49 protein-coding genes and 2 tRNA genes (2 of these 51 only partly in view) are annotated in these 57,600 nt (G+C 47.8%); 29 read left to right on the top strand and 22 right to left on the bottom strand.

Translation table 11 applies throughout. The annotated features are described in order from the left end of the window. On the bottom strand, positions 1-553 hold the 5' portion of the coding sequence (locus tag HWI92_RS03470) for a helix-turn-helix domain-containing protein (RefSeq protein WP_229248814.1). 356 nt of this gene lie to the left of the window's left edge; only the first 553 of its 909 coding nucleotides appear in the window; the start codon lies at positions 551-553; its stop codon lies beyond the left edge, outside the window. A 160-nt stretch (positions 554-713) separates the two neighbouring features. Here HWI92_RS03470 and HWI92_RS03465 point away from each other — a divergent pair, with 160 nt between their 5' ends. After that, positions 714-1,535, top strand: a complete 822-nt coding sequence (locus HWI92_RS03465) for an SDR family NAD(P)-dependent oxidoreductase (protein ID WP_204660801.1) — start codon at positions 714-716, stop codon at positions 1,533-1,535. A gap of 199 nt (positions 1,536-1,734) precedes the next feature. Beyond that, a complete protein-coding gene (locus HWI92_RS03460; protein WP_204660800.1) occupies positions 1,735-2,025 on the top strand; it encodes a TIGR03643 family protein in 291 nt (96 codons plus the stop codon). Positions 2,026-2,132: 107 nt separating this feature from the next. Here the strand turns inward: HWI92_RS03460 and HWI92_RS03455 are convergent, their stop codons facing one another. The 3 genes from HWI92_RS03455 to HWI92_RS03445 form a co-directional block, all read right to left on the bottom strand. Then, positions 2,133-3,197 (bottom strand): alpha/beta hydrolase, encoded by a 1,065-nt coding sequence (locus HWI92_RS03455; protein WP_204660799.1) that lies wholly within the window; start codon positions 3,195-3,197, stop codon positions 2,133-2,135. Between the two features lie 83 nt (positions 3,198-3,280). Further along, positions 3,281-3,787, bottom strand: a complete 507-nt coding sequence (locus HWI92_RS03450; RefSeq protein ID WP_229248812.1) for a cupin domain-containing protein — start codon at positions 3,785-3,787, stop codon at positions 3,281-3,283. An 81-nt stretch (positions 3,788-3,868) separates the two neighbouring features. Continuing rightward, the gene (locus tag HWI92_RS03445; RefSeq protein WP_229248804.1) at positions 3,869-4,762 is read right to left on the bottom strand and encodes a helix-turn-helix domain-containing protein; all 894 of its coding nucleotides are present in this window, start codon (positions 4,760-4,762) and stop codon (positions 3,869-3,871) included. A 418-nt stretch (positions 4,763-5,180) separates the two neighbouring features. Here HWI92_RS03445 and HWI92_RS03440 point away from each other — a divergent pair, with 418 nt between their 5' ends. From HWI92_RS03440 to HWI92_RS03405, 9 genes are all read left to right on the top strand, one after another. Continuing rightward, complete coding sequence (locus tag HWI92_RS03440; protein WP_204660798.1) at positions 5,181-6,080, top strand: helix-turn-helix domain-containing protein; 900 nt, start codon at positions 5,181-5,183, stop codon at positions 6,078-6,080. Positions 6,081-6,186: 106 nt separating this feature from the next. Then, positions 6,187-6,945: a carboxymuconolactone decarboxylase family protein gene (locus tag HWI92_RS03435; RefSeq protein WP_204660797.1), complete on the top strand. Its 759-nt coding sequence runs from the start codon at positions 6,187-6,189 to the stop codon at positions 6,943-6,945. Positions 6,946-6,962: 17 nt separating this feature from the next. Beyond that, positions 6,963-7,979, top strand: a complete 1,017-nt coding sequence (locus HWI92_RS03430; RefSeq protein WP_204660796.1) for an aldo/keto reductase — start codon at positions 6,963-6,965, stop codon at positions 7,977-7,979. 149 nt (positions 7,980-8,128) lie between these two features. Continuing rightward, a complete protein-coding gene (locus tag HWI92_RS03425) occupies positions 8,129-8,983 on the top strand; it encodes an AraC family transcriptional regulator (protein ID WP_204660795.1) in 855 nt (284 codons plus the stop codon). A 70-nt stretch (positions 8,984-9,053) separates the two neighbouring features. Continuing rightward, on the top strand, positions 9,054-9,884 hold the full coding sequence (locus HWI92_RS03420; protein WP_204660794.1) for an NAD-dependent epimerase/dehydratase family protein: 831 nt from the start codon (positions 9,054-9,056) through the stop codon (positions 9,882-9,884). Between the two features lie 345 nt (positions 9,885-10,229). Beyond that, positions 10,230-12,914, top strand: coding sequence for a PAS domain S-box protein (locus HWI92_RS03415; protein WP_204660793.1), 2,685 nt, complete (start codon positions 10,230-10,232; stop codon positions 12,912-12,914). 162 nt (positions 12,915-13,076) lie between these two features. Beyond that, positions 13,077-13,262, top strand: a complete 186-nt coding sequence (locus HWI92_RS25230) for a hypothetical protein (protein ID WP_229248802.1) — start codon at positions 13,077-13,079, stop codon at positions 13,260-13,262. After that, positions 13,256-15,910, top strand: a complete 2,655-nt coding sequence (locus HWI92_RS03410; RefSeq protein WP_229248800.1) for a PQQ-dependent sugar dehydrogenase — start codon at positions 13,256-13,258, stop codon at positions 15,908-15,910. The genes HWI92_RS25230 and HWI92_RS03410 overlap by 7 nt, the downstream gene beginning before the upstream one ends. 25 nt (positions 15,911-15,935) lie before the next feature. Continuing rightward, complete coding sequence (locus tag HWI92_RS03405) at positions 15,936-16,880, top strand: sugar phosphate isomerase/epimerase family protein (RefSeq protein WP_204660792.1); 945 nt, start codon at positions 15,936-15,938, stop codon at positions 16,878-16,880. Positions 16,881-17,149: 269 nt separating this feature from the next. On the opposite strand, the gene HWI92_RS03400 is transcribed toward HWI92_RS03405, so the two are convergent. The 3 genes from HWI92_RS03400 to HWI92_RS03390 all read right to left on the bottom strand — a co-directional run bounded on the left by HWI92_RS03400 (position 17,150) and on the right by HWI92_RS03390 (position 21,444). Next, complete coding sequence (locus HWI92_RS03400; protein ID WP_204660791.1) at positions 17,150-18,073, bottom strand: helix-turn-helix domain-containing protein; 924 nt, start codon at positions 18,071-18,073, stop codon at positions 17,150-17,152. An 11-nt stretch (positions 18,074-18,084) separates the two neighbouring features. After that, complete coding sequence (locus HWI92_RS03395) at positions 18,085-18,948, bottom strand: SDR family oxidoreductase (RefSeq protein ID WP_204660790.1); 864 nt, start codon at positions 18,946-18,948, stop codon at positions 18,085-18,087. Between the two features lie 258 nt (positions 18,949-19,206). After that, positions 19,207-21,444, bottom strand: coding sequence for a response regulator (locus tag HWI92_RS03390; protein ID WP_204660789.1), 2,238 nt, complete (start codon positions 21,442-21,444; stop codon positions 19,207-19,209). Between the two features lie 668 nt (positions 21,445-22,112). On the opposite strand from HWI92_RS03390, the gene HWI92_RS03385 reads away from it, so the two are divergent. The 4 genes from HWI92_RS03385 (at position 22,113) to HWI92_RS03370 (ending at position 28,982) form a co-directional block, all read left to right on the top strand. Next, on the top strand, positions 22,113-22,742 hold the full coding sequence (locus HWI92_RS03385) for an RNA polymerase sigma factor (RefSeq protein ID WP_204660788.1): 630 nt from the start codon (positions 22,113-22,115) through the stop codon (positions 22,740-22,742). Between the two features lie 56 nt (positions 22,743-22,798). Then, a complete protein-coding gene (locus HWI92_RS03380; RefSeq protein WP_204660787.1) occupies positions 22,799-23,905 on the top strand; it encodes a FecR family protein in 1,107 nt (368 codons plus the stop codon). A 253-nt stretch (positions 23,906-24,158) separates the two neighbouring features. Continuing rightward, complete coding sequence (locus tag HWI92_RS03375; RefSeq protein WP_204660786.1) at positions 24,159-27,494, top strand: TonB-dependent receptor; 3,336 nt, start codon at positions 24,159-24,161, stop codon at positions 27,492-27,494. 21 nt (positions 27,495-27,515) lie between these two features. Continuing rightward, positions 27,516-28,982, top strand: a complete 1,467-nt coding sequence (locus HWI92_RS03370) for a RagB/SusD family nutrient uptake outer membrane protein (RefSeq protein WP_204660785.1) — start codon at positions 27,516-27,518, stop codon at positions 28,980-28,982. 323 nt (positions 28,983-29,305) lie between these two features. Here HWI92_RS03370 and HWI92_RS03365 read toward each other — a convergent pair whose 3' ends face one another. The 6 genes from HWI92_RS03365 to glgB all read right to left on the bottom strand — a co-directional run bounded on the left by HWI92_RS03365 (position 29,306) and on the right by glgB (position 35,202). Beyond that, positions 29,306-30,739 carry an energy transducer TonB gene (locus HWI92_RS03365; RefSeq protein WP_204660784.1) on the bottom strand — a complete coding sequence of 478 codons (1,434 nt, stop codon included), beginning with the start codon at positions 30,737-30,739 and terminating at the stop codon, positions 29,306-29,308. 277 nt (positions 30,740-31,016) lie between these two features. Continuing rightward, the gene (locus HWI92_RS03360) at positions 31,017-31,334 is read right to left on the bottom strand and encodes a hypothetical protein (RefSeq protein WP_204660783.1); all 318 of its coding nucleotides are present in this window, start codon (positions 31,332-31,334) and stop codon (positions 31,017-31,019) included. Positions 31,335-31,554: 220 nt separating this feature from the next. Next, positions 31,555-31,626, bottom strand: a tRNA-Arg gene (locus HWI92_RS03355). 94 nt (positions 31,627-31,720) lie between these two features. Then, on the bottom strand, positions 31,721-32,392 hold the full coding sequence (locus HWI92_RS03350) for an NUDIX hydrolase (RefSeq protein WP_204660782.1): 672 nt from the start codon (positions 32,390-32,392) through the stop codon (positions 31,721-31,723). 13 nt (positions 32,393-32,405) lie between these two features. Continuing rightward, entirely contained in the window at positions 32,406-33,089 is a 684-nt protein-coding gene (locus tag HWI92_RS03345; protein WP_229248798.1) for a hypothetical protein, read from the bottom strand. Between the two features lie 115 nt (positions 33,090-33,204). Then, the gene (gene glgB / locus HWI92_RS03340) at positions 33,205-35,202 is read right to left on the bottom strand and encodes a 1,4-alpha-glucan branching protein GlgB (protein ID WP_204660781.1); all 1,998 of its coding nucleotides are present in this window, start codon (positions 35,200-35,202) and stop codon (positions 33,205-33,207) included. Positions 35,203-35,571: 369 nt separating this feature from the next. Between glgB and HWI92_RS03335 the strand changes: the two genes are divergently transcribed. The 6 genes from HWI92_RS03335 (at position 35,572) to HWI92_RS03310 (ending at position 42,374) form a co-directional block, all read left to right on the top strand. Continuing rightward, positions 35,572-36,564 (top strand): alpha/beta hydrolase, encoded by a 993-nt coding sequence (locus HWI92_RS03335; protein ID WP_204660780.1) that lies wholly within the window; start codon positions 35,572-35,574, stop codon positions 36,562-36,564. Between the two features lie 96 nt (positions 36,565-36,660). Further along, positions 36,661-37,338: a response regulator transcription factor gene (locus HWI92_RS03330; protein WP_204660779.1), complete on the top strand. Its 678-nt coding sequence runs from the start codon at positions 36,661-36,663 to the stop codon at positions 37,336-37,338. Next, positions 37,335-38,588, top strand: a complete 1,254-nt coding sequence (locus HWI92_RS03325; protein ID WP_204660778.1) for a sensor histidine kinase — start codon at positions 37,335-37,337, stop codon at positions 38,586-38,588. Before HWI92_RS03330 ends, HWI92_RS03325 begins: the two co-directional genes overlap by 4 nt. 166 nt (positions 38,589-38,754) lie before the next feature. Then, positions 38,755-40,269: a Do family serine endopeptidase gene (locus HWI92_RS03320; RefSeq protein ID WP_229248796.1), complete on the top strand. Its 1,515-nt coding sequence runs from the start codon at positions 38,755-38,757 to the stop codon at positions 40,267-40,269. 21 nt (positions 40,270-40,290) lie between these two features. After that, the gene (locus HWI92_RS03315) at positions 40,291-40,866 is read left to right on the top strand and encodes a DUF4136 domain-containing protein (protein ID WP_204660777.1); all 576 of its coding nucleotides are present in this window, start codon (positions 40,291-40,293) and stop codon (positions 40,864-40,866) included. 152 nt (positions 40,867-41,018) lie between these two features. Continuing rightward, positions 41,019-42,374, top strand: a complete 1,356-nt coding sequence (locus HWI92_RS03310) for a coiled-coil domain-containing protein (protein WP_204660776.1) — start codon at positions 41,019-41,021, stop codon at positions 42,372-42,374. Between the two features lie 111 nt (positions 42,375-42,485). Here the strand turns inward: HWI92_RS03310 and HWI92_RS03305 are convergent, their stop codons facing one another. Both HWI92_RS03305 and surE read right to left on the bottom strand, forming a co-directional pair. Then, positions 42,486-44,051, bottom strand: coding sequence for a GH3 family acyl-acid amido synthetase (locus tag HWI92_RS03305; RefSeq protein ID WP_204660775.1), 1,566 nt, complete (start codon positions 44,049-44,051; stop codon positions 42,486-42,488). Between the two features lie 13 nt (positions 44,052-44,064). Beyond that, complete coding sequence (gene surE / locus HWI92_RS03300) at positions 44,065-44,832, bottom strand: 5'/3'-nucleotidase SurE (RefSeq protein ID WP_204660774.1); 768 nt, start codon at positions 44,830-44,832, stop codon at positions 44,065-44,067. 118 nt (positions 44,833-44,950) lie between these two features. Between surE and HWI92_RS03295 the strand changes: the two genes are divergently transcribed. Continuing rightward, positions 44,951-45,445 carry a GNAT family N-acetyltransferase gene (locus HWI92_RS03295; protein WP_204660773.1) on the top strand — a complete coding sequence of 165 codons (495 nt, stop codon included), beginning with the start codon at positions 44,951-44,953 and terminating at the stop codon, positions 45,443-45,445. Here HWI92_RS03295 and trhO read toward each other — a convergent pair. Continuing rightward, positions 45,442-46,431 (bottom strand): oxygen-dependent tRNA uridine(34) hydroxylase TrhO, encoded by a 990-nt coding sequence (gene trhO / locus HWI92_RS03290; protein ID WP_204664206.1) that lies wholly within the window; start codon positions 46,429-46,431, stop codon positions 45,442-45,444. The genes HWI92_RS03295 and trhO overlap by 4 nt on opposite strands. A gap of 186 nt (positions 46,432-46,617) precedes the next feature. Here trhO and HWI92_RS03285 point away from each other — a divergent pair, with 186 nt between their 5' ends. Both HWI92_RS03285 and HWI92_RS03280 read left to right on the top strand, forming a co-directional pair. Then, complete coding sequence (locus HWI92_RS03285) at positions 46,618-47,232, top strand: deoxynucleoside kinase (RefSeq protein WP_204660772.1); 615 nt, start codon at positions 46,618-46,620, stop codon at positions 47,230-47,232. A gap of 133 nt (positions 47,233-47,365) precedes the next feature. Then, a tRNA-Leu gene (locus HWI92_RS03280) sits at positions 47,366-47,449 on the top strand. A 152-nt stretch (positions 47,450-47,601) separates the two neighbouring features. On the opposite strand, the gene HWI92_RS03275 is transcribed toward HWI92_RS03280, so the two are convergent. Next, the gene (locus HWI92_RS03275) at positions 47,602-47,925 is read right to left on the bottom strand and encodes a hypothetical protein (RefSeq protein ID WP_204660771.1); all 324 of its coding nucleotides are present in this window, start codon (positions 47,923-47,925) and stop codon (positions 47,602-47,604) included. A 22-nt stretch (positions 47,926-47,947) separates the two neighbouring features. Further along, positions 47,948-48,127: a hypothetical protein gene (locus HWI92_RS03270; RefSeq protein WP_204660770.1), complete on the bottom strand. Its 180-nt coding sequence runs from the start codon at positions 48,125-48,127 to the stop codon at positions 47,948-47,950. A gap of 267 nt (positions 48,128-48,394) precedes the next feature. Here HWI92_RS03270 and HWI92_RS03265 point away from each other — a divergent pair, with 267 nt between their 5' ends. Further along, on the top strand, positions 48,395-50,431 hold the full coding sequence (locus tag HWI92_RS03265; protein ID WP_204660769.1) for a beta-L-arabinofuranosidase domain-containing protein: 2,037 nt from the start codon (positions 48,395-48,397) through the stop codon (positions 50,429-50,431). A 42-nt stretch (positions 50,432-50,473) separates the two neighbouring features. Here the strand turns inward: HWI92_RS03265 and HWI92_RS03260 are convergent, their stop codons facing one another. Both HWI92_RS03260 and HWI92_RS03255 read right to left on the bottom strand, forming a co-directional pair. Then, positions 50,474-51,088 carry a LysE family translocator gene (locus tag HWI92_RS03260; protein WP_204660768.1) on the bottom strand — a complete coding sequence of 205 codons (615 nt, stop codon included), beginning with the start codon at positions 51,086-51,088 and terminating at the stop codon, positions 50,474-50,476. Position 51,089: 1 nt separating this feature from the next. Next, complete coding sequence (locus tag HWI92_RS03255; RefSeq protein ID WP_204660767.1) at positions 51,090-51,644, bottom strand: NUDIX domain-containing protein; 555 nt, start codon at positions 51,642-51,644, stop codon at positions 51,090-51,092. Between the two features lie 38 nt (positions 51,645-51,682). Between HWI92_RS03255 and HWI92_RS03250 the strand changes: the two genes are divergently transcribed. Both HWI92_RS03250 and HWI92_RS03245 read left to right on the top strand, forming a co-directional pair. After that, on the top strand, positions 51,683-52,696 hold the full coding sequence (locus HWI92_RS03250) for a cation diffusion facilitator family transporter (RefSeq protein WP_204660766.1): 1,014 nt from the start codon (positions 51,683-51,685) through the stop codon (positions 52,694-52,696). Positions 52,697-52,720: 24 nt separating this feature from the next. Beyond that, positions 52,721-53,644 carry a sugar phosphate isomerase/epimerase family protein gene (locus HWI92_RS03245; protein WP_204660765.1) on the top strand — a complete coding sequence of 308 codons (924 nt, stop codon included), beginning with the start codon at positions 52,721-52,723 and terminating at the stop codon, positions 53,642-53,644. 195 nt (positions 53,645-53,839) lie between these two features. Here the strand turns inward: HWI92_RS03245 and folE are convergent, their stop codons facing one another. Then, positions 53,840-54,529: a GTP cyclohydrolase I FolE gene (gene folE / locus HWI92_RS03240; RefSeq protein WP_204660764.1), complete on the bottom strand. Its 690-nt coding sequence runs from the start codon at positions 54,527-54,529 to the stop codon at positions 53,840-53,842. Then, complete coding sequence (locus tag HWI92_RS03235; protein WP_204660763.1) at positions 54,489-54,905, bottom strand: 6-pyruvoyl trahydropterin synthase family protein; 417 nt, start codon at positions 54,903-54,905, stop codon at positions 54,489-54,491. Before HWI92_RS03235 ends, folE begins: the two co-directional genes overlap by 41 nt. 277 nt (positions 54,906-55,182) lie before the next feature. Here HWI92_RS03235 and HWI92_RS03230 point away from each other — a divergent pair, with 277 nt between their 5' ends. Continuing rightward, positions 55,183-56,310, top strand: coding sequence for a Gfo/Idh/MocA family protein (locus HWI92_RS03230; RefSeq protein ID WP_204660762.1), 1,128 nt, complete (start codon positions 55,183-55,185; stop codon positions 56,308-56,310). A gap of 70 nt (positions 56,311-56,380) precedes the next feature. Next, on the top strand, positions 56,381-57,600 hold the 5' portion of the coding sequence (locus HWI92_RS03225) for a sugar MFS transporter (RefSeq protein WP_204660761.1). Its footprint extends 1 nt past the window's final position; 1,220 of the gene's 1,221 nt are visible here — the first part of the coding sequence; the start codon lies at positions 56,381-56,383; the stop codon is cut by the window's right edge — 2 of its three bases fall inside, at positions 57,599-57,600.

The following is a 57,600-nucleotide window of genomic DNA, read 5'->3' as shown; positions in this document are numbered from 1 at the left end:
TGCGGTCTGTAAATTGCCTTTTATAGAACCGGTCCGAGTATTTCAGTATGGAATCAATATGAGATAAAATGATATCCCGGCTCAGTTCGTCCGGATCACCGTCATATTCAGCCCTGATTTTATCATACAAATCCCAGATCACCATTTCCTCAGCAGGGGAAACATGCAGTGCTTCGTTGATCTCGTACTCAAAATAGCCGTACTTCCTGATCTGCTCATACAAACTGTGACCCGCCAGATAGTCTTCGTGAACAAAAATGACAAAGCCTTTTTCGGCAAACTGCACATTGCTCACCTCGATAATCTGCCGGGGCTTCATAAAAACCATGGACCCATTGTCGTGATCGTACCTGGTCTTTCCGTAAAGCACGTAGCCCGACTTGATCTTCTTCAAGGCAATCATGTAAAAATCTCCGGTAAAACGGGATTCCCCAAGCGAGTAACTCATCAGCTCCTTACAGGTCATCAGACTTAACAATGGATGTGCAGGCGCCGGATACCCGCTCTTTTCATGCAGCTGCGAAATGGTTTTGTAATGAGTGATCTTCTCCATGTATCTGTCCTGAGGAATGCCGCTGGATTATATTTTCTCTTTTATGTAAAGGTAAAAGCCGCCTCGTATTTCTGTGCTATTCTTCCCGACAAATGGGCTACTGTGCCGGCACAGGCCGAAATACCTTTGTCACATCTAACAACAACAAAAATTCAAGATCATGACAAAGACCATATTTATTACCGGCGCATCCAAAGGATTTGGAAAATTGTGGGCAGAAGCATTTTTGAAACGGGGCGATAAAGTAGCCGCTACCTCCCGTAATATCGCAGGTTTACAGGACCTGGCTGCACAATACGGCGACAGCTTTTTGCCCATCGCGCTGGATATCACCGACCGCCAGCAAAGTATAGACGCCGTCAACAAGGCCTACGAGCATTTCGGAAGCCTCGATGTAGTGATCAATAATGCAGGTTATGGTGTTTTCGGCGCTGTTGAAGAAGCCGGTGAAAAGGAAATAAAGGATGTTTTTGAAGCGAATGTATATGGTACACTCTGGGTGACCCAGGCAGCCCTGCCCATTCTTCGTCAGCAGGGACATGGCCATATCATACAGCTTTCGAGTGTTCTGGGTGTGTGGTCCCTCCCGACGCTGGGCATTTATAATGCTACCAAATTTGCTGTTGAAGGGTTAAGCGAGGCGCTGGCCAGCGAAGTGAAGGAATTTGGAATTCATGTAACACTGGTTGAACCCAATGGATACACTACGGACTTCGGAGGTAATTCGGCGGTACAAAGCCAGACTATCGCTGCTTATGACGCTATCCGTCAAAGCCTGGGAAGTACCGAGGGACTTTTGCCCGACGACTTCGGCAAGCCCGAGGCAACCATTCCCGCAATCCTGAAACTGGTAGACAGCGAGCAGCCGCCTTTGCGCTTGTTTCTGGGAAAGGTCGGGTACAAAAAAACCAAACTTGTCTATGCCGAAAAGCTGCAAACCTGGGAATCCTGGAACGACGTCGCAGTTACTGCACAGGGTTGACATCCACCTGAACGCTACCTGTTCAAACTGGCAGCCCGAGCTGATGAAGAGATTCGTTTCAGGTTAAACATGAAGGTCCTATTACGTTCAGGAAATCCCAGGCAGACTGATGGCATGCATATTTACAGGTACTAACAGAAGTAGCCGGAAGCCCGATTGCTCATTAGACCTAACATTTGCCAAGACGGACAATATGGATATGCAGGAAAAAGAAAAGGAATTAAAGCCCGACGAAGTGGACCGCATTGTTGAAATGGCCTGGGAAGACCGCACGCCCTTTGAAGCCATCAGTGCCCAATTTCTGATATCAGAGCAGCAGGTAATCGCCATCATGCGTACCGAAATGCAGCCTAGCAGTTTCAGAATGTGGCGCAAGCGCGTGCAGGGACGGGCTACCAAGCACATGAAACTATCGGAGCACAAGGATGCCCGGTTCAAATCTGACATGCAGCGGCAGATCAGCCAGAACAAGATCAGCAAACGGACATAAAGGTCTGATAAGACTGCCGCAATAAACAAAAACCGGCAAGGACAGCACGCTCAGGATGAAAGCCCAGCTTTCACATCCTGAGCGTTTCCGTACCCGGAAAGCTATATTTAATTGGCCCTGCTCAAATTTTCATTGAAAAACGAGCTCAGCTTTTCAAAAGGAATTTTAACGAACTGGTCATACAAATCAACATGGGATGCATCCGGTATGATCATGAGCTCTTTGGGCTCGTCGGCTGCATGGTAGGCATCTTCACTGAAATACCGGGAATGTGCATTTTCACCGGCAATAAGCAAAACAGGACGAGGTGAAATTTCCTTGATGTAAGTCAGCAGCGGCATATTCATAAAGGAAAGTGCATTGGTCGCAGTCCAGGCCGCATTTGAATTGATGGAGTTTTTGTGGAAGCCGCGCGGCGTTTTGTAGTAATTGAAATAATCAACCACAAACTGAGGTTCATTGCCCTGCAGCTTTTCAGGCAAATTATGCGTGGATGGCGCCGGAGTACCTTTCCGGGCATCTTCCCAGCGCTGCAAACTCATTTGTTCCAGCATTTCGGTGCGCTGCTGAGCATCTGTTTTATCAAAATAACCCTTGGCCATTACCCGCGACATATCATACATACTCGTCGTGGCCACCGCCCTGATACGCTTATCAACCGCCGATGCATTCAAAGCCATGCCTGCAAAACCGCAAATTCCGATGATCCCGATCCGGTTTCGGTCGACAGCGGGCTGCAAACCCAGGTAATCCACGGCTGCACTGAAATCTTCCGTATTGATGTCGGGTGATGCTACATTGCGCGGCTCACCGCCACTCTCTCCGGTGTACGACGGGTCAAAAGCGAGTGCAGCAAATCCACGCTCAGCCATCGTTTGGGCATATAACCCCAAGGATTGTTGTTTTACCGCGCCAAATGGCCCGCTGATCGCAAGTGCGGCCAGGGGTTCATTTCCCCGGTTTTTAGGCAGATACAAGTCTGCCGAAATGGTAATACCGTACCTGTTTTGATACGATACATGCTGCCTGGTTACCTTATCGCTCAATTGAAATGTATAATGCTCAGTCTGCTGAGCATCCGGCATTGCTCTTGCGGCCGGCTTTTGTCTGGTTTGTCCATGCACCTGCCCCAACATGAAGAGGGCAAGTACTAGTATCAATGCTTTTTTCATATTAATAAATGAATGTTTCAGGATGATGTTTTATCACAAGCATAGAGGTACCTGCTGTAAATGGAGCTTTCCTGCTGATGATTTTAGTTTTGATTGTTGTATTCACGATCTGTTACCGGTTGCTTCCATTCCACGATCCCTTTTTCGGTATTGGGCAGAATGTAAAGCTGCTGCATACCCACTGTAGGACTTGCACCGTGCCAATGCAGCACATTCGGCGGACATTTTACCACATCCCCTTTTTTGAGCTCTTCCCTGGACTGACCTTTGATCTGGTGATAGCCTTTTCCTTCGGTAATGATCAGGATTTGTCCTGCGGGATGCGTGTGCCAGTTACTTCTCGCGCCCGGCTCGAAGTACACGTTTCCTACCACAGTCGTGAGTGTGCTGTCCGTAGGTACCAGGCTGTAATTCCAGGCTTTGCCTGTGAAATTGGCAGCGGGTCCCTGCGTACCTTTTGGGAAAATACCCTGACTTACATCAGTGGAACCGGTTTTTTGCTGGGCCAGGATGTCCGCTGCCGGAAACGCAAGCAAAGCAGCGAGCATGGCCGTAAATGCAAAGTTCTGGAGATGTTTCTTTTTCATCATTTTCGAGCTTTTGGTCAGGCACAAAAATACCCGGCTGCACGGCCGGGCGGGTAAAGAAAAACAAACCATTCATTAAGATTTTCAAACATCCTGCATCCTCAGCGCTTTCGGGTTGGTACCGGTCATTCTTTTGAAAAAGTTGTTGAAATACGTAGGATATTCAAACCCCAGCGCATAGGCAATTTCTGAGATGTTCCAGTCTGTGTGCTGCAAAAGTGCCTTCGCTTCCTGGGCAACCCGCTCGGTGATATGGGCCGTCGTCGGCTTGCCGGTAATTTCCTTGACAGCCCGGTTCAGGTAGTTAACGTGCATATTCAGCTGCGCAGCGTAGTCCTGGGCAGCCTTTAATTGCAGTGGCCGGTCGGCACTTTCGATCGGGAACTGCCTTTCCAGCAATTCCAGGAAAACAGAAGTAATGCGGTTAGCTGCATTTTTCTGGTGATGATAGTTTTCCGAAGGCTGCATTTTCAAGGCTTCATGCAGGATCAGATGTATATAATTCCGTATCAGATCGTCCTTGAAAGAATACCCGCTCTTCTGCTCCTCGATCATCCTCTGAAACAGCGTGTTCAGAAAGTCGCGCTGCCCGGCCGAAATATTCATGATGGGCGTTCCGCCGATCTGGAAAAGAGGCGACTGCTGCAGGCTGTCCGACCGGTTGGATGCCATCAGAAATTCTTCCGAAAACAGGCAGGTGTACCCCACGTATGTGCTCGAAAGTGTTTCCCAGGAATAAGGAATATGCGGGTTGCCGAAAAACAGCACGGTACCTTCCGTCTCAAAACTCCTGTCGGCATAATGGATATTGCTTCTGCCGGTGGTGAGGCAGATTTTGTAAAAATCCTTGCGGCTGTACACCCGGGTTGCACTCCCGTCAGCCTCAATCTGGAAAACATTGAAACCTTTCAGCTTCAAGTCACTATTGAATGCAGACAAAGGACGCTGCTTGCTATTTTCAATGGGCAGACCATTCATATCTCTGTAAGTTTTTCATACCTGTACATTAAAGTTACGAAGTATCTGCTAAGCTCAGCGCTGAGCCTGTCTCAGGGGCAGGTTTGGATTGAAATTCTTAACAGATGGTTTGAAAATCTTTATCCTTCCAGCTGCCGGCAGGATACTTTTACCTGTAAACAAAAAAATCCGCAGGTTTTTTTGTATGTGCTTCCGTACTAAATGCGCCTGACCGGCGATGAGCAGCCTGTCAATATGCATGCGAGCTGTTTTGCTTCCATATTCGTATTCGAATTTAGCAAAGCAACTCCCGCCTCACTTTCTCAATGCAGCCTTATACGGATTCCTGATTTGCTTACCATTATTACCGATCAGGCAGCTGCTATGTGATTGATAAAGAAGGGATGTACTACATTTAGCTCAACAAAACCAAAAAGCAATGAGCGAGATAGTCAGATTGGAAAGTGTTTCTCAATTCAATAATCAGCGGGGACAAAAGACGCTGCACCCGCTGGTGAGTGTGCTGGATCAGTCTAAGTCCTCGCCCATTCAAGGCGCGCGCTTTGTTTCGGAGCTTTACATCATTTTCCTCAAAGAGCTCAAATGCGCTGAGATGAAATATGGCCGGAACCATTACGATTATCAGGATGGAACATTGCTTTTCATCGCACCCGGGCAGGTTTTTGGGTTTGATGAAGAGGAGAAAACATTTCAGCCGACCGGGTGGGCGCTCACGTTCCACCCCGACCTGATCCGCGGCACGTCCCTGGGCCGGTCGATCAAAGATTACGGCTTTTTCTCTTACGATGCGAATGAAGCACTCCACCTGTCTGACCGTGAGCGGGAAACGATCCTGGACAGCTTTTCGAAGATCCGCTACGAATTGGAGCACGCGATCGACAAACACAGCAAAATACTGATCATCAGCAACATTGAGCTATTTTTGAATTATTGCGTCCGCTTCTACGACCGGCAGTTCATCACACGTGACAACTTGCACAAAGATGTGCTCGCCAGGTTTGAGCGTGCGATGGACGATTTTTTCAAATCAGATAATCCCCAAATCCTGGGTTTGCCTTCTGTTAAATTCTTTGCTGAGCAATTGAATCTGTCGGCCAACTATTTTGGTGATCTGGTAAAGAAAGAAACCGGGAAATCAGCCCAGGAGCATTTGCAGGAAAAGCTGATTACCATTGCTAAAGAGCGTGTGCTGGACAGCAGTAAATCGATCAGTGAAATTGCCTACGAAATCGGCTTTAAATATCCCTCCCACTTTACCCGGCTATTTAAAAAGCAGGTCGGCCAATCGCCTCTGGATTACCGGTTATCGAATAATTAATCTTCACAACATGGCTATAAAATACATCTTTTCAATTTGCGTCTTTTTCGCATTGGCGCAGTCGCCGCTCATGGCGCAAAATCCTTCAACGCAAAATCAAAAAAGTATGGAAACCAGCAGGACCCAGCGGGCAGCAGTCAAGTATAAAGAACTTTTTGCCCAGGACATTACAGCCAGCAAAACAGATCCGGAACTAATGACCATTCTGCAAAGTGTGATTTTTGGAGAGGTGTTTTATATCGGCAATCTCAATGACAAAACACGGGAATTGATCACCATTACGGCATTGACCACCAACCAGACATTGCCCCAATTAATACCGCACACCAATGCAGCATTGAATGTCGGCGTCACGCCCATTGAAATCCGCGAGGTGATTTACCAATGTGCACCGTTCATCGGTTTTCCCAAGGTTTTGAACGCGATGGAGGTTGTCAATAAAGTATTTGAACAAAAAGGAATAAAAGTGCCTCTGGAAATGCAGGGAACGGTTACCGAGGCCAGCCGCCACGAAAAAGGCGTTGAGCAGCAAGTCCCTTTGTATGGTGACAAGATGAAACAAAACATGCAGGACCTGCCAGCCGGACTAGGCAACGAACTTGCCGACCTGCTCACCGAATCGTGCTTCGGCGATTTTTACATCAGGAACGGCCTGGACCTTAAAACCCGCGAACTGATGGTTTTCTGTGCGCTGGCAACATTGGGAGGAACCGAAAAACAAATGGCCTCACACGCAGCTGGTAACATGAAAGCGGGCAACAACAAGGAAACGCTGATTTCGGCCATGGTGCAGCTGTATCCATATGTCGGTTTTCCACGGGCTGCCAACGCCATTTACACCATTCGCGAAGTGAAAGAGCAATAACTTTAAACATCAATACAATGAAAAACAGAACATTAGGAAACAGCGGACTGGAAGTCTCGGCATTGGGACTCGGCTGCATGGGCATGAGCTGGTCATACGGCGAGGCAAAAGACAAAAATGAAATGATCGCATTGATCCGCGCCGCCGTCGAGCGGGGAGTGACATTTTTCGATACGGCAGAAGTGTATGGGCCGCTGACCAATGAAGAACTGCTCGGCGAGGCGGTGGCACCATTCAAAGGCGAGGTGGTGATCGCTACAAAATTCGGCTTTATACCCGCTTCTGAAACCGAAGCCAACGCCCGGTGGAATGCATTGAACAGCCGCCCCGAGCACATTAAAAAAGTGGTGGAAGATTCGCTGAAACGGCTGAATGTTGAGGTAATCGACCTGTATTACCAGCACCGGGTTGACCCGAATGTGCCTATTGAAGATGTTGCCGGGGCTGTCAAGGATTTGATCCAGGCGGGAAAAGTGAAGCATTTCGGACTTTCGGAAGCATCGGCCAAAACCATACGGCGCGCGCATGCGGTGCAGCCGGTTACTGCGTTGCAAAGTGAATATTCACTATGGTTCAGAAGTCCGGAGGAAGAAATACTGCCGACCTTGGAAGAGTTGGGCATTGGCTTCGTTCCATTCAGTCCGCTGGGCAAAGGGTTTCTGACGGGTAAAATTACGGAGGACACCAAACTGGAAAGCTCGGATTTCCGGAACTCGGTCCCTAGATTTAGTATTGAAAACAGGAAAGCCAATCAGGCGCTCGTTGACCTGCTCACTTCCATTTCGGCTCAAAAGGAAATTGACGGGATGCCTGCTACCCCTGCCCAGATTTCCCTGGCCTGGATCCTGGCGCAAAAGCCCTGGATTGTACCGATCCCCGGAACTACCAAATTGCACCGCCTGGAAGAAAACCTCGGCGCTGTGAACATTGAGCTTTCCGCCGAAGATTTACGCCAGATCGATGAAGCATTATCCAGGATTGACATCAAAGGTGAGCGGTATCCCGAGGCGCAGCAGAAAATGGTGGACCGGTGAGTAAGGGGAACTGGGTATTGCCTGGCTTTCTTCAATTTGGTTTCCTAATTTTTATTGACGAAGGTTTGCATAAAGTACTTACACCAGGGCGGCAACGGAAAGCATATTATATTGGCCATTGTAATCTGACTACTTAATCAATGTGAGACATGCGAAGTGTAAATTTGTTTCCGGAACAATTCAGTCAGAATAAGCAATTACCAATCCGGATTATTACTCCGGATTTTGGACATTTATCCAGGGAGATCGCTGCTGAATCCGGATTCACGCGCCGCTTGCAGTATTACTTTTCCCTTTTTGTTCTGGATGGTCGCTGCCAGCATATTGTGGATCTGGAGACAATGGAGATTGGGAAACATGAATTGCTTTTTGCGCTACCCCATCAAGTTCAACAGTACCCCGCTACCTCCCACGGGTCTGATTATTATAAGCTTGGATTTGATGAAGAATGCTTTTCACGACTGCCCCGGCGATTCCCTTTCCTGCTCAACCCGCTTAACCGGCAAAAAATCCGTTTTTCCCCTGCGGCAGCTATCAGATTAAAAGCCGTATTTGAAATTCTCCTTGGTTTATTGAGTACTGCCGACACCAGCCCGGTACTGATCCTTGCCCATCTGAACAGCCTTTTGACAGAGATCAACACTGCTTATTTTGCAGTGGATGGAAGGCCCGCGGATGACAGAATGGAGAAGTTTATCGGTTTCAAGGTATTTGTTGAAAACAACCTCACAGATCATCCGACGGTCCGGAACATCGCGAAAGAACTTGCAGTAAGTACGGATAGCTTATACCAGATTGTCAAACACTTTTCAGGGCTTTCTCCCAAAGAATTTATAACGAACCGTTTGATACTGGAAGCGCGCAGGCGCCTGTATTATAATGAATGGACTTCGGTAAAAGAGCTGGCTTTTGACCTTGGATTCAACGACCCGGATTATTTCTCCCGCTTATTCAAAAAGGTGACCGGCAAAACCATTGCCGGTTTTTCCCAGGATTTGTCCTGAGCTGACCGGCTTTCGTCCAGCCTTGCCGGCAAGATTCTCCCGAGCTTTGTTCATCAAAAAACAGGAAAATATGAACAATGCATCGAAAACCATATTGATCACGGGCGCAAATGGCTTAGTGGGCGCCCGCCTTGTGCCACGGCTTGTTGACGCTGGATTTGACTGCCGGGCATTGGTGCGCGACGGGAAGCATGTGCCAGGCGGGGCGACAGCCATAGCGGGAGATTTGCTGGATACTAAGTCCCTGGCAGCTGCTGTGAAAGATGTTTCAGCAATTGTCCACCTTGCAGCAGTGTTCCGCACCAGCGACACTGATCTGATCTGGAAAAGTAATTTCGAAGGCACCCGCAACCTGATTCATGCAGCGAAAACCCATGCACCCGGAGTGCGCTTCATTTTGGCAAGTACTATCCATGTTTACCCTAAAAACAACCCGCATCCGGGCCTGGAAGATGATCCGGTAGCTCCGCAACTCGCGTATCCTGCCAGTAAAGTTGCAGCGGAAAATGAGCTGCGCGAAAGTGGACTGAACTGGTCGATCCTGCGGTTTCCGTTTGTGTACGGGGAAGGGGACAATCACCTGGAAACATTGCCAGAACACGTAATTGCAGCCAAATGGCATCCCGCTATGCGAATGAGCACCATTCACCACCGCGACATAGCCACGGCAGTGAACATGGCGCTGGCAGGAACAATGGATGGCCGCATCGTGAATGTTTCTGACGATGCGCCGACTTCACTTTATGAGTTGTCGAAGCTTGCAGGCGTTACAATGGAATCCAATTCCGAGCCTCTCACAGATCCATGGTACCTGCATTCCGACAGTTCGCTGGCGCGCAGCCTGGGTTTTCAGCCGGTAGTCAGGACTGTCTATCAGGCTATAAATGACAACTTGCTTTAACCGGATTATGCAGGATTCGCCAGTATTGTTCAGAAGCAAACATTTGAAAGTGAGCCTATTTGAACATGCTGCGCAGAGCTTTTCCTTCAAAATGTGGCGCACATTTAAACAGTATACTTTAACAGCTATCTGGGATTCAAACCTGTCTTAGCCCACTGAACAATTTGATGAATTGTAAAAGCTGCTGAGTCCATTTAATTTATATCGCCGTAAGGATGATTCTACTTTTTATATCTATCAGTATATTAAATTAAATTTTTGGGTAGTAGTAGTACTAATTTGGTTTATTAAATGCCTAAACCATCTTTGTAGATCTAGCCCTGAGCTATTTGTTTTAATGTATACATGATGGACAGAAGTATAAGAATTGTGCACCTGGTAGATTCCACTGATGGCGCGGTTACAGTAAAACAAGCTTTGGACAAAGGAAAGTTAGCTACTGAAATAAAAGTCGCCGGTAACAGGCAGCAATTCATGGAAGCCCTCACTGATTTTTCAGCTGACATTATCCTCTCGGAATATGCATTGCCCGACATTCATTGCGCACAGGCAGTGAACCTGCTGAAACAAAAACAAATTGATATTCCTTTTATCATCGTTTCTTCTGCCATATCTGATGACATGGCAGAAGAACTGCTGCTCATGGGTGCAGATGATTATATGATCATGCACCAGGCCGGGCGACTCGCTTTTGCAATCCTTCGATGCCTGGATAAATACGAGATTAAAAGAGAACAACAGCGGTTACTGCAACAATTAAAAATCCATGGCATTGTAGATAACATTCAGGATGTTACCGGTAAAATAAATGCTGACGAACAACGTCAGTACAAGCAGCGCCGCCTGAGCCAGGCCCAGGCTATTGCGCATCTGGGCAGTTGGGAACTGGATTTGTCAACGGATATCAGTATCTGGTCAGAAGAAACGTGCCGGATTTGCGGGCTGTCCGAAAAAGATACCATTCAATCCTCGGCATCCTGGCTGTCGTTCGTGCATCCTGAGGACCTGGAACGCGTTATAAACACAAATAAAGATGCCCTCTATTCCGCACAGGCCGCGGATTACTTTCACCGCATCATCAGAAAAGACGGGCAGATCCGGCACTTGCATGTGCAAACCCAGTCAGAGCTCAATAACCAGGGGCAGCCAGCCAGATTGTACGGCATCATCCATGATGTTACAGAAATAGAGAACTCCCAGCAGGCATTACGAAATTCAGAATCCAACTTGCAGGCGATTTTTGAAAACACATCCGAGGGTTTTATTTTAACTGATGACAAAGCCATCGTCCGATACTTTAACAGTAAATCCCGGTATTTTTTCGAGCTCAATACCGGCAAAGAGATTGCCATTGGAAGCAATTTACTGGATGCGGTCAGCGAACAGAAAAGACCGGAATTTGAGGCGGCAATCACAAAAGTATTAGCTGGTGATGTATGGCAATATGAACATGCTTACCAGCACAGTAATGGTGAAAAGAAATGGTTTAACATCACAGTCAACCCGGTTTATGAAAACCATCTGATTACAGGTTTTAGTCTGGTCATGAGGGATATCACAGACCACAGACTTGCACAGGATATGCTTCAAAGGTCAGAGGCAAACCTGAATGCAATCATGAATAATACCGACGCACTTATTTATTCCCTGGACACTGATTTCAAATACATCATATGCAACCATGCTCATAAAACCATGATGAAAGAAAGATATGGGATCGATGTGCAACCGGGGTATGACATACGGGAATCGTTAAGCAAGTTTGATCCTGGTGCTGTGCAGCAGTGGAGACAAATTAACAATAGGGCATTAAATGGTGAAGTACTGAAATTTGAAAACGAAGTTTCTTTTGATGGAACCAGAAGTTATTTGAAATACGCGATCCACCCCATCCGGGAAAATGACGCAGTAACAGGCATTGCATGCTTTGTAAATGACATCACAAAAGAAAAACAGGCGGATGAAAAGGTACTTAAAGCGCTGGAAGAAAAATATGTGATCCTGGAAAGTATCGGGGATGGCTTTTATGCACTGGACAAGAACTGGATTGTCACCTATTGGAACAAGAAAGCCGAGATCCTGCTGAACTGCCCGAAAGAAGCCATATTAGGACAGTCTTTATGGGATGTATTTGCGGATGTGATTGATACTGAGCTTTATCATGCTTACCACAGGGCTGTGAAGCAGAATACCATTCAGCATTTTGAACTGTATTATGAAAGGGACAACTCCTGGTTTGAGGTCACGGCCTATCCCTCGGCGAGTGGGTTGTCGGTCTATTTCAGGGATATTACCAAACGAAAAGAATCCGAAACACGCCTTAATGAGCTTAATCAGAACCTGACGGATTTTACCAATGAGCTTATCAAATCCAATAAAGGCCTTGAACAGTTTTCCTATATCGTGTCACACAACCTGCGCGCCCCGTTAGCAAATATCATCGGACTGGCCGGACTTATTACCCAGGAAGGCTATACGGATCAGGTAAAAGAAGAACTACTCAATGGAATATTAGTCAATGTAAACCGGCTTGATGACGTCATCACAGACCTGAATACAATCTTACAGGTTAAAAAAGAGGTCAGTGAAAAAAGAGAGCTTGTAAATCTGCAAGAACTGGTAGACGAAATCAGGCTGAGCATCCGGGAAACAATTGAAAATGAACAGGTAACGATTCTGACCGATTTTAGTACTGCACCCGAGCTGTTTACGCTAAGAAGTTATCTGCACAGTATTTTTTTCAACCTGATCATTAACAGCATCAAGTTTCGTCAGCCGGACCAGATGCCTGTTATTCAGATCAAGAGTAACCTTGATCGGGGCAAGGTAAGTGTTTCATTTCTGGATAATGGATTGGGAATTGACCTGCTCAAAAAAGGCGACCAGCTATTTGGCTTGTACAAACGCTTTCATCACCATGTGGAAGGAAAAGGCATGGGATTGTTTATGACGAAAACACAGGTAGAAATGCTGGGAGGAAGAATTACAGTGGACAGTAAGGTCAACCAGGGAACCGAGTTTAAGATTTAATTTCTTTCTGCGCAACTGTAAAAAATGAAAATGGCGCCCAAAGCGTGCAGTGCTGACAGACGATTTAAGCGTGCCGGATAAGCCCATCCGGCACTTCTTTTTTTAACCCAATTTATTATTGTTATATTCCTTCAAAAAGTCGCATCATCATATCAACTCCTTATGACAGTTAAGTTTACTTTTAATCCGAAGATCATGCGTTCCCTGATCTTCTCCGCAAACCTGCTGGCCGCCGGATTTCTGGCTGGTTTTACCGTGCAGGACAGTTCTCAAAAGCCCGATGAAAGTCGGTTTACGCCTGTGGTTGTGGCTGATAACCTCGACGAACCCATGGTTTTGAAGTGCTGAAAGACGGCTCTGCTTACATTGCCGAAAGAAAGGGTGTTTTAAAAAAATACAATCCTTCCACCAAAACCACGGATGTGATTGCAACCATCCCTGTGAACACCAAATACACGAGTGCCGAGGGCGTAGTGCGTGAAGCGGAAGAAGGTTTAATGGGACTGACCTTTGATCCTGGTTTTGAAAAAAATCACTGGATTTACCTCTACTACGCACATCCGACTGAAAAAAAGCACGTGCTCTCACGCTGGGAACTTGTAGATGACCAGCTTGTGGAAGCATCTAAAAAAGATGTGATCGAAGTGGAAACCCAGCGCGAAGTCTGCTGCCATACGGGCGGTGGAATGACGTGGGACAAAGCCGGAAACCTCTTCCTGACGGTGGGCAACAACACCGGTAATCAGCAGGCGGCACAAACTGACGAAAGACCAGGCCGCGCGAGCTGGGATGACCAGGGGCACGCCGGAAATACAAATGATCTGAGAGGAAAAATCCTGCGCATTCATCCCGAGGCCGACGGCTCATACACCATTCCCGAGGGTAACCTTTATCCAAAAGGCACTGCCAAAACGCGCCCGGAAATCTATTCCATGGGCCATCGTAATCCGTGGCGCATTTCGGTGGACAGCAAAACAGGATTTGTTTACTGGGGCGAAGTGGGGCCCGATGCCGGCGAGGATTCCGAGATCGGGCCGAGAGGTTACGATGAGCTGAACCAGGCGCGGAAACCGGGAAACTTTGGCTGGCCGTGGTTCGTTGCCGACGACCAGGCATTTCCGGTTTTTGACTACGGCACCAATAAGCCGCTCGCCAAAAAAGACCCGAAAAACCTGATTAATAATTCGCCGAACAACACCGGTCTGGAAAAACTGTTCCCTACTGAACCGACATTCATTTACTATCCTTACGGCGTTTCCGAGAAATTTCCGCTGGTCGGCTCAGGTTCAAGAAGTGCAACAGGTGGCCCGGTTTACCATTTGTCCGATTTCAAAAATCCGAAACGTCCGTGGCCTGCCTATTATGAAAATAAATGGATCGCCGCCGACTTCTCGCGTGGATGGATCATGGCCATTTCAATGAAGGAAAATGGGGATTATGACTCACTGGAGCGCGTTTTGCCAAATTACCATCCTGTGCAGCCGATCGATATCAAGTTTGGTCCGGAGGGTGATCTGTACATTCTGGAATATGGCAGCAATTGGTTCCGCAAGAGCGACAACTCGCGCCTGATCCGGATCGAGTACAACGGCGGTAACCGCAAACCTTTAGTGCAGATTGCAACGGACAAAAAAGGCGGGACGGTTCCGTTTAAAGCCACATTGTCATCTGATGGCACCAAGGATTTTGATGGAGATGCTTTGAAGTACAGTTGGAAAATTACAAGTCCGGGCACCGCAGCACAGACATTTACCACGGCCAATCCCGTAGTAAATTTTAATAAAACAGGCGTTTACACCGCCACGCTGACCGTCACCGATACCAAAGGTGCAAGCAATATGGAATCGCTGAAAATCATAGCAGGCAACGAGCCTCCCAAAGTGGCGGTGAACCTGGCGGGAAACCAAACATTCTTCTTCGCAGGAAAACCGATTCAATATGACATTGCCGTAGCCGACAAGGAAGACGGCAGCCTCGCCGACGGCAAGATCAAACCCGAGCAGGTGGCAGTGAGCATTGATTACACTTCCCAAGGTTTTGACTACGCCGAAGTGGTTCAGAGCCAGCGGAGTGTTGACGCTTCCACACAGTTTGCAGTTGCCAGACTATTGATGGATAAAAGCGATTGCAAGGTTTGTCATCAGCCCAACAGCAAGTCTGTGGGTCCGGCATTTGCAGATATTTCGGGTAAATACAAAGGCCAGGCGGGTGCATTGGACCAGCTGGTTCAGAAAGTACTGAAAGGCGGTTCGGGCGTATGGGGTGAAGTGGCCATGCCGGCGCACCCGTCCCTGCCGATTGCGGATGTCGATGTGATGGTAAAGTACATTTTGAACAGCACCGACAAAACATTGAGCTCTCTGCCTGTAAAAGGTGAATTCACCCCCACCATTCCTAAAGGCGACAATGGCAACGGCTCCGTACTGATCCGCGCCGCATTTACAGACCGGGCCGTGAGCGGTGCCAAGACGATTCCGGCGCAGACATCCGAAGAAATGGTGATTCTCCGCAGCCCGGAAATGAACGCAGCCGAAGCGCCGATTGTGAAAGGAGCTGAGTTGAAAGCATTAGGCGTCGCCGGACTGGGTTTCAGTGTGGTACCTTTTGCAAACAGTTACCTGGGCTTCAACGACATTGACCTCGCAGGCATTTCCGTGATTGAGCTCAATGCTTCCGCACAGAAAAGAGAAGGAAGCGTAGGCGGAAAAATTGAAATCCACCTCGATTCACCGACCGGCCCGATCGTAGGAACGCAGGAAGTGGAAATTGCGCCGCAGGTGGACATTGCCAAAGTGATGGCCGAAATGGAAAGCGAGAAGAAAAATGCCAAGCCGGGCCAGGTAATCAAGCAGCGCAACCCGTTTGAGCGTCCGCCGGTGAAATTCACTCTGAAACCCACCGAGGGCAAGCATGACCTGTATTTTGTGTTCAAAAACGACAACGCCAAGGCCATTCAGCCGCTGATGTCGTTTTCCAAGATCAAATTCTTTCAATAAAAAACTCCCCTAAACGAATCATAAAATGAGCACAGACAGAAGAGATTTTCTAAAACAAACCGGAGCCGTTCTCGCAGGCGGCATGCTGCTGCCGGGCATTTCCAAAGCATGCGGACTGTTTGACGGAGCGGCAGCATCGTGGCCGGTAGGGATTCAATTGTTTACGGTTTTCCAGCCAATGAATGAAGATCCGGAAGGTACCCTGAAAAAAATTGCGGCGATTGGTTATAAAGAAATAGAATCGGCTTTCAGCACGCGCGGCGGTTATTATGGTTACAAGCCTAAGGAATTCAAAAAACTTGTGGAAGGCGTTGGCCTTAAATGGCGTGCGCACCATGCAATGGGTGCCCCGTTTAAAATGCCGCCTCCTGACAAAATGCCAAAAGGTGCAGATGGCAAGCCCATATCCATCCCCAAAATGCCTGCCTTACTCACCTTACGAGACAATTATCAGCAAATTGTCGACGACGCAGCGGAGGCAGAACTGAGCTTCCTGGTTTGCGCTAGCACGCCGGTTGCCAACACGGAGGAGATCAACAATTCGATAAGTGTGTTCCAGAAAACCGGTGAAGCCGCAAAAAAGGCGGGGATAGGCTTTGCCTATCACAACCATGCTACCGAGTTTGACAAAGTGGAAGGAGGCAAGACACCATACGAACTGGTGTTGTCGCAAACAGACAAAGACCTCGTCAAGATGGAACTGGACCTTGCCTGGGCTACCAAAGCCGGAAAAGATCCTGTCGCGCTTTTCAAGGAACACCCCGGCCGTTTTCCGTTATGGCATTGCAAGGACATCAAAAGCGACCTGCAAACGATCACAGAAGTAGGTAATGGTGTGGTACCGTTCAAAAGGATTTTTGAAGCAGCAAAAATAGCAGGCTTACAGTATTTTTTCGTGGAGCAGGATATGGCGCCGGCTATAGAGAACGTGGAAACGGGCTACAAAAATCTGGTTAAAATTATTGCTTAGTCCTGGTTTCCAAGAATCTGTCTTTTACCAGCTCTTTCAGCACGATCAAAAAGCACAAAAGCTCCTCAACAATCATTGAGGGGCTTTTGTGTCTGGAACAAAAAAAATTTTAACAGCTTCTTGTTGATGTGAAGTTGATCTTTGAGTTGAGTAAGAGATACTTGCCATTATTAAAAACAGGGCAATTTAAATACTCAGTTACACACCCTTACTGGTCTTGGTTACGAGAGCTACAATCAGCATTAGCGAGAGCAATTTTCACCTCATCCTTAATTGAATGATTGTCGGAATGCGGCTGGTGAATAAGCAGTCTTGTTCTTAAATAACTTACAGAACGATTGAGAATGCTCAAACCCTAACTGAAAGGCAATCTCATTAACCGACAGGTCAGAAGTGGAAAGCTTTTGTTTTGCGAGGCTAATGAGCTTGTCCTGTATAAAATGCCTGGTGCTTTGGCCAGTTAGTGTGGTCAGCAATCGGCTTAAATAATCGGGGGAAAGGTGCAGGGCTTCGGCCACTGACTCTACTGTTGGAACTCCATGGGCAATTAACACATCGTCTTTAAAACGTTCGGATAACAGGAACTCCATTCGCTCTAATATAGCATGATGAGAAGCCTTTCGCGTCAGAAACTGGCGTTGGTAAAAGCGCTCAGCGTAGGTAAGTAACAATTCCAGTTGCGCAATGATTAAAGGGTGGCTCAATGCATCCATATTGCCGTGATTTTCCTGCTCAATCTGCTGCATCAGCCCCGCTACCAATGCCTCCTCCTTCTCTGAAAGGTGCAGCGCTTCCCGCACCTGATAGCCAAAATATTCGTATTGTTTTATCTTGCCGCATAAAAGCGTATTGAGCAGAAAATCAGGATGGATAAGCAAAAGCCAGCCGGTATGTTTGAAATCGTCTTCTATGGCAGACTCAATGGAAAGAACTTGTCCCGGTGACATAAACACCATTACGCCCTCGTCGAAATCAAAGTGCTGCTGGCCATATTTCAGCTTGGAACAGACATTTTTTTTCAGGGCAATTGTATAAAAATCGTGGCTGATTCTTTTTGGTGCTGCACCTTGGCGGGCTTTGATATCCTCGAAGCGTACCACACTGATCAGAGGGTGCGCGGGTTTGGGCAGCTCCATCAAACGGTGATATTCGGTGATTGTGCGAATGTTCCTAGGTGCTTCCGGAGACTTCATAATCAGCTTGTCTACAATCCAAACAGTACTTTCAACCCTTCTTTCAGTGAAGCAGGCGAACGCCCAAGTGTCCGGGCAAGGTCAGCAGTCACTTCCGACTCCTGTCCATTTCGAATATCAGCATTAAAATCGATAATTTTTCTGGCCATAGCTACCGGAATGCCCTTCTTGATCAGGATCGATTCAAAAGCTGAACTTCCAACCGGTGTGTAGTTCACCTCTTTTCCAGACAGGTCAGTTAATACGTGAGCAATGTCATCAAACGTATATGCTTCCCTGCCTGTAAACTTATAAGTCTTATTTTCGCAGCCCTCATCCAATATAACGTTTGCAATGGCCTCCCCCATTTCCTTTCGCAGTGCAAATGCAACTTTACCCATGCCGGCAGACTGGATGATGCCGCTCTCGAAAACCTGATTGCCGACAAACAGTGGAATCACGTCCATGTACAATGCATTGCGAAATATTGTGTAACGCAAGCCGCTTTCCTTAATGTATTTCTCGGTGGCAAAGTGGTCCGCCATCAAGGTATTTGACAGTTTATCCTGATCCCGCATGGAGCGGCTGGTGTAAGCAATTCCGGAAACTCCTGCCCTCTTGGCTGCATCCACCACATTAAGGTGCTGCTTTATCCTGTCGCCTTCGTCCCCTGCTGAAATCAGCAACACCGTATCTACTCCCTTCATCGCCTTGTCGAGGGAGGTTGTATCATCGAAATCACCCAGAAAAGCCGGAAATCCCCTCTCCTGAAAAGACAGCCGTTTTTCCTCGTTCCTGGTAAGCACGGCAATACTGCTGGCCGGCACCCTTTTCGACAGCGTTTCGATCACCGCGCTTCCCAAAGCACCTGTCGCACCCGTTACTAATATTCGCATAGCTTTTGTTTTTTAATACTCACCAAAGCTCCGCAGAAACACACAGGAAAAATAAGCCGAATCCTGCTATGTTGTAGTCCAATCTGACCTGGTGGAAGGAGGCTGGTATTAGTTTACAAGCTTACGCGTCATCTTCAATATAAGATAATCTCTAACGGAGTCCTCGGTTTCTGGGGAAATACAAGGGCATGTTCCTGATTGTAAATGAATACCAAACCGACTTCAAGATGCGAACAAATTTTTGTTTGCCAACAGTAATCATTTGTACCACAGCTTGATTTTGGAGGTAACCTCATTGATATTAATGGGCTTGCTCATGTAATCGTTCATGCCTGCATTTAGACATTGCTGCCGATCTTCTTCAAGTGTATTGGCAGTCAACGCAATGATTATGGGTTGTTGTACCACTGTTTTACGTATCAGCCTGGTGGCCTCCACTCCATCCATGACGGGCATTTGCATGTCCATTAAAACAAGTCCGTAATTCTTTGAATTAGCTGCTTCTACCGCCTCCCTACCGTTATTTGCAATGTCAGGCTGATAACCGAGCTTTTGCAGCACCCTTACAATTACATGCTGATTAATGGCATTGTCATCCACTACCAGCACTTCGTATGGAAAATCTTTTGCCAAATTCGTCTGGAACCTGGAGACCTGCGCGGCTTCCATGCCGATCTTAGTGTGTTGCTGCAATGCATTGATGATATGCTTGCTGAGGATATGCTGGCGGATAGGCTTGGTTAGTACCGAAGTAAAAAGCTGCCGCTCCTGCTCCTTCAGCGGTTCACCGACGGAGCTTAGTAAAATCAAAGGAATTTGCCTTCCTGAACTTCGGAGGTTTCTGGCCAGGGTTATTCCATCCATCAGGGGCATCTGCATATCAGTCACAACCAGGTCAATACCTTGATTATCTGCTAAAATACCCAGCGCTTCTTCTCCCGACGAAGCCAGTACCGGCACAAGCTGCCAGTTCTCCATCTGCCGCCTCAGAATAGTCAGGTTTGTAAAATTATCGTCTACGATCAAAATCTTTTTACCCCAATGTTCCCCCATATTGTAATCCTGGTAAGGCGACAGGGTTTTGGTACCGACCACGGTTTTGATCGAAAAAGAAAAAGTAGATCCCTCCATAAGGGTGCTGTGGACGCTCATTTCTCCCCCCATGAGGGTCACAAGGTTTTTTGAAATAGCAAGGCCCAGACCGCTGCCCCCGTACTTGCGGGTGGTAGACGAATCAATCTGTGTAAAGGCATCAAACAGTCCTCCAAGCTTTTCTTCCTGGATACCAATGCCCGTATCCCGTACATCGAACCGCAGTTGCAGCTGCCCATCATGCAGTTCTTTTTCAGGATAAACATAAACGCAGACTTCTCCCCGCTCGGTAAATTTGACCGCATTGCCAATCAAATTAACGAGTACCTGTTTCAGGCGGGAATCATCGCCGACAATCTGCAAAGGGACTCTTTCGTCAATCTCATAGATGAGATCAAGCCCGATACCCGCTGCTTTCACGCCGAATACATCAAATACATCTTCGAGGGTCTGCCTCAGATTAAGGTCATCATTTTCAAGTTCCAGTTTACCCGTCTCAATTTTAGAGAAGTCCAGAATATCATTGATGATACTGGTAAGGGTATCGCCGCAGTTCAAAATAGTTTCGGCAAACATATGCTGCTCATCAGAAAGCGGCGATTGTTTCAGAAGCGCCGCCATGCCCACCATACCATTAATGGGCGTACGGATTTCATGGCTCATGGTAGCCAGAAAGGCACTTTTTGCTTTGTTTCCCTCCTCAGCTTGTTGGCGTGCTAAGTCAAGTTCGGCATTGGATGCACGAAGTTCTGCATTGATCCTGCGCTGAATTTCTTCATTATTCTTTCGTTCCAATGAAAGCTGGACCTCTTTCTCCAGTTCGCCTACTCTCCTGGTTTGTGATATCTGCTTCTGGTAGTATTTTTCAAACCGGTATGACCAGAGTCCGCAAATGCCAAAAATGCCTGCTGCCAATAGCATATGCATGGCAAAAGTCATTATATCGAAATAGTCAAGCTTGGTAAAATAAATCTCTTCCAGACCGGAATTCTGCAGGTAGCCAAAAACGGAATGATGTACCAGCACGACCAGCATCATCGGTATCTGAAGCTTCCAGTTTTGGTAAGTAATCAGCACAGCACTACCGATGAAGGCAAAAAAGTGCATTTCAAAAAGTCCGTGCATCTGGTATATAAACTGGGCCATGAAAATACCCAGGACTGTACTCAGCACATACTGGTACAAATCAGATTCGGGCAGTGCCAGCTTAGTGGAATAATAGGCAACAAGCAGGATACCACCAACCCCAACTGCTATAAACCAGGTTTCATAAAAAGAAGCTAAAAACAAGCCGAGTAAGAAATAGCCCGATAAGATGTAGTTGATGATACTATCAGATCTTTCCTTTACACCTGTCCTAAAATCTTCAACAGGAGTGATCTGTGAAGCTACATGTATATTCATTCCTATTAATTATTAGTTCGTGTGTAAAGTGATTGCATATTCAAAGAATTACAATTCGGCAGGTATTGAATTCAGCTGTAAAAAAGACATTGGTTAATGCAGCCAGGATCAATTTAGGACTTTGATAGACGGTAATGATAATTGGCTTTCACAAGATTTCCAGCACACATTAATTACTTCAAATGTAGAACTAAAACTACTAGAATACAAAATATATACGCTTAATTAGCTATCGTGCTGCTGATCTTTAATTATATTCTGGTTTAAGCTTCCCGACATGTATATGGATCATCATTTAGGTTTATAAACCTGGCTAATTCAATTTAATCGTATGAAAACATCTTTAATAAACTTGCACTCGGATACATTCTTTATGATTAATTAAGCTTTGCTACCCAAAAATTAGCGGGAAGCAATCCCCCACATTTTTGCGTATTGATAAGTAAGATTTGATATTGGGTTGACATCTTGAAATTCAGGTTAAAGTGCATTGATATATATCAGAAAACCCGAGTTGTCAGCTGTCTCCGTTTGCCAGCGGGAAGTCACTATCAAAAAACAAAGAAATGAAGGCGCGGCACCTATCGTTAACACGCAGCACAAAGTAGATAGTAAGCAGCTCAAACTTATGACGCTGGCAAGTAATACTTGTACTAAATAAATGAGTCATGCAGGGTTACGACTATGCGGAAAACAGAAGGGCGCTCGACCAGGATCTATGGACAAAAATCATCCATGACGATAAAGATGCCTTGGGAGAACTATTCGACGTATACAGTGCAGAGTTATTAAAGTATGGGTATGGAATTGCAAAAGACAAGGATGTAGTGGGTGATGCAGTTCAGGATATTTTTGTAGATATATGGTCATACCGAAAAAATCTGGCTGTTCAGGTACAGGTGAAGTTTTATTTATACCGTTCCATGCGGAGGGCTGTGATAAAACACATCACACAAAAGCAAATTTCTCATATTGATGTTTCTGATATAGCGTATTCGCCGGATTTTGAACCATCTCCCGAAAGTGAGTGGCTGTCCAGGGAATCAGAAACAGATAGAAACAGCCGGATATTGCATTCGCTCATTTTCTTATCCGGCAGAGAAAGAGAAATTATTTCACTCAAATACTATTCCGATTTAAAGATCAGGGAAATCGCCTCCCTGCTTGACATCAAAGAACAAACCGTTGCCAACACGCTCCAAAATGCATTGACAAAACTCAGAAAGCACCTCGTCTACACCGGCATTGTTTTGTTTTTATTCATAAATTTTAAAATAAATATTCAATTTTTCTGGTAGTAAAATCATTTTGATTTCTCTGTATTTCAGAAGGGTGGAATACCTCTGATATACAGATGAAAGATTATGTAAGTTTTCAGCCGGAAGAGTTTGCACAGGATGATTTTTTCATTCACTGGGTAAAAAGCACGGACTATCATGCTGAGACTTTCTGGCAAAACTGGCTTGAAACTTATCCCTTCAAAAGAAATGATGTAGAAGTGGCGCGGCAGCTGGTACTGCTCACCCAGCATTTACCGGGCCAGGAATTTTCTAAATCTGAAATTCAGGATTTAAAAACTTCTATATTCCAAAAAATAGCATCGTTAGAAAATTCAGGATCGCCGGTCCGGCCGCTGCGCTCCTACCCTTACTGGATTGCGGCAGCGGTTTTAGCGGGTCTTATGTTCATGGCTGGATGGTATTTCCTTCAAAATGAAACCATTAAACGTGCAAGGTATGCGAGTATGGTCAAGGAAGCAGCCCATAGATATGACCTCCTCGAAGTAAAAAATCACACCAAAGCAACCCGGCTCGTTAACCTTCCCGATGGAAGTTCGGTGATACTGAAAAAGGGCAGCAAACTTTCGTATCCGAGCTACTTTGCGCAGGACAAAAGAGAAGTTTTCCTGACTGGCGAAGCATTTTTTGAAATCGCCAAGGATGCTGACAAACCATTTTATGTATTCGCCAACGAAATCGCCACGAAGGTTGTCGGGACCAGCTTCACCATCAAATCATATCCCCGGGATAAACAAATTGTTGTTACTGTCAAAACCGGGAAAGTATCCATTTTTAATCCTGAGTCCCCGGAGGAAATACAACAGCGAAATAAGAAATCAGAAGGGTTGATCTTAACCCCGGATCAGCAGGCAGTATTTGAGAAAGAGGATCTCCTGTTGATCCGGAAAATAGTTACTCCGAAAGATCCTGCACTGATGCAGCAGGCTGAATATATGCTTTTTGAATATGAAGAATCGCCCCTGGAAAAGGTTTTTGAAGATCTTGAAAATGCGTATCAGATTAAAATTGTATTTGACAAAATAACACTGGGAAAAAGCCCGATTACAGCCTCGCTGACGGACGAACCCCTGGAAGAAAAATTGAAACTGATTTGTAAAGCAATACGCGCAGATTACCAGAAAGTAAATGGTGAAGTAATTATTTCAGAAAAGGAAAAATAACGGAAAAACAATCGAAATCGTGACCTAGAATCAGTGCCTATGGTATAGATCAACTTAACCTCTTTTCATAAAAAAGGCCGCTGAAGTTCGAGCTTCACCGACCTTTAAAATCCTGATCATCCTGGCAGATGACAGTAATCCTATTGTCAAAATCGTCAAATCTCAACAATCACAAATTATGAGAGAAAATTTTAGATATCAATATCTTATATGGGATATTATGAAAATGACTATATATCAAATCGTCCTTTGTATGCTGTTTTGCAGCGTGGTTTCGGCCTCGGTGACGAACGGGCAGAATGTCCTGGACCAGAAACTGACCGTAGAGATCAAGGCAAAAAGTGTGCGGGAAGCATTGAAGATCATTGAAAAAAATTCGGATGTAAAATTCATATACAGCTCCCGGATGATCGACATTAACCAGAAAGTTGATCTGAAGGTGGTGAACGGATCAATGGCCGAGGTACTGGACAAATTACTTCGCCCGCTGCAATTGAAATTTGAAATATCGGGCCGGCAGATCGTACTGGACAAGCAGGACAGGAATGTAGGCAATGTCCTTGAAAATGCTGGTTTGAACCCAAAAAATCTGGTCGCACTTAACGGCAACACACCTTTGGCCAAGAACCTGGCAACGATTTCAGGAGTAGTGACAGACCAGACGAATGCGCCCCTTCCAGGCGCCAGTGTAGTATTAAAAGGAACCACAAAGGGCGTGGTGACGGATTCTGACGGAAAGTTCTCTATCCAGGCAGAGCCAGGGGATGTTCTGGTGATATCTTTCATCGGAAACAAGACGCAGGAAGTAACCGTCAGGGATGAAACCAGCATGACAATCATGCTGGAAGCTGATGCTACCATGCTGGGAGGTGTCGTGGTAGTGGGATACGGTACTCAGAAAAAAAGCGAAATAACTTCCTCCATCGCGAAAATAGATGGTAAGGATATCCAGACATCGACTGCGTCGAACGTTGCGCTCTCACTGCAGGGCAGGGCTTCGGGTGTGGAGGTTGTTTCGTCCGGGCTTCCCGGAAAAACACCGAGTATCAGGATCCGCGGAGTTGGTACGATCAACAATACCCAACCACTGATCGTGCTGGATGGCGTACCTGTCAGTGCGGACGTGTTAGGACAGCTGGCACCCGCTGAAATCGAGTCCATTGAAATATTAAAAGACGCAGCATCCGGTGCAATATATGGTACGCGTGCGGCAAACGGTGTGGTATTGGTCACCTCAAAAAAGGCGGGTTTCAAACAAAAAACAACGGTACGGTTAAATACTTCAGCCGGGATCAACAGTTTGATTAAAAAATATCCGGTCCTGAATGCAGAGAAGCTTTACGAACTGAAACGTGAGCGGTATGTGATGGACGGACTTCCTATCGACCAAAATTCGCCATGGGCAAACGAATATTACAACAAAACCCGCACCGACTGGCAGGACGCGATGTTTCAAAAAGGTTTATATACCGACTATAACGTAAATATTGGCGGTGGCTCCGAGAACTCGACGATCAATGCCAATTTCTTTTACAGAGACGAAGACGGTACACTGATCACCACCAATATGAAGCGTCTTGGCATGTCGCTCAGGAGCACGCAAAAAATATCGGACCGCCTGAGGATTGAGGAGAATGTACGGATATCAGGAAGGAAAAACGTGATTGTGCAGGATGACCTGGGTGAGGGAACCTCTACGACGATTTACTCAGCCTACCGGTTTATGCCTGCCATACCGGTGAAAAATGATGACGGCACTTATGGATCAGGGAAAGCCAGCACGCAACTCGGCGACATGTGGAACCCGGTATACAAGGCGAGAGAAGAATGGTGGCGCACCAATGAGATCAGATCGATCATCACGACGAAAGTGGATTTTGATGTAACCAAGGATCTGACTTTAAGCGCAAGAGCATCCTACCAAAGGACTACATCGGGTGATAACCACTTCCAGAACATCACCCCGGAGCAGTCAAGAAGTGAGTCTGCCCCTACCCTTGTGTTCGCCAATTTCCTGGCCACAACCAAGCTGGGAGAAGTATTTGCTAACTACGACAAAACGGTAGGCAATCACCACATCGGAGCAACTTTCGGTATTTCCGGCCAGATCGACCAGGGTAACTACAACCGGATGATCGGTCAGGGATTTGCGTCCACACTGAACAGCCAGCTGGTGATGAACAATGCAGCAACAACAAGGGTGGAAGGCAATGAGAATGCAACAACGGGCATTGCCTCTGCTTTCTTCCGCGGAACTTATAGTTTTAAAGACACCTATTATGTTTCAGGTATTTTCAGGGCGGACGGTTCGTCCAGATTTGCTGACGGAAATCGCTGGGGATACTTTCCGTCGATTTCTGCGGGGTGGCGGATTTCCAATGAAAACTTCCTGAAAGGCAATCCGAACATATCCAATCTGAAGCTGAATGTCGGCTGGGGACAACTCGGTAACCAGAATGTCGATCCCTTCCAGTATTTGAATGTTTATCAGAAGGATGTAAAATATGTCCTCGGCGGTACCAACCTGACGGGAACGCGGCTGGCTTCGTTTGCGAACACCAATATTACCTGGGAAACCACGAGTTCGCTGAATGTGCTTCTGGAGATGGGGTTGTTCAACAATAAATTAAATCTCGACGTCGCGTATTTTGACAAGAGAACAAAAAATATGCTGATCCCTCTTCCGAGCCTGCTGGCGTCCGGAACGGTGTCCATCCCCGACTTCAATGCCGGTGAAATGCGAAATTACGGGTTTGAGATCGAGCCTTCTTACAATGGTCAGGTGGGGAATGTCAATTTTGACCTTGGCCTGAACCTGACGTACCTGCAGAACGAGGTTACCCAGCTTTACGGCGAAGCCAAGTACATCTCGTCCAATGAATATAACAGGACTTACCAGGGCCAGCCTGTCGGTACATTTTACGGCTGGAAAACGGACGGAATTTACCAGAACCAGGCAGCAGTTGAGAGCGATCCAAACATTTCCAAAGATCCGAGGAAAGTATATATTACGCCGGGAGATGTGCGGTTTGTGGACATCAACGGTGATAATATCGTGGATGATAAAGACCGCGTAAGGATCGGAAATCCGAATCCAAAACTGTTGCTGGGCTTCAACCTGGGCATTTCTTACAAAGGTTTTAATCTTTCCACGGTATTCAGCGGCTCTCTGGGCCATCAGCTGTATGACGCCATGATGGTACGTGGGATAGACCCTACCCAGAGCGGCAATATGGATGCAGTATCCTATGAAAGGTGGACGGGAGAAGGTTCTACAAACAAATACCCGAGAATGTCGACCATTCGGGCCAACAACAATTATCGCGTGTCCGAGCTCGGTATTAAAAACGGAAACTATGTACGAATGAAAGATGCCACCCTCGGCTATTCGGTACCAGAAACGGCATCAAAATCGATTGGCATCTCCCACCTCAGAGTGTATCTGTCTGGCCGTAACCTGCTGACATTTACGAAATTCGACGGTGTTGACCCCGAAGAAAGCGGAAGTGACAACCTGAACCGCGGTGTCATTTTAAATAATACGCCCCAGTCGAAAAGCCTTGTATTAGGGTTGGATATTACATTTTAAAACCATTTAGCCTTACCTAAAATGAAAAAATATACATTCTTGCTGGCATTTGGACTGCTGTTTTTTTCCTGCGACAGCATTCTCGATCAGAACCTCGTGGGTAGCAGGACGGACGAGGATTACTGGCAAACTGAGTCGGACTTGCGCGATGCGATTGCGGGCGTATATGGTCCATGGGCCACACGGGCATTGGGAATGGATGATTTGTTCTTTGACAATCAAAGTGATGATCACTGGAGAGCCGGCGACCATGCCGAAGACGAAGAAATCGAAACCTATAATACCGTTCCGTCCAATACCAAAATCAAGGATACCTATCAGTATAAATATGAAGTGATCAGCCGGGCAAATGGTGTCATCATCAATGCACCGAAAGTGAAAGCTGCCGGCGCGATCAGTGAGGATTCTTACAATTCCATTCTTGGACAAGCCTATTTCCTGCGGGCCTATGCCTATTACAGGCTGTACCTGATTCACGGACAAGTTCCCATTATCAGGGAAGAAAATGTGCTGAACAATGAATACAATCAGCCTAAATGCGAGTCGCCGGAAGTTCTGGCGAATTTTATACTGGAAGACCTGAACATTGCGGCGGGATTGCTGCCCATGCATAACATTACGGGAAGCGTCAGTAAAGGTGCAGCCTGGGCCGTGATGACGTCTATCTACATGCATCTGGCGAAAGAATATACGGATAGCGAAAACCTGAACAAGGCCATCGCCTCGGGAAAGAACGTGATAGATAATTATCCTCTTGCCGCCGACTACCTTTCGCTTTTCAGAAAAGGCAATGAAAGTTTACCCGAAAACCTGTTCCTGATGATGAACGACATGTCGTGGATCAACCAGGAATTATTGTCAAAACACCGCGGTCCGCGTCCCTGGGGCATGTACGGATTCAATGAGCCTCACACCGATCTCGTGAATGAGTTTGAAACGGGTGACAAACGCAAGAAAACGACCATTGTTTCAGACGGTGAATCTGTCAGCCAGGCAGGCACAATCGTTGTTCATACGCCCGGACTTTCCAACACAGGCCACAGTTATTTCAAATATATGGATTGGGTTACGCCTGAAACATTTAATCACGGACTGAATATTCCTTTCCTGAGGGCCGCGGATACATATCTTTTGGTTGCCGAAGCGAAAATCCGTCTGAATGGTGCAGGTGCCGGAGATGCAGAGATCAATGCGGTGCGTAAAAGAGCAGGTTTGGCTCCGGTTACCAAGGCAGACATTAAAGCGTTAATCCATGAAACGCGGGTCGAACTGGCCGGGGAAAACTTCCGGTATCAGAACCTCCTGCGCTGGGATAAAGCGGGAATTTATGATCTTCAGACTTTTTTAGTTAAACCAGAAAAAATGTTTCCGGCTGATTTGGGGAGGATGAAATGGGTAAGGCCAAAGAACTATTACCAGCCCCTTCCACAAATTGAAATCGATAATTCAGACGGTATACTTAAACAAAATCCGGACTGGGTAAATTAATCAGCTAAACACCGTTTTATGATGTTTCTTAATACGATGTGACATAATCGGCAGGTCAATATTAAATGCATTGATTTTTTAACTATATAAGCCCTTAGATTAATACTCTAAGGGCTTATATAGTTTTTTAAACTGGCTGAATTACTGGTGCGCAGCAAATTAAAATAATTATGAGCGGGGCAATAAAGGCGATACATCAAATCATGGTATATAAACATCAGATCGCGGCTGCTTACGGGTACAAATTGTCAATCGCCTATTAACAAATTCCAACCGGTTAGACCAGCGATCTTTATTCTATCTCCTATTAATACAGTCTTGTTCTACCTACTTATAAAATCAATTGGCAAGGTATGCCGGGTAGTGACTTTTTTTCCTTTTTTTACGGCAGCATCCCAGCCACCATTCGTTTCCTTTACCAAATCCATTACCTGCCGATCCACATTTTTGGAAACACCCCTGTCAAGCGAATAGTCACTTAGCTTTCCACGCTCGTCCACAATAAATGAAACCAGGAGCTTGCCTCTTGGAATGCCGTTTGCGGGATTCATGGAAGGAAAAATATCAACATGCTTATTGAGTAGTTTTACAAACTCTTTCGGTCCTCCACGAAACTTGGGTGGGATGGCATCAACCGTGTATTCAACAGGCTGCTGGCCTGGATTTCTTATCCCTCTGACTAATATTCCATCCTGATAATCCTCTTCGTACACCACATCCGTGATCGAATGACGCCCTACCCAATGCCCGGTTTTTAAACCATCCACAACAAGCCCCTCTTCGAAAACCATTTTGCCATCATAAATTCCAGCCTGAATCCTGGCTGTTCCGGAACCCTTCGTTACCAGAATACGCCCGTCCATATCCCAATTTTCAAGCACAGAAACCTTTTTACTGTCGAGAAGCAGCACATTCCCGAGCTGACCGTTTTCGTACCAGCTGGTAATTTGTGTGAGGCTGTCTGAGGAGATTTTTTCTTCCCGCAGCATTCCGCTCCTATAATAGGTCTTACTTACTGATGGTAATTTTCCGCTCCCTGGATAAGCCGTGAAAGAAAGAAGCCGACCGTCCGCCTGGGTTATGATCTCCTCCGAAGGACTTTCCCAGTTGCCCATATTGGCAGAAATACGGTAAGCCTGCACGGAATCCATTTTGACCGGACCCGATAGTTTTACCCAAATCTCTTCCTTCTGAAAAGGAAATGTTTTCACCGTTTTCCATTCTCCACCTCTTTTCTCCTGGAATAAAATATCCGCACGAACATCCCCGTATGTGTCAACAGGGATCACATTTCTGAACTTAAATTTCTTCTCGTCGGAAACCATATTTTGGTTTTTGTCGAAATATTCGACCATCGCGCTTTGCGTAGCGTCGTAGGAAGGAATAGGTGCGGTTCGGAAAGCAATCGGGTACACCACTGCCTGTTGTACGGGTTGGCCATTGACCATGGCAGGCTTCCAGGCTTTGTAAAGATCCATTACCCGCAATGCTTCAATGTCACACAAGCTATCCAGTGACCTGGCAATTTCAAGGCTTGTTATTGTGCCATCCGTCTGCACAACTCCTTTGACCAGCACCCGCGCATCAAGGCCTTTTGCGGCAGCATGGATAGGAACTCTCAGATTGGCTGTGACGAAACGGTTAAAGAGTGCGATTCCCCCACCCGGCTCAGCAACTTTCTCCACTTCATTAGCCTGATACACTTTCTGTGAAAAAGCTGAAAAGCTGATCAGACAAAACAATGCTATGTTTTTCAATAGATATGTAAATTGTAATGAATGCATCACATTGTCTATGCTACATCTCCTTTTGGAAATAGTGTCATATGCCCCTGCATCAGGCACAATACCGTTTAGTTAGATTCAGTGATATTGTCTCCTCTAAACTTTGCCATATCAATCCATTTAGTAGAGATATAAAATGGTGATAACAGGATTGTCAACAAGTATTTCAGTACTGTTTTAATAATATCATGGTATTTAGTTTGTGAATCAAAATCACCACTACGTTTTTTTGGCGCTCAAATCAACTCACCTAAGCATACTTATTTTTTAGAAAGACTACTAAATCCGATTCAAGCTCTTTTAATGATGAATAAGATGCTACACTAATGATACCAGAATAAAGCACATCCAATAAGCTTAATAGTACATTGGGAGCATGTGCATGTACTGTTATTTGCTTTCCACTTTTAGAGATTTGTGCACCGACAAACTCTGACTTTCGAACAATAATGCTTTTATTATTACCTAAACCAAAAGATTTATAGGAGTATCCGGAAGAAAATTCCTGAGCGAGAGCTTGTGCAATTTCCTCGTTTGATGGGTCTTGCCCTATTTTGATAACCTTCATAATTAGTCCGTTAGATTTTTTATAACTGTTAAAAGGTCGAAAAAGAATAGCATATATCAAAGCCACCCTTGATTTGATACAACACCCCCGGAGCATGCGCTAATGTAGAAGAAATGAGAAGGAAGATAACTTCATGCACGGCTGCTTTGCATATGTTTGGAACAGTGGCACGTGGGCACAAAAAAATCCCTGCAAAGCATTGCAGGGATTTTTTTGTTTGTGCGCCCGAAGGGATTCGAACCCCTATCGGTGGTACCGGAAACCACAATTCTATCCATTGAACTACGGGCGCCTGTCCGGGTATCGGGCAGCAAATATAGGCTTAATTTGATTCAAGCGCCACTTTGCTCCTAATTTATAAGGGGATTTTTGCTAAGTCCCTTTGTTTAAAGCTGTTTCAGCAAATCCCAGTCACCGGTGTTTTTCAGGTAAAGGTAATCCAGCAATAATCCATTCACATTCGTGATCAGCCTGTGCCCTTCCGCAAAGGGTACCACCCATGTTTTGATATATTCATGATCCGAAATCAGTCCCTGTGTCTGGTTATGGTATTTGCTGATTTCCTGACGCGACAGTTCCAGTTCGCAGTAAAACATGTACATGGCCTCATCGCTCGTTCCTGTCGATGGATAGTAAGGCTCCTTATTAACCTGCACCAGCTGTTCCCTGGATACCCGTATGCCCGTTTCCTCAAACACTTCACGCGCTGCTACGCCAGCCGCATCCGACTCGCTGTCGAGCATTCCCGCGGGATGTTCGTAAGTCATTGAGCCATCGCAAATGCGGCGCTGCTGCACAAGCAAAAGGTTTTTCTCCCTGGTTTCTTTTTCAATAAAACACACCAGCACACTTACCACCTCCCCTTTCAGAAAACAGATGGGCGGAATTTTGTTTCCTTCCGGTGTAGTTGCGTCGGTGTAAAGAAGGGAAAAAAGGACATCCCCGTTCCCGGTGCGGCGTGAGTAGAGTTCATCCACGCGGTGTATCGTCAGCCCATTGTTTTCGAGGCGCGATTTCCAGAGCTTGTATTTATGTGCATCAACCAGCTTTTCGGGCATCGGAAGAATCTGATTAATTGTAAAGTGGAAAAGCTATTGACGCGAAAGGCATTCCGTAAGTTTTTGAGAAGCGCCGGTGACCATTGTCGAGCTTTACTTCAGTACTGTAAGCAACCTGACCGTAAGTATATCCCAGCTTGATCCCCAGCCGGTCGGTAATCCAGTAGCGGAGGTACACTTCCGACTGACCATTTTGCCGGTCAACCAGCAGTGGAAGCGCATTGAGGGTACTGGGATTGCTGCTTACATAATCGTTGTAGTACGGTGCGCCCGCGCCTTCAAATAAGGATGGCTTGGTGTACAGCCCGCCTCTTTTTATTCCGAATGCAATACCTGCAAGATCCGTATTGGCCCCCAGGTCGATCCGCCAGATGCGGACATTTGCACCCAGCAGAAAGCTCACGCCGCTGGAACTTAACCGGCCAAACTTCAAAGTGTCGGCCGAAAGAGCGGTACTTTTGGGCAAGAGGTCGTTTCTGCCGGCATAGTACCCCCAGGCCCTGATGCCCCAGCCCACCCTGAACCACGGAAAGTTACTCAAACTCAGCTCCTGGTGATAGGTAGCAGCCGGCGCCCACTCCTGGTCGAGGTAGCCCGTACCAATGTCCAGCCCGGATGTAACCCTTGCAAGACTCTGCGACTTTGCCGGAAGTACGGCGGCAATAACAAACAAAAACAGTAAAGGAAATTTCTTCATTTTTCAGCTGCTGTGTGACGGGGCAAAGGTAAAGAAATGTGTAAAAAAAACAGGCAGGGTACCTTTTTCCTGCCTGTTCTGACAGGATGATCACCTGCCGGATGTATTTACAAGATCAACTTTTTACTTTCTTCAACACACTGGCGCCGAGTGGCGGAAGGTCGATCATGACCGAGTTCTGTCTGCCGTGCCAGTAAGCATTCTCGGTTTGTACAGGATGATAATTGATCACCCCGCTCCCGTAAAATTCGGTTGCATCGGAGTTGAATATTTCCTGCCAGCTCCCCTCCGAAAGGACGCCCACGCGGTAACCCTTCCTCGGAATCGGTGTCAGGTTCAGCACGATTACCACGTACTCATCCGGGTTTTCACCTTTTCTTGCATAAATAAGGACAGAATTCTGCCGGTCCTGGGTATCGATCCACTCAAAGCCTTGTCCCGAAAACGAGTACTCAAACAAAGCAGGTTCGGTACGGTAAAGGTTGTTCAGCTTTTTTACGCATTCCTTCATTCCATGATGCGGAGGCTGGTTCAGCAAATGCCAGTCCAGACTCTGGTCAAAATTCCATTCTGAGGGTTGTCCAAACTCCCCGCCCATGAAGATCAGCTTGGTGCCGGGGTGCGTAAACATATAGGTAAACATGAGCCTCAGGTTAGCGAAACGCTGCCACTCGTCGCCGGGCATTTTGTTGATCAATGACTTTTTCCCGTATACGACTTCATCGTGGGAAAATGGCAGCATAAAGTTTTCAGAAAAAGCATAAACCAGGCTGAACGTCAGCTGGTCCTGGTGCCACTTGCGGTACTCGGGCTCCTTCTGGAAATAGCTGAGCGTGTCATGCATCCAGCCCATCATCCATTTCATTCCAAATCCAAGCCCCCCTACAAACACCGGCCGCGACACACCCGGAAAAGCAGTTGATTCCTCAGCGGTCGTCTGAATATCGGGGAATGCCGAGTAAGCAGCAATGTTCATCTCCCGGAGCAGTGATATGGCTTCCAGGTTCTCCCTGCCGCCAAATTCGTTCGGTATCCATTCATTATGCTTGCGCGAATAATCGAGATAGAGCATCGAAGCCACAGCATCCACGCGCAGCCCGTCGGTATGGTACCGGTCGAGCCAGAAAATAGCATTGCTGATCAGGAATGATTTGACTTCATTGCGCCCATAATTAAAAATATAGCTTTTCCAGTCGGGATGGTAGCCCTTGCGCGGGTCTGCATGTTCATACAATGCAGTACCGTCAAACCGGAACAAGCCGTGCGCATCGCCCGGAAAGTGCGACGGAACCCAGTCCATATACACGCCCACGCCAGCCTGGTGAAGCTGGTCCACCAGGTACATCAGCTCCTGGGGCGTACCCATCCGTGACGCACACGAAAAGTATCCGGTGATCTGATACCCCCACGACGGCGCATAGGGATGCTCCATCACCGGCATCAGCTCCACGTGGGTAAAACCCATTTCCTTTACATAGGGTACGAGCCCTGCTGCAATTTCTTTATACGTGAGCGTACGCTCCGGATCGGAGGGATCACGCTGCCACGAGCTCAGGTGCACCTCATACACCGAAACAGGCGCATTGAGCTTGTTGGTCTCTTTACGTGCCTCCATCCACTCTTTATCGCCCCATTCATACCAGGTATCCCAGACGATGGAGGCGGTGCGCGGCGCCAGCTCACTCCAGAATGCAAAAGGATCGCATTTTTCGAGCCGCTCGCCGGTATTGGAAGCTATAAAATATTTGTAAACCTCTCCATTGCCCACATCCGGTATCCACCCTTCCCAGATCCCCGAACTATCCCAGCGCGGAAACAGGGAGTGGGTACCTTCATTCCATCCATTGAAGTTGGCAATGACCGAGACATACGTAGCATTGGGAGCCCATACGGCAAAGTAAGTACCCACCACACCATGCAGCTCAACCACATGGGCACCCAGTTTTTCATATAACTTAAAGTGCTTACCCTGCTTGAAAACGTGAATATCGAAGTCGGTAAAACGGCTGAATGATTCTACTGGTTTCAGGTTATGCCGGGGGGCATTCTCAGCACTGGACTCGCTGGCAGGGGTAATAGCGCCTGTTGTTTCTTTACCGGTGGGATTGGCCATTTTGTAATTCAAGATTGAGAACGGTGGTTACTGCTCGTAAGATTGCAATTTTATTAAACTAATTCTTTAAATGGATCTATTATTTGTCCCTGACTTCGTCGGGCTTGATCCGGTCCGGCTCAGTTCAGTGACTGCATCGAAGCCCATTGTATAGTACTGGCAACAAGCTGCTCAGGATGTATTTTTCTGTTTCTTTCAAACCAGTGATCAATATCCGGGTTGAACTGTGCGGTCAAAGTGAATGATTTTTTCTGAAATATCAACCTGACCGGGCTTTTCAGTTACTTTTCTTCAAAATATCCCCTGCAAACCCCTCTTTCGCTTTAAGGTGCGCCTGCTATCTTTATATTACGTTAAAAATTACCTTCCATGCATCTCAGATTATTCCTGTCACTGCTGTTTTTGGTGCCTTTTACGCCCGCCACGGCGCAGCTGACCTACTATGCAGACTTGCTCGGACATGGATTTCAGCAAGCCACGGTCGTGCAGCCGTCCGACTATGAAGGCAGCGTGACCTGTACCATCATCCGCAAGCCCGCGCCCGCCCGGAGCAATAAGGCGGTCCTGTATGTGCATGGCTTCAACGATTACTTTTTTCAGGAAGAAATGGCGGACAAGTTCAATGCGCAAGGTTACAACTTCTATGCGGTGGACCTGCGGAAATCCGGACGGTCGTGGCTTGCTCACCAGAAGCTGAACAACGTGCGCGACCTTGCCGAGTACTTCCCCGACCTTGATACCGCACTCGCCGTCATCAGACAGGAAGGTAGCAGCAAAATATTGCTCAGCGCCCATGATCTTGGCGGGCTTACCGCAGCCTTGTATGCAGATGCGCGCCGGGGAAAGGAGCTTTTTGACGCAGTATTGCTCAATAGTCCGATGTTCGCGTTGAATGTAAAATCGCCCACCTTCATCATCAGGCGCGCGGAGAAAAATCCGGACGGTGACACCGATGCGGGAATCAGTTCCTTGTACGGCGAAAGCCTGCATGAGACGGCACACGGCACCTGGCGCTATAATCTGAGCTGGAAACCGATCGAGGTTCCGCCTGTCAGCTACGGCTGGGTGCGGGCTGTTGCGCTCGGACTTGAAAAACTGGACAAAGGCTTGCAGATCGAGCGGCCCGTGCTGGTGCTGCATGCCGCCGGATTCATTGACGAAAAAAAATGGAGCGACGCATTTTTCTCCGGTGATGCGGTCACCAACATCAATGACATTGAAACCCGTGCACGGAACATCCAGGGGCAGTACAGCATCCAGGCCGTACCCGGAGGCATGCACGACCTCATCCTCTCCCGCGAGCCTGCCCGCGATGAGGTATACTCCACGATGCTGAACTGGGCACGAAGGGTAATCCGGTAAGGCTTGCGCTGGCACGAACGTTTACATTTATCCGGGTGGAAGCGAACTTCAGTTTTTCTTCAAATTTGAACGCTTCTTTTGCAAAAAGAACCCGTCATGAAACTGTTGCTTATCGAAGATGAAAAGGCCCTGGCCACCAGCATTCAGAATTACTTCCAGCGGGAGAATTTCGTATGTGAATGGGCACCTGACTATGGTACGGCCATGGAGAAAATTCATGTTTACGAATACGACTGCGTGCTCGTGGACCTGATGCTGCCCGACGGTGACGGACTTCAGGCCGTGCGGGAATTGAAAAGGAAGTCTCCCGAAACAGGCATTATCATCATTTCAGCCAAAAACTCACTGGACGACCGCATTGTGGGGCTCAACCTGGGCTCGGACGATTACCTGACCAAGCCATTTCACTTATCGGAACTCAATGCCAGGGTACAGGCCGTGATCCGAAGGAGGAACTTTCAGGGCAACCAGCAGATAGGGTTCGGGAAGATCCATATTGACCCTCAGGAACATTCCGTGGCTGTGGACGGGTATGAAATTATCCTTACCCGCAAGGAATATGACCTGCTGGTTTACCTGATCGCGAACAAGAACCGGGTTTTGACCAAAGAATCAATTGCAGAGCATCTTTGGGGCGACGATGCGGATTTGATGGACAACTTTGATTTTATTTATACACACATTAAAAACCTGAGAAAAAAACTGATGGACAAAGGCTGTCCCGATTACCTGAAATCCATTTATGGCGTAGGTTACAAATTCAGTGAGCAATGAACCTCCTGGAACGCATATTCCGCTACCAGATCGTGGCATCGCTCGTCATACTGCTGCTCGGGGCCGGACTTTTTTTCCTGTCGGTGCGGTACCTGATCGATGAGGAGGTAAATAAGGAACTGCTGCGGAGCAAGGTGAAGGTGAGCTGGCAGCTACGGCATATTGATACGCTTCCCGTGTACATACTGCAGCTGGGCGACAGCCTGCAGTTGCAGCCGGTGCGTTATCCGGGAAAAATGATTGCAGTGGAGCGGCGGATGTATAATGCAAATGAACGACAGTACCATCCCTACCGCCAGCTGATATTTTACGAGCAGGTAGAGGGCCAATGGTACCGGGTAATACTCAGCAAACTGCTGGACCAAAGGCAGCAACTCATGAAGGCCGTGGTCATGACGGTTACTTTCATTGTCGCATTGCTGCTGGTATCCATGCTGATGCTGAACAGCTGGCTGAGCGAGCGGCTATGGAGACCATTTTACAGAACATTAAATGCATTGGACAAGTACCAGCTTGAAAAGCATGAGGTACTTGAATTTTCGAGAACACGCACAACAGAATTTACCCAGCTCAACCAAACCCTGACCCAGTTCACGGAAAGGCTGGCAGCAAGCTATCAGAACCTGAAAGAATTTACGGAAAATGCTTCGCACGAGATACAAACGCCGCTGGCGGTGATCCTGTCCAAGATTGAGGGGATGATCCAGGATGAAACACTGAGCGAGTCGCAGCTCGTAAGCCTGTCGGAAGTGAGTGAGGCCGCCAACCGGCTGTCGCGCCTGAACCAGGCACTGCTGCTGCTGACGAAAATAGAAAACCGGCAATTTCTGGCTGGCACCGAGCCAGTCAATCTGACGCCCATCATCCATCGTAAGTTACGTGACCTGGAAGATCTGATTGAGCAGCGGAACATTACCGTAAGTACAAAGCTGGAACCGGTTGGCCCGGTCATGCACCAGGCATTGGCAGAAATACTGGTCAACAACCTGCTTACGAATGCAATCCGTTACAATGTGGAGGATGGAAAAATAGAAATACAGCTTACCCCGGGCAAACTTACGGTATGTAACACGGGCAGGCCCATCCAGGGTGATCCGGAGCTTTTATTTGAAAGGTTCAGGAAGGAAAGTACACATTCGGCCTCGCTGGGACTGGGGCTTGCGCTGGCAAAAACGATTTGCCAGGTCAACGGACAAACACTGACTTACCGGGTACAGGACGAGTGGCACATGCTCACGGTTACCTGGTAAAATAAGAATTTTCATGGCTGGTAGTGCTTAAAGGGGAGGTCTTTGACCTTCTCTTTTTTTATTTTTTTTCATAAAAAAGCAAACTTCAGAATGTCTTCAGAATGTCGCCAGAATTGCCACAGGATTGATGATGAAATTTGAATCATACTTAAACACTAAGTCAGCTATGATCCAAACTCGTAAATTCAGACAAATCGCATCAGTTGCTGTTATCTCCGCCTTTTTGGGCGGAACTTCGTTGGCAGCCTATGAGCATTTCGGCAAACCCGATACGATATCCACCTGGGTTGACAAAGCCACACCGCTTGTTCGCCCTGCCCGTCTTGACGACAAAACTTTACCAGCCGGCGTAGCCATGATCCCGGCAGATTTCACGGTTGCTTCCAAGAAAGCTACCGCTTCCGTAGTGCACATCAAGGCTACTCTGAAGCCTGAGCGGAATGTAAGTCAAATGGAGATTCCGGATGCATTCCGTGACTTTTTTGGTGACCGCAATCCTTTTGAACAACAAAATCCAAGAGGCCGCGGCGAGAAAGCCAAAGCTTCGGGCTCGGGTGTGATTATTAATCCCGACGGCTACATTGTGACCAATAACCACGTGATCCAGGGCGCTGAGTCGCTGGAAGTCACATTGTTTGATAAACACACCTATAAAGCGAAGGTGATCGGCAGCGACCCGAATACGGACATTGCCCTGATCAAGATTGATGCCAAAAACCTGCCTGCACTTGCATTCGGCAACTCTGAAAATGTAGAGGTAGGCCAGTGGGTACTCGCCGTAGGCAATCCCTATAACCTGACCTCGACGGTAACAGCGGGCATTGTCAGTGCCAAAGGCCGCAGTATCAATATATTAGGTGAAAATGCAAAAGCACCTATCGAATCCTTCATCCAAACCGACGCTGCGGTCAACCCGGGTAACTCGGGGGGCGCACTGGTGGATCTGAATGGAAACCTGATCGGTATCAATACAGCTATCGCCAGCCAGACAGGCTCATTTGCGGGGTATTCGTTTGCAGTACCTGCCAGCATTGCGCACAAGGTCGTGGAGGATATTTCCAAATATGGCTCGGTACAGCGCGGCTACCTGGGCGTGAACATCAGCGAGGTGGATGCCGAGAAAGTTAGGACCTTTAACCTGAAAGTGGACGAAGGCGTGCGCGTGGAAAACTTTGCTGCCGAAAGCGCTGCCAAAGACGCGGGTATGAAAGTAGGCGACGTGATCACCAAAATTGATGGCCGCGAGATCAACAGTGTACCGCAACTGCAGGAAGCGATTGCACAGCACAAGCCTTCTGACAAGGTAAATGTTACCGTAAACCGCGATGGAGCCGTAAAAACAATGGATGTAACATTGAAAGGCATTTCGGAGGTAGCTGCTATCAAGGAAACTTCCTCAGCGGTTATGGAGCAGCTGGGCGTATCACTTAAAGACCTGACCAGCCAGCAAAAAAAGGAATACGGACTGGAAGCCGGGGTACAGGTAGCCCAGATCAGCGCCGGTAAAGTGCGCCAGAATACGGACATGGAGGAAGGTTTTGTAATTACCAAAATCGATAAAACGCCCGTAGGCAATGTAAAAGATGCAATTGAATTGCTGAAAGGCAAAAAAGGTGGTGTGATGATCGAGGGAGTGTATCCCGGCAACGAAGAAGTGCAGTATTACGCCATCGGATTGTAAACCTTAATATTTTTTAAAACAATGAAACGCAACATGATTTTGCTGGGTATGCTGACCCTACTGAGCTGGGCAGCATTTGCACAAAATCCCGGCCAGTCCGAAATAAAAACCGGCACGACAGCCACTTACAACTGGATCGTGCCAGACATGAAGTCAGCTCAAAACCCGATGTACAACAGCTCGTTTTCGCGCAGGCGCATTCAAACCGCCCTGGATGAGGCGCTGGCGGGCAGGGGAATGGCCAGGGATACACATAACCCGGATTACCTCCTGCAATTCCACACCTTTACACAGCGGGTACGTAAAAACTACTACGGCGGAGCAGGTTACCCGATGATGGGCTGGGGCCGGTTTGGCTGGGGAATGCCTTACTATGGTGGTTTCGGCTACTATGGTGGCGCTTACGGCGGCGGTTACCCCTACTCGACCACCGGTACCGACGGCACGCTGGTACTCGACCTGGTAGATGCCAAATCCGGAAATATCATCTGGCAAAAGGCGATCAGCGGGGATGTTACCAACCCCAACCGGCTCGACAAGCAGATTAACAAGGGTGTCAAAAAGCTAATGAAAAACTTCCCTGTAAACCGGGGCTAATTAATCGAACTTTCACTCCGCAGATGGCCCCGCTTGCCGGGGTTTTTCTGCGGATGTTTTTTTTCAAAAAGGGTCTAACTACAACTTTCCGACAGAATCAGGTGGTAGTTTGGTATTGTAAAAACAGTAACAGACTTAAATATTTCAAGACCATGAAACGGCTTCATTTGTTTGCCGGGCTCCTGCTTTCAGCTGTTTCCTTTGCAGCTTACAGCCAGGATAATCGTGCAGACTACACAGGTACAGAACAAAATACAATTACAGAAAACAGCCTTGTCAAAACCATTGCACCCTTTGACGAAGCTGTCCGCGGCCACATTCTTACAGCCATACAATACCCTGACGTACTGAAAAACCTGTCTTCCATCCGGGAGAAAAGCTACAATGGTTTTCAGCAGGTTATTCAACATTATCCGCAGCGTAAGCAGGCCTGGTTTTACGAAGTAAGCCGGTATCCCGAGCTGATGCACAAGCTGGCAATCCTGCCTGAAAAAGTATCGCGCGAGGCGGTTGAGCGTATGCTGCCCAACCAGGATCCCGGACTGAAAACTGCCGCGTGGAAGCTTTACAAAAATCAGCACAGCGCCCTGGTGGCCGTCGACAACCTGAACGCAGAAGCAGTGAATGCATTTGAACAAATGATTGCCCCGCTCAATCCGGAGGCTCAGCTTGCCTTCAAAGCATTGCAGGAAAAGCCGGACGTACTCTTGCTCCTTCATGATCACGCCGACCTGAGTGCACGCCTGGGCGAGCAGTTCCGCAGCAATCCGGAAGGTGTACGCCAGGAACTGGCCGCAGCCCACGAGCAGCTTAATGCGGAAAACAGGCAGGAGCTTGCAGCCTATCAGAATGACCTGGCCGCCAACCCCGATGCCATCAAAGAACTAAGCGAAGCTTCGGAAGAATATGCTACTTCGGGCGGATACAGCTACCCGGCTCCTGCCGGCGAAAAGGTGGTGAATTATGGCAGCCCGTATTCGTACTGGTTTGGCTATCCTTCCTGGTTTGGCTCCCCGATGTGGTACCCTGGTTTGTATGGCTACGGTTCAGGCTTTTACCTCGGAGCTGGCGGATATCCGGTCGTATATGCATTGCCGTCGCTGGGCTTCTCCAACTGGTTTTTCGGGGGCGCTTACCGGTACTATCCGCACCTGTACCACCAGTATGACCGCTATTACCGGAACACAGGCATCAGAAACCGGGAAGTTTCCGCCTCCCGGAATGCATTCCTGAACACAGCCAGAAGACATTTCAATGCGCCTGCAAGCGCTCGCTCATTCGGGTATGCCCCCGACCGGAGCTATAACGCAGCGCGCAGGATTGTGCCGGGACAAAGCAGCCGTATGCCGATGCAGGGTAACTCCTACTACCATGCACCAACCCAACGCTCTTTTAACAACCGTTCATTTGGCGGCGGCAGCAGCTTCAACAGAGGCGGTATCAGTGCGGGCAGCATGGGTCGCAGCGGGTTCAGCGGCGGTAGTGTTCGGGGCGGCAGCCGGCGGTAACAGTTTTTGATTCGTACATATTTTGTTTAAATGCAAAAAGGCCCAGGATGTCTCCCGGGCCTTTTTGCATTCATATGTATTAGTAAAAATCAGTACTCAGGCATGCTGATCTTACTCAGGATCATATCCTTTGCTCTTCAGAAAACCCTTCCAGTCTTCAATCAGGAAATTCTTAAATACCCTTGGAAACTTGTGCTGCCCTCCCATTTTACCCTTGGATTCCATCCAGTCATAAAAAACCTGATTGGGAAGTACGGTCACAAAAATGTCCTTCAATGCATGCCTTCGCTCTACTGCATAGTCATCATTGAGTTCGGACAGGCGGGCATCCAGCAGTTCTTTGAGCTTTTCGGCATCGACATTTTCCTCTTCTACCCCTACATACCAATGATGCGCAAACAGGGAGCCGTGCGTTACCCCGCAAACCGTGAACTCTTTTACCGTAAGTCCCAGCTCATCGGACACCAGGTCCACAGCCTTGTTCATATTGTCTACCGAAAGGTGCTCGCCGCAGAGGCTTAGATAATGCTTGGTACGGCCTGTGATCACGATTTCGCCTCTTACTTTATCCACAAACTTGACCGTGTCGCCAATCAGATAGCGCCACGCGCCGGAGCACGTGGACATGAGCAGGGCATATTCTTTTCCAACCTCCACCTGATCTACCATGAGCGTTTCCGGCTCGGCCTGCAGGTTGCCGTCCGAATCAAAGTTTTCCTGGTTGAACGGAATAAATTCGAAAAATAACCCATTGTCGCACACCAGTTCCATACCAAGTGCGCCCGGGCGGGTCTGATAAGCGATGAAGCCTTCAGAAGCAAGATAGGTGTTGATGTAGATTAAGGGTCGTGCGAGCAGCTTTTCAAAACCTTTCCGGTAAGGTTCAAAGGAAACGCCGCCATGCGCAAAAACCTGCAGATTGGGCCAAATGTCGTGAATGGTTTTGACCTGGTAATGTGCAATGATCTTCTCCATCAAAAGCTGGATCCAAGCAGGAACACCTACCACAAATCCGATATCCCATTCATGGGCTTGTTTGGTAATTTCTTCCAGTTTAAGGCCCCAGTCGCGCTGAGAGGCGATCTTCTCACCCGGCTTGTAATACGGCCTGAACCAGTAGGGAATTTGCTTAGCCTGGATTCCGCTGAGATCCCCTTCGAAATGCCTGTCCTGGTTGTTGAGGTTGGTACTTCCGCCCAGCATCAGGATCCCTTTTTCGTAAGTATCGGTAGGAAGATCCTTGTAATGTCCCAGCGAAAGAATCTGGCGGATGCTCGTTTTCTGTATGGCTTTCGACATGGCCCTGGTAACAGGAATATGCTTCGTAGCCGCTTCCGAAGTACCGGAGCTCAGTGCATAGTACTTGATCTGGCCGGGCCAGCACACATCCTTTTCACCTTCAAGTGACTTGTGCCACCATTCGTTAAAGATCTTATTGTAGTCGTAAATGGGCACTGAGGTCTTGTAGAGCTCATAAAATGCGCCTTTTTCCCCAAAGAGAATGGACGAGAGCAGTTCGTCGAAGTTGTATTTCTCCCCGAACTCGGTGTACCGGGCCTTCGCCAGAAGTCGGGCGAGGGTCTTTTTTTGCTGCTGATGAAGACTGGCCTTTCTGCGGTTAGCAACGATATTGCTGAAATGAATCCCTTTCTTTAATAAACTACCTACTAATGCCATAGCTGAATCTTGATTATAAATCCCAGGTTGCCAGCGTATTCAATGTCCCATAGTCCGTCAGGTCGTACTGGCACGGAACCACAGAAATGTAATTGTTTTCCAGCGCCCACACGTCAGTATCTTCTTTTTCGGTATCAAAATTTACAAAATCACCCGCCATCCACAGGTATCCGCGTCCATGCGGGTCCACGCGGTAGTCGAATTTTTCCTGCCATTTGGCTTTGGCCTGCCGGCAGATTTTCACGCCTCTCAGTGGCACATCACTTTTCGCAGGAATATTCACGTTCAATGCTACACCTGTAGGAATGCCATTTTGAAGGGCCGTTTCGGTGATCTGCCTGATGAGCTCCGTCGCATGGCTGAAATCAGCATCTTCCCGGAAGTCATTGAGCGAGAACCCAATAGCTGGTATTCCTTCAATCGCTGCTTCAATGGCAGCTGACATTGTACCCGAATACAAAACGCTGATCGAGCTGTTACTGCCATGATTAATGCCGCTCACCACAAGATCCGGTTTACGGTCCTGTAAAACATAATTTTTGGCCAGCTTCACACAGTCGGCCGGCGTTCCGGAGCATTCATACTCGGTAACCTGATCAAATATATGCGTTTCATACAGGCGCAAGGGCTCACCAATTGTAATCGCATGTCCCATGCCCGACTGCGGACTGTTGGGCGCCACTACCACCACGTCGCCGATGGTCTGCATGGTTTCTACCAGTGTTCGGATTCCTTTTGACGTTATACCATCGTCGTTGGTCACTAAAATAAGGGGTTTCATAGCTGTTTGCTGATCGGCTTCCCGGCACACTCCATGCAATTTTCCGCCACCGTCAGTAAGTATGTTTTTAAAGTGATAACTGTTTATTTGCAGGTCCTTTAAGCCAAATTTAAGTAATATGCCTTCATTCACAATAAAAGCAGCCACTCCCGGAGATATCCCCGTCATCATCAGCATACAGGAAAAAACATGGGAACCTACTTACCGTGACATACTTAGCCAGGAGCAGATAGCCTATATGTTCGGTAAAATTTACGCACCTGCCGCCCTGCTCACTCAGTTTGAAGAAGGCCAGCGTTTTGTAATCCTCTGCAACAATTCCGTTCCTGCAGGATTTGCCGCTTTCTCGGAGGAAACACCAGGCTGCTTCAAGTTACACAAGATTTACGTATTGCCGGCTGAGCAGGGTTCCGGGGCCGGGCGCTTCCTGCTTGAAAATGTAGAACAACTGGTGAGACAGTCCGGTGCGCGGATACTCTCACTCAATGTCAACCGGTACAACAAAGCCCTGACATTTTACGAACGCCAGGGCTTTGTTGTTGTTGCCGAAAAAGATATCCCGATCGGGCCGTACTGGATGAACGACTACATTCTCGAAAAACAATTGATCTAAACGGTTCCGGTATTCTGAGCGGCCAGTTTCAGGTGCTTGATTGTCTTTTTCTGACTTTTCAGCCCTTGCATCGGGTGGTAGTGATTGCTTTGGGCCACGTAGTAGCCCGTACCATTGTACACGCGTTTGGCCGGGTGTGATTTGCATTCCTCGGTGCATGCGCCTTCCATTTGTTCTGCGCAGGCCTCACAAATAGGTACATGATTATTGCACTCCGGATTGGCACAGTTCACCATCCGGTCACAGGCTGTGTGGCAGATATAACAAGTGGAGATCACGGTTGGATTCACCTTGTTCACATCTACCGTAATCCGGTTATCAAACACGTAGCATTTCCCGTCAAAGTTCTCGCCGCCTTCTTCCAGCCCGTACCGGATAATGCCGCCGTGCAGCTGGTATACGTCCGTAAAGCCCTGTTCGAGCAGGTAAGCACTTGCTTTTTCGCATTTGATACCGCCCGTACAATAGGTAACTATTTTTTTATCCTTCAAATGTTCAATCTCGTGTACGTGGTCGGGCAGCTCGCGCAGGTTGTGCATATCAAAAGTAATCGCCCCCTTGAATTTGCCCACTTCATGCTCGTAATCCGAACGCATGTCTACCAGTACCACGTCGGGATCGTTGATCAGCTTCCTGAATTCCGAAGGTTCCAGGTGTTTCCCGGTTCTTACAAGCGGATTTACATGCAGGTCGGAGTTAACGATCTCGTCCTTCACGCGGACATGCAGTTTCTGGAATGCTATGGTATCGTGCTCCTCTATCTTAAACTGCACGCTGCTGAAACGTTCATCCGACCGGACGTACTCCATGTAAGCCTCACAATCTTCAACCGTACCCGAAACAGTACCATTGAGACCTTCGGGTGCGACGATGATCCTGCCCAGCAGGTTATGTTCCACACAAAATAAATGATGCTCGTCGCGGTAAGCGTCCGGATCGGCAATGGGTGAGTAGCAGTAGTACAAAATCACCCGGTAAGGTTTCATTTCCATTCAGTCTTTCAGTATTGAAACAAAGGGAAACAGAATAATCAGCGCAGCTCATTTCCCCAAATCAACCGTAAATATACAAAATCGTGCACTGTTCAGAAAACGTGCGCAACAGGCAGCGGGTTCGTGATTCGGGTTAAATAGCTATTTTTACAACCTTGTTCAAGTACTCAACCTACATATATGCACATAGCGATCATCGGGAACATCGGCGCCGGCAAAACTACATTGACGCAAATGCTGGGGGATTATTACAAATGGGATGTGATGTTTGAAGCGGTAGAAGGGAATCCGTACCTGGCGGATTTTTACGTGGATATGGAACGCTGGGCATTTAACCTGCAGGTATTCTTTCTGAACAGCCGGTTTGCGCAGGTGCAGAAGATCCGCGCTGCTACCTATGCTACCATCGTGCAGGACCGGACGATTTACGAGGATGCCTTTATTTTTGCAAGAAACCTGTATGACTCGGGCATTATGGCCGAGCGCGACTACCAGACCTATCTGCTGCTTTTCGAGTCGATCATCCGTACGGTGTCCCATCCCGACCTGCTCATTTACCTGAAAGCGGATATTCCGAAGCTGGTTTCGCAGATCAAAAAACGCGGCCGGGACTTTGAAGCGTCCATTTCGGTTGACTATCTCGAAAGCCTGAACCGCTACTACGAAGACTTTGCAAACCGCTATGAACACGGTAAGATCATCGAGTTTGATGTTAATAACATGGACTTTGCTTCCAATCCTGACGATTTCACGCACATTGTAACCAGGTTGAACAAGGAGCTGTTTTACCTCTGATAATCAATTATATTACTTTGCATATCGCTGAAAAAGCACTTTAATCAGAAAAGTATTTTCCCTGCATCGTTTCAAAAATTTGAGGGCATTTCTTGCGACGGATGTTTTAAATTGTACTTTTGCATCACCGTAAGGCCAGGTGGTGGAATTGGTAGACACGCTACTTTGAGGGGGTAGTGCCCGTTTGGGTATAGGAGTTCGACTCTCCTTCTGGTCACAAGGCAAAAAGTTCGTTTACAGCTTGTAAACGAACTTTTTTTATGCCGTGCTGATTTGATTGCGTATTCAGATCAGGCTTCCTGCAAAAAACAATTTTTTTCCTCAGGTACGCAAATGCTGAGATATTGCGTCCGACGATACACCTTTCTGTTAGTAGGCCAGCTTGAACTTCTTAAAGATATTGAAGGTAGAAAGCCAGACTACGGCCAGACTCCCGAAAATGGTATAAACAAGATCAATGCCTCCCTCGTTGATCTTACAAATTTCAAGGTAGGTAAGGCATATTACCCGCATACTGCCTGTAATCGAGTAAGAAGAAATCCCGATCTGAAACCAGTTGCCCAGTTCTTCGGCATTAAGTTTTCCTTTCCAGATCAGAATGGAGATATACAGCAGAAATACACAGCACGCCACCAGCAGGGAGTTTGAGGGCGTAAGTATGCTCAGGAAGTAATTACACAGCGCGTTCACCATCGAAGAAATGAAGGTACTACCGCTACTTATTCAGCGACCTCCATTCCAGGAAGCCGGTCAGAAGCGTGCCAATGGCACCGCCAATCAAAGCGCCATTCACACCGCCGATATGTCCCCCGATTACCGCTCCACCCGTAGATCCGGATATAGCACTGATCAGAACAGAGAGAGATTTGCTTTCGTTGGCCTGTATTATTTTCATTTTTCAAATAGTGTGACTGGTGATAGCGGCTGTTGTCAGCAACCTTGTTGAACGTAAATTAATGAATTTGAATGCAAGGCTCCAAGCTTTGTACCTTTTATTTACAGGGTAAGCACTAGCGCTAATTATATTTTAGAAACCATCTGTTCTCATTTTCCAGCCAAAATACACCTTTAATCAAACCAGCGCATTGTCCGCATAGGTAGAAGCACCGCAAGTCCTCTTTTTCTGCTGGGGTAAAGTTGTTTTTCTGTAAAAACGCATTCAATGCAAACTTTCAGCGGGATCAGATTTCGGGTACTGGCGATGTCTTCGGCAGCGTTGCTGATTTTTAATTTTCAATTGTCGGCTCAGGAGCTCGCCTCTCAGCCTTACCAGTCGCTGCCGCTCGGTGCTATCAGACCCGAGGGCTGGCTACGTGACCAGCTGCTCACCATGCGCAATGGCACCACCGGGCACCTGGATGAAGTGTATGCCAAAGTAAAAAATGACAATGGCTGGTTGGGCGGCAAAGGCGATGGCTGGGAAGAAACCCCCTACTGGCTCGACGGCGCTGTTCCCCTCGCCTACCTCCTGGATGATCCCGCCTTAAAAAGCAAAGTAGCAGCATACATCAACTGGACCATCGACCACCAGCGACCATCGGGGTATTTTGGTCCGCTTACCAAAGATGAGCGTGAAAAAGGCACGCAGATTACCCCGGAAAATTGCAGCGCCGGTGAGGACTGGTGGCCCAAAATGGTGATGCTCAAAGTGCTCCGGCAGTACTATGAGGCTACCGGCGACAACCGGGTGATTCCGTTTATGACCCGGTACTTCCAATACCAGGCCGCTGCGCTGAAGAATTGTCCGCTCGGCAAATGGACGGAGTGGGCGCAATCCCGCGGGGCCGATAACGTGATGATGGCACAGTGGCTGTATGGCTTTACAAAGGATAAATTTTTGCTGGAACTGGCTTCCCTCATCGAGTCCCAGGCTTTTCCATGGAGCAGTCTGCTGGGCGGACGCAGCTGGGTGATGAATGCTGCCGCCCAGCAAAACAAGGATCATTGGATGCAGCGGCATGCGGTGAATGTGGGTATGGCCCTGAAATCCCCGGCTATTAACTACCAGCGTACCAGTGATCAAAAGTACCTGAATGATCTGAAAACCGGTTTCAGCGATATTATGAACCTGCATGGACTTCCCATGGGCGTATTTTCAGGAGACGAAGACCTGCACGGAAATGCACCTACGCAGGGTACCGAGCTGTGTGCGATTGCGGAGGCGATGTATTCGCTGGAAGAAATCATTGCGATCACCGGTAATGTATATTATATGGATGCGCTTGAAAGAATGACCTTCAATGCACTCCCTACCCAAACGACGGATGATTACAATAACAAGCAGTATTTTCAGATTGCCAACCAGGTGCAGATCAGCCGGGGGGTATTTGACTTTTCGCTCCCTTTTGACCGTGAGATGAACAATGTACTGGGTATGCGGAGCGGCTATACCTGCTGCCTGGCCAATATGCACCAAAGCTGGACCAAATTCGCCAGCCACCTCTGGTATGCGGCACCGGACCATGGCCTGGCCGCGCTGGAATATAGCCCCAACGTGGTTACGGCCAAAGTGGGTGAGTCACAAACACCCGTGACCATTTCAGAAATCACCAACTTTCCCTTTGACGACCAGATTCACTTTGAGTTGAAAACAAGCAGGGACGTTGCATTTCCATTGCAGCTGCGCATTCCGGCCTGGTGCAGGGAAGCTGCTATTTTGTTAAATGGTAAAAAAGTGCAGTCGGTGACCGGCGGCCAGATCGCAACACTTAAAATGACCTGGAAAAATGGCGACCGCGTCACGCTGAGCCTGCCTATGGAAGTTTCGACGTCCAACTGGGGACGTAATTCAAGAACAATCGAGCGCGGTCCGCTGGTATATGCATTGAAGCTCGAAGAAAAGTGGGAAAAGGCGGTGCAGGAGGACGAAGGAGAATATTTCAGTGTGTATCCGAAAACAGACTGGAACTATGGGCTTTTGCAACAGGTCGTCGCCAATCCGGCATCCAGCCTTACGGTCAGGACAGTAAAACCTGTAGGGAAGAACTTCGTATGGAACCTGGCCCATGCACCCATTGAAATTACGGCATCCGCCAGAAAAATCCCCGCCTGGAAAGCCGTCGCCGGCGTAGCTTATCAGCCGGTGACAGATCGCGAAGGTATTTACAAGGGAGCAGTAAGCCCGGAAGTGGAAACCATCACGCTGGTACCCTATGGTTTTACCAAAGTCAGGATCGTCGCTTTTCCGGTTGTTAAATAGGGATAAACCTGCTTATTAAAACAGGCCGGCAGGCTGCTTCCGCTATTTGATAAAGTTCACATAGGCGATCTGACATGCAATCAGCATGAACACAATCCCGGTCACTTTGTTGAATATAGTTACCACACGCGGTGTGAAGATGCGTTTGAGCCGGTGGGCAAAAAAAGCAATGCCGCACTCGACCAGAAAAACCGCTACGACACTCGCCCCGAAAAAGATCAGCACCTGATTGTAGTTGTAATGCAGGTTCGTGCGGATGTAGGATGCTATTGTCACCCAGCTGATGAAGTTCACCGGATTCAAACCATTGAGCAGAAACCCCGTGGTAAAATAGTAAACCAGGCTGCCCAGCTGAGTTTTGGGATACGCGATCTGCGGCTGCCCGCGAATGACATTGTTGAGACCGAGAATGAAGAGAAAAATCACGCCTGCACCCGCCATCCATTTCTTAAAATCGGGTATGTCGGGCAGCAGCGTGGTACCAAAAATGGCAAAAAACACAAAGATCAGGTCGCAGACAAACACCCCGAAAGCGATCTTGATCCCCGCCTGGTAACCATTATCGACACTGTTTTGTACCAATGAAAAAAAAACGGTACCGAAAGTCAGACAGAGTGCAATGCCCGTCAGGATGCCATAAAAAAGAGATTCAAACATATCAGATCCCTTTCAGTCTCGCAGTCATCAGGATTGCACATACCGACAGTGAATCCGTAATTTCCGAGCGCATCACCATTTCCACGGCTTTTGCGAGCGGTACTTTCTCAATCTGGAGCACTTCGGTTTCTTCCGGCTCTGCTTCGGCCTGCGTCAGGCCTTCTGCGATATACAGGAATCCCTCTTCATTTGTGGCTGAATTGGAGGTATGAATGCGCGCCAGTTTGGTCCAGGTTTCTGCCAGCAGTCCGGTTTCTTCTTTGAGCTCGCGCTTCGCGGCAAGAAGCGGATCTGTCCCGAGCAAACCGCCGCCCTCAGGAATTTCCCATGAATATTCGTCGATCGCGTAGCGGAACTGACCCACCAGGTACACATTCCCTTCCGCATCAATCGGGATCACGCCAATGGCCTGATTTTTAAACCTTACCAACCCGTAAATTCCTTTATTGCCCGACGGATTAATGACGTCACGATGACTCAGTTCGAGCCATGCATTTTCGTAGACCGTCTCGGCAGACAGCGTTTTCCAGTTATTTTCAGTGGACACAACCCGCATTTTCTTTCTATTTTTGAAATCAGACTCGAAGCACTCAGATGCAAATAAACCAAAATAAGCTAAAACAACGTCTTATACTGTTGTCTTTTGTAGCCAGTGTGCTACTGACGGGCTTGAAGTTTTTTGCGTACTATATAACTTCTTCCAATGCCATCCTGAGCGACGCGCTGGAATCGATTATCAATGTGATCGCCAGCGGATTCGCATTTTACAGCATTTACCTTTCCGCGCAGCCCAAAGACCGCAACCACCCCTACGGCCACGGTAAGGTCGAGTTTTTCTCGGCAGGCTTTGAAGGCGCATTAATCGTGATCGCAGCACTGTTTATCGTGATTGAAGCGATCAAGAGACTGGCAGAGCCTGCCCCCATTCAAAACCTGGCCGAAGGTTCTATTTTCATTGCATTCACAATCCTCGTCAATACGGCCATCGGGTACAAGCTGCTCTCCGAAGGTAAAAAGGTAAACTCCCTGGCCCTGGTCGCCGACGGCCGCCACCTGATGTCCGATAGTGTGAGCAGCCTTGTGCTGGTGCTCAGCGTGGGGCTCATTATTCTTACAGGCTATACCTGGATTGACAGTGCAGCGTCGCTCCTTTTTGGTATTTTCCTGACATATAATGGTTCGCAGCTCGTCAGCAAGTCGGTAGCCGGACTTATGGATGCCAGTGACGAAAACCTGCTTGATACAGTTGTGAAGACATTGAAAGCCAACAAAAAACCTGATTGGATTGATGTGCATAACCTGAGGGTACAGCAGTACGGCTCCGACATGCATATTGACTGCCATGTGACCATGCCTTACTACTGGGAGTTGCAGAAGGTTCATGAAACAATCCACAACTTTGAGGACATTTTAAAAGGGAGTTTCGTAGGGGAAACAGAAATATTCGTGCATGCCGACCCTTGCCTGTACCAATGTTGTTACTTTTGCCGCATTCCCGACTGCCCGGTACGCCAGCACGAATTTGTGCAGGACATTGAATGGGATGCAGCCAACCTCACCAAAAATGAGAAGCTTTACCACGAGGCGAAAATCAATATTCAAGAATAATTATCAATCTAAATTCTAACCCCAATGTATTTTTCCCGACGCGATTTCCTGAAAAAAGCGGGCGCAGCCTCCCTGGCGGCCGCTACCCTCACCGACCTCTTTGCAGAAGCTGCTCCTCAAAAACTATGGTTTGACATTTCCCTGGCCGAGTGGTCGCTCCACAAGGAGCTTTTTGCCAAAAAACTGGATAACCTAGACTTTCCTGCGCTTGCTAAAAAGGAATTCGGCATCTCCATCGTAGAGTATGTCAACCAGTTTTTCAAAGACAAAGCCGAGAACAAGACGTACCTCAATGATTTGATAAAAAGACAAAAGGACAACGGTGTCACCGCACACCTGATCATGATCGACGGTGAAGGCGGACTGGGTGAGCTGGATGCAGCCGTACGCAACAAGGCTGTGGAAAATCACTACAAATGGGTGGAAGCTGCCAAGTACCTGGGCTGCAAAACCATCCGGGTCAATGCATTTGGTAAAGGTTCTGACGAAGAGATTGCAAAAGCAGCAGTAGACGGCCTGGGTAAACTCGGTGAATTTGCCGCCAAAACGGGCATTAACGTGATCGTGGAAAACCACGGAGGTTCATCTTCCAATGGAAAATGGCTTTCGGGCGTGATGAAGCAGGTGAACCTCAAAAATGTAGGTACCCTGCCCGATTTCGGAAACTTCTGTATTGTAAGGAACAGCACCGGCTGTGCTGAGTCGTATGACAGGTACCAGGGTACTCAGGAGCTGATGCCGTTTGCAAAAGGCGTGAGTGCCAAAACGTATGACTTTGACGAAAAAGGAAACTGTGTTGAAACAGACTACGCCAAAATCCTGAAAATCGTAAAAGCGAGCGGCTTTAAAGGCATTGCCGGTATTGAGTACGAAGGAAGCAAGCTTTCAGAGTACGACGGTATTAAGGCAACAAAAGCATTGCTGGAAAGAGTCGGGCCGATGGTGTAGGAAGGTTTTAGTCAGAGATGGTCAGGTGTGGTTAGGTATGGTCAAGAGTGGTCAGGCGTTGTCTTCTACAGTTTGAAAGTTTTCACAACTACCTGACCACTCTTTACCATACCTGACAATCTCTGACCATACCTGACAATCTCTGACCATACCTGACAATCTCTGACCACACCTGACCAAAACAAATTTCCTTTACTACTTCCCCAGATACCCCAGAAACTCCCGCTTCGTCATTTCCTGCTCAAACTTCCCGCCGTAATAAGCTGTGACGGTAGAGCTCCCCGAATCGCGGATACCCCTCGACTGGACGCACATATGCTGAGCGTCAATCACCACTGCAACATCTTCTGTTCCAAGCGCCTTTTTGAGCTCGGTTGCAATCTGGACCGTAAGCCTTTCCTGTACCTGCGGACGTCTGGAAAAATATTCCACAATGCGGTTGAGCTTGGAAAGTCCGATCACTTTGCCCGAAGAAATATAGGCTACATGGGCTTTTCCGTAAATGGGCACAAAGTGGTGTTCACAATTTGAAAAAACCGTAATATCCTTCTCTACGAGCATCTGATCGTAGTTGTACTTGTTGTCAAATAATGTAATCGAAGGCTTGTTTTTCGGATCCAATCCGCTGAAAACCTCATTGATGTACATTTTTGCCACACGCTTGGGGGTACCTTTCAGACTGTCGTCATTCAGATCCAGACCCATAATTTCCATAATATGACGGAAATGCTTCTCGATAAGCTCGATTTTCGTTTCGTCCTCCATGGCAAAAGCGTCTTCCCGAAGGGGCGTCTCCACTGACATCATCAGGTGATCGTCGCCAATTTCCTCTATATCCATCATTTCATTCGACGGGATATTCGACAAAGTTCCGTTCTGTTTCATATAATCTGATTTTCACGGCGAGTGCCGCATCGATCCTGGGCCTGAGTATGGAGTGAATAACGATGGCAATATGTTCTGCCGACGGATTAAGGGACTTGAATTCAGGTACATCGAGATTCAGGTTCCGGTGGTCAAAACGATCCAGTACATGTTCCTTGATCAGCTGGCCGAGTACCTTCATATCAACCACATACCCCGTTTCCGGATTCACTTCTCCCGTCACCTGGACGATCAGCTCATAATTATGGCCGTGATAGTTAGGGTTATTGCATTTACCGAAAACTTCCTCATTCCGCTCGGGAGTCCACTCCGGATTGTGAAGACGATGAGCCGCATTGAAGTGTTCCTTCCGGAACACTGCCACTTTTTGCGCCATAGTTGTTAGCCGCTTTAAATGTTAAATACCCTAAATGTCGTAACAAAGTATGTGTCCAACACATTTAAGGCTTCGAGCCTGCATGAAACGCTCCCGGGAGTAACTTGCTTGGGTGTAACGCCTGGCAAAATCTTTTTGTTCAAACTCCCTCAGAAATCATTTGTACAGGTTTGATTTAGTTATTAAAAAAATTAAAAATTAGCTTAATGCTTGTAAATTGCGAACTTGGACAATGATAAATCAGAGGCTTTTCTACTAACACAAACCTTCAAAAGGTATGGACAGACGCGATTTTATTCATAAAGCGGCACTGGCAGGTTCTGCGACAGCCATCATCCCCGATTTATTCTTGTTCGATCAAAAAACAGGCCAGCGCATCAGGCTGGGCCTGGCAGGTGCAGGCGAATATGGCCGCACCCTGCTCAGCAACGCCTTGCTGCACCAGGATGTGGAAGTTACTGCAATCTGCGATATCCATCCCGGGGCACTGGCTGCGGCAGCCCGGCAGATCCGGGAAGCCGGCAAGGCCGCTCCCGCGCTTTACCGTAATGAGGAAGACTTTATAAGTATCGCCAGCCGGAATGATGTAGACGCGCTGATCATTGCAACCCCGGACCGCTGGCATATACCGATGGCCTTGGCAGGAATGCAGGCTGGCAAGTACGTAGCTGCGCCCATTTCCGGGATCGCTTCCCTGGAACAATGCTGGTCGCTTGTGGATACTTTCGAACGCACCGGTGCTCACCTGATGGTACTCGACAATGCCAGTTTCCGGTCCGATCTTATGGCTGTGCTCGGCATGGTACGTTCAGGCAGTTTTGGTAAAATGACGTATGTGCATTGTGGTTTCCGCAACGAATCGTACCCGCAGCACGGACTGGGGCCCGTGTCACAGTGGCTGGATATCAATCGAGGCAATAATTTCGCCTACCTGATCGCTACCGGTCCGGCAGCATCGCCCGATGCAGTGATCAGCTGCTACGATGAGACTAGTATTATCCTTAACCACGAGGAAATAGCCGGAAAGCCACTCACCTACCGTGCTCAGGGTACCGCAGGCATTTGGAATAGTGCCGCTGGCTCCATCTACCTGGAAGGCGTTTCAAACCAGTATACGCCCGAATCCGACGGCTTACATCTGGAAAAACACCGGCATCCGCTTTGGAACAAATGGTCCGGAGCACATGCGCAGGCCGATGCAGACTACGCCATGATGTCCAGCTTCATTGCGTGTGTCAGGACCAGCTCGGCTCCGCAGCTGGATGTTTATGACGCTGCTGCCTGGAATGCCATAAAACCACTTTCCCAACGATCCGCATCCCTCGGAGGTGCTCCCGTGGAGATACCCGACTTTACGAGAGGAAAATGGCAGACCAACCGCCGCATTTTCGGCCTGCATGCGTAGTAATCCGGTATTATGAAATCTATTGTCTCACATATTTTAAACCCTGATCCAACAATTAATTAACACCTAAATGAATAACAAGAAAAGTTATCTGGCCCCCCTCTTAATCATCGGCGTTTTATTTTTTGTAATGGGATTCGTTACCTGGGTAAACGGAACACTCATTACTTTCTTCAAAAAAGCATTTTCGCTTGACAATACCAGCTCTTACCTGGTCACCTTCGCATTTTTCATTTCGTACACGGTGATGGCGATCCCATGTTCTATGGTGTTAAAAAAAACAGGGTTTAAAAACGGGATGTCACTGGCCCTCATGGTCATGGCGGTGGGCACGCTCATCTTTATCCCCGCAGCCGAAATGGCCTCCTACCCGCTGTTCCTGGTTGGACTGTTCACGATCGGCATCGGCTTAACAGTACTTCAGACTGCTTCCAATCCGTATGCAACCATCCTCGGCCCGCGCGAAAGTGCTGCCCAGCGCATCAGTATCATGGGTGTGGCCAACAAAGGTGCCGGTATCATCAGCCAGATTATCATCGGAAAACTGCTCCTGGCGGGAGCAGCTGCGGCTACTCCGGCCGAAGAGCTGAACAAGGTAGTGGTACCTTATATTATACTTACAGTTGTTCTGATCGCGCTTGCCTTGCTGATCCGCATGTCCAAAGGGCTTACCGAGGTGAGCGAAGAAGAGGATGATGCCGGTGCTGCAGGAACACTTACGACCCAACGCACCAGTGTATTTCAGTACCCGAACCTAGTACTCGGTGTGATTGCATTGTTTTCTTATGTGGGCGTGGAAGTAATCGCTGCGGATACGATCATCAACTATGGCGTTTCACTCGGCATTGCTGAGGAAGAAGCCCGCCTCTTCGGTGCATATACACTGGGAGGTATGATGTTCGGGTATGTACTCGGTATTATCCTGATCCCGAAATACGTTTCCCAGCAGAGCTACATGATCTTTTCGGCCATACTCGGCCTTGTGGTAACATTTGCTGCAATCAACACAACCGGCTTTACCTCTGTGATGTGCATTGCCGTCCTTGGTTTTGCCAATGCGGTGATCTGGCCGGCATTGTGGCCGCTGGCACTGAGCGGACTCGGGAAGTTTACCAAAATTGCCTCTGCACTGCTGGTTATGGGCATTTCGGGCGGGGCGATCATGCCCCTGGTGTACGGAGGCATTGCCGATTCTATCCACGACACACAAAAAGCTTACTGGGTTTTGATCCCCCTTTATGCATTCATCCTGTATTTCGGTCTGATCGGCCATAAAAAGAAAAGCTGGTA

This window comes from Dyadobacter sandarakinus, assembly GCF_016894445.1.
Classification (GTDB): domain Bacteria; phylum Bacteroidota; class Bacteroidia; order Cytophagales; family Spirosomataceae; genus Dyadobacter; species Dyadobacter sandarakinus.
This window is presented reverse-complemented; position numbering and strand designations above follow the sequence as displayed.

Coding starts and splice junctions, on each gene's coding strand:
- HWI92_RS03465 (WP_204660801.1), top strand. CDS start 714: ATGACAAAGACCATATTTATTACCGGCGCATCCAAAGGATTTGGAAAA.
- HWI92_RS03460 (WP_204660800.1), top strand. CDS start 1,735: ATGCAGGAAAAAGAAAAGGAATTAAAGCCCGACGAAGTGGACCGCATT.
- HWI92_RS03455 (WP_204660799.1), bottom strand. CDS start 3,197: ATGAAAAAAGCATTGATACTAGTACTTGCCCTCTTCATGTTGGGGCAG.
- HWI92_RS03450 (WP_229248812.1), bottom strand. CDS start 3,787: ATGATGAAAAAGAAACATCTCCAGAACTTTGCATTTACGGCCATGCTC.
- HWI92_RS03445 (WP_229248804.1), bottom strand. CDS start 4,762: ATGAATGGTCTGCCCATTGAAAATAGCAAGCAGCGTCCTTTGTCTGCA.
- HWI92_RS03440 (WP_204660798.1), top strand. CDS start 5,181: ATGAGCGAGATAGTCAGATTGGAAAGTGTTTCTCAATTCAATAATCAG.
- HWI92_RS03435 (WP_204660797.1), top strand. CDS start 6,187: ATGGAAACCAGCAGGACCCAGCGGGCAGCAGTCAAGTATAAAGAACTT.
- HWI92_RS03430 (WP_204660796.1), top strand. CDS start 6,963: ATGAAAAACAGAACATTAGGAAACAGCGGACTGGAAGTCTCGGCATTG.
- HWI92_RS03425 (WP_204660795.1), top strand. CDS start 8,129: ATGCGAAGTGTAAATTTGTTTCCGGAACAATTCAGTCAGAATAAGCAA.
- HWI92_RS03420 (WP_204660794.1), top strand. CDS start 9,054: ATGAACAATGCATCGAAAACCATATTGATCACGGGCGCAAATGGCTTA.
- HWI92_RS03415 (WP_204660793.1), top strand. CDS start 10,230: ATGATGGACAGAAGTATAAGAATTGTGCACCTGGTAGATTCCACTGAT.
- HWI92_RS25230 (WP_229248802.1), top strand. CDS start 13,077: ATGACAGTTAAGTTTACTTTTAATCCGAAGATCATGCGTTCCCTGATC.
- HWI92_RS03405 (WP_204660792.1), top strand. CDS start 15,936: ATGAGCACAGACAGAAGAGATTTTCTAAAACAAACCGGAGCCGTTCTC.
- HWI92_RS03400 (WP_204660791.1), bottom strand. CDS start 18,073: ATGAAGTCTCCGGAAGCACCTAGGAACATTCGCACAATCACCGAATAT.
- HWI92_RS03395 (WP_204660790.1), bottom strand. CDS start 18,948: ATGCGAATATTAGTAACGGGTGCGACAGGTGCTTTGGGAAGCGCGGTG.
- HWI92_RS03390 (WP_204660789.1), bottom strand. CDS start 21,444: ATGAATATACATGTAGCTTCACAGATCACTCCTGTTGAAGATTTTAGG.
- HWI92_RS03385 (WP_204660788.1), top strand. CDS start 22,113: ATGCAGGGTTACGACTATGCGGAAAACAGAAGGGCGCTCGACCAGGAT.
- HWI92_RS03380 (WP_204660787.1), top strand. CDS start 22,799: ATGAAAGATTATGTAAGTTTTCAGCCGGAAGAGTTTGCACAGGATGAT.
- HWI92_RS03375 (WP_204660786.1), top strand. CDS start 24,159: ATGCTGTTTTGCAGCGTGGTTTCGGCCTCGGTGACGAACGGGCAGAAT.
- HWI92_RS03370 (WP_204660785.1), top strand. CDS start 27,516: ATGAAAAAATATACATTCTTGCTGGCATTTGGACTGCTGTTTTTTTCC.
- HWI92_RS03360 (WP_204660783.1), bottom strand. CDS start 31,334: ATGAAGGTTATCAAAATAGGGCAAGACCCATCAAACGAGGAAATTGCA.
- HWI92_RS03350 (WP_204660782.1), bottom strand. CDS start 32,392: ATGCCCGAAAAGCTGGTTGATGCACATAAATACAAGCTCTGGAAATCG.
- HWI92_RS03345 (WP_229248798.1), bottom strand. CDS start 33,089: ATGAAGAAATTTCCTTTACTGTTTTTGTTTGTTATTGCCGCCGTACTT.
- glgB (WP_204660781.1), bottom strand. CDS start 35,202: ATGGCCAATCCCACCGGTAAAGAAACAACAGGCGCTATTACCCCTGCC.
- HWI92_RS03335 (WP_204660780.1), top strand. CDS start 35,572: ATGCATCTCAGATTATTCCTGTCACTGCTGTTTTTGGTGCCTTTTACG.
- HWI92_RS03330 (WP_204660779.1), top strand. CDS start 36,661: ATGAAACTGTTGCTTATCGAAGATGAAAAGGCCCTGGCCACCAGCATT.
- HWI92_RS03325 (WP_204660778.1), top strand. CDS start 37,335: ATGAACCTCCTGGAACGCATATTCCGCTACCAGATCGTGGCATCGCTC.
- HWI92_RS03320 (WP_229248796.1), top strand. CDS start 38,755: ATGATCCAAACTCGTAAATTCAGACAAATCGCATCAGTTGCTGTTATC.
- HWI92_RS03315 (WP_204660777.1), top strand. CDS start 40,291: ATGAAACGCAACATGATTTTGCTGGGTATGCTGACCCTACTGAGCTGG.
- HWI92_RS03310 (WP_204660776.1), top strand. CDS start 41,019: ATGAAACGGCTTCATTTGTTTGCCGGGCTCCTGCTTTCAGCTGTTTCC.
- HWI92_RS03305 (WP_204660775.1), bottom strand. CDS start 44,051: ATGGCATTAGTAGGTAGTTTATTAAAGAAAGGGATTCATTTCAGCAAT.
- surE (WP_204660774.1), bottom strand. CDS start 44,832: ATGAAACCCCTTATTTTAGTGACCAACGACGATGGTATAACGTCAAAA.
- HWI92_RS03295 (WP_204660773.1), top strand. CDS start 44,951: ATGCCTTCATTCACAATAAAAGCAGCCACTCCCGGAGATATCCCCGTC.
- trhO (WP_204664206.1), bottom strand. CDS start 46,431: ATGAAACCTTACCGGGTGATTTTGTACTACTGCTACTCACCCATTGCC.
- HWI92_RS03285 (WP_204660772.1), top strand. CDS start 46,618: ATGCACATAGCGATCATCGGGAACATCGGCGCCGGCAAAACTACATTG.
- HWI92_RS03275 (WP_204660771.1), bottom strand. CDS start 47,925: ATGGTGAACGCGCTGTGTAATTACTTCCTGAGCATACTTACGCCCTCA.
- HWI92_RS03270 (WP_204660770.1), bottom strand. CDS start 48,127: ATGAAAATAATACAGGCCAACGAAAGCAAATCTCTCTCTGTTCTGATC.
- HWI92_RS03265 (WP_204660769.1), top strand. CDS start 48,395: ATGCAAACTTTCAGCGGGATCAGATTTCGGGTACTGGCGATGTCTTCG.
- HWI92_RS03260 (WP_204660768.1), bottom strand. CDS start 51,088: ATGTTTGAATCTCTTTTTTATGGCATCCTGACGGGCATTGCACTCTGT.
- HWI92_RS03255 (WP_204660767.1), bottom strand. CDS start 51,644: ATGCGGGTTGTGTCCACTGAAAATAACTGGAAAACGCTGTCTGCCGAG.
- HWI92_RS03250 (WP_204660766.1), top strand. CDS start 51,683: ATGCAAATAAACCAAAATAAGCTAAAACAACGTCTTATACTGTTGTCT.
- HWI92_RS03245 (WP_204660765.1), top strand. CDS start 52,721: ATGTATTTTTCCCGACGCGATTTCCTGAAAAAAGCGGGCGCAGCCTCC.
- folE (WP_204660764.1), bottom strand. CDS start 54,529: ATGAAACAGAACGGAACTTTGTCGAATATCCCGTCGAATGAAATGATG.
- HWI92_RS03235 (WP_204660763.1), bottom strand. CDS start 54,905: ATGGCGCAAAAAGTGGCAGTGTTCCGGAAGGAACACTTCAATGCGGCT.
- HWI92_RS03230 (WP_204660762.1), top strand. CDS start 55,183: ATGGACAGACGCGATTTTATTCATAAAGCGGCACTGGCAGGTTCTGCG.